Genomic DNA, 57,671 nt, shown 5'->3' with positions numbered 1-57,671 from the left:
CTGATTTGGTGTAAAAACAAAAAAAGCAGGCCAATTGACCTGCCTTAATGTATCCTCAATTGTTTTTTAATAACCAATTAAATATAATCAAGAATAACATGCTAATATATTGTAATTAAAGAAATTGTTATTTATCGGTAAATATAAAGTTTTTTAATAAACACACAAATATTTTGCCAAAGATTTGAATTTTATAAAATATCTAAACTTCCTTTACCTTCTCTTACTACAATTGGCTCATCACCTGATAAGTCGATAATGGTAGAACCTACATTATTACCGTAACCTCCATCAATAACCAAATCAACCAGATTTTGCCATTTCTCAAAAATAAGTTCCGGATCAGTAGTATATTCTATCACATCATCTTCGTCGTGAATTGAGGTAGAAACAATAGGATTTCCAAGCAACTTTACAATTTCTAAAGCAATCGCATTATCAGGAACTCTTATTCCAACAGTCGTTTTCTTCTTAAATTCTTTAGGTAAGTTATTATTTCCCGGCAAAATAAAGGTATAAGGTCCTGGTAAAGCTCTTTTTAAGATTTTAAAAGTAGCTGTGTCTATTTGTCTCACATAATCAGAGATATTACTTAAATCATGGCAAATGAAAGAAAAATTAGCTTTATCGAGCTTCACTCCTTTTATCTTCGCAATGCGTTCCAAAGCTTTCGTGTTTGTAATATCACAACCCAAACCGTAAACGGTATCCGTTGGATAAATCACCAAGCCACCTTCTTTTAAAACCTTAACCACTTTAGCGATTGCGGCTTCATTAGGTTTGTCTTCGTATATTTTTATAAACTGAGCCATTTTATTTTAGTTTAAAGTTTAAAATGTTTAAGATTTGAAGTTTTATTAACTGAAAACTTTAAAACTTAAACTTGAAACAAATTTTTACCCGATAATATCCAATTTTGCAAAACGCAACAGTAATTTTTTTATTCCGCCAACTTCAAATTTGATTTCGGCTTTTTTATCTGCTCCTACGCCATCAAGGTTTAAAACTTCCCCTTTTCCAAATCGTTCGTGCATAACTATATTTCCGGCAACCAGTTTATTATCAAATAAATTAGCATTTCCTGAAGCAGCATTGTTGCTGACAGGTTTTAATTTACGAATATTTATATCTGATTTGGGTTCGTTATCAGAAACATATTTGGGCGGTGTTCCGTTAGCTGGTTTTGCCAGACGCAATTTGGACTTATCCACATCTCCAAATATATCACTGTCAATCATAGGTTTGTACCTGTAATTATTTTCAGGAGGTGTCATGTATTCCAGATATTGACTGTCGATTTCCTCAATAAAACGCGAAGGTTCACTGTCTGTCAATTTTCCCCAACGGTATCGTGACTGAGCATAAGTAAGATACGCTTGATGCTCCGCACGGGTCAAAGCTACATAAAACAAACGACGTTCTTCTTCGAGTTCACTTCTCGTGCTCATACTCATGGCGCTCGGAAACAAATCTTCTTCCATTCCCACCACAAAAACATGAGGAAACTCTAATCCTTTTGCCAAGTGAATCGTCATCAGCGCAACACGATCTTCATCACTAGTATCTTTGTCTAAATCGGTCGCCAAAGCCACATCCTCCATAAATTCTGATAAGGCGCCACGGGCTCCATCCACTTCTTTTTGGCCATCCGTGAAATCTTTGATTCCGTTTAGTAATTCCTCAATATTTTGAATTTTCGCCATTCCCTCGGGAGTAGCATCTTTTTTTAATTCCTGAATCAATCCTGTTTTTTTGGCAACATGATCAGCCAGATAAAACGCATCCTGATTTTCATTTATAGCCTGAAAACTCTGAATCATTGTAACAAAATCGAGTAGTTTTTGCTTGGTTCCCGTATTCAGTTTTAAGTCAATTCGTTCTATGTTTTGCATGACTTCAAACATTGAACGCTTGTAATGGTTCGCTGCAATGGTCAGTTTTTCGATAGTTGTATTCCCAATTCCACGTGCCGGATAATTAATCACCCGAACTAAAGCTTCTTCATCTTTTGGATTGATAACCAATCGTAAATAGCACAAAACATCCTTTACTTCTTTCCTTTGGTAAAATGAAAGTCCTCCATAAATACGGTACGGAATGTCTCTTTTTCTCAGCGCATCTTCCATCGCACGGGATTGTGCATTGGTACGGTACAAAATAGCAAAAGCGCCGTTAGGTAACTGATTTTGCATTTTTTGTTCCCAAATGGTGCTCGCCACAAAGCGACCTTCTTCGTTGTCTGTTAAACTGCGGTGGACTTTTATTTTTGGACCAAAATCATTCGCGGTCCAAACGATTTTGTCCAGCTTAACTTTATTTTTATCAATAATTGTGTTTGCTGCTTCAACAATATTTTTTGTTGAACGGTAATTTTGTTCTAATCTGAACGTTTTTACACCTTCATAATCTTTCTGAAAATTCAGTATATTATTGATGTTTGCACCACGAAACGCATAGATACTTTGCGCATCATCCCCTACCACGCAGATATTCTGAAATTTATCAGATAAAGCTCTTACAATTAAATACTGCGAGTGATTGGTATCTTGGTACTCATCCACCAAAATATAACGAAAACGATTTTGATATTTGGCCAGAACCTCTGGAAAACGAGTCAGTAATTCGTTAGTTTTTAATAATAAATCATCAAAATCCATAGCGCCTGCTTTGAAACATCGGTCGACATAATTTTGATAAATTTCTCCCATACGAGGCTTTTTAGACATCGCATCCGCTTCTTGTAGATCCGGATTATTAAAATAGGCTTTTACGGTAATCAAACTGTTTTTAAAATTTGAAATTCGGCTTAAAACCTGTTTCGGTTTGTACACATCGCGGTCCAATTGCATTTCTTTGATAATCCCGGAAATAGCACGAAGCGAATCCTGAGAATCATATATGGTAAAGTTGGAAGGATATCCAAGATGTTCGGCTTCCGAGCGTAAAATTCGCGCAAAAACCGAGTGAAATGTTCCCATCCAAAGATTTTTTGCCTCACCGGCACCTACGATATCCGAGATACGTTTTTTCATTTCTCGGGCCGCTTTATTTGTAAAAGTAAGCGATAAGATACTGAACGCATCAATACCCTGACTCATCAAATAAGCAATTCTAATTGTCAACACCCGCGTTTTACCGGAACCAGCACCCGCAATAATTATCATGGGTCCGTCTTTTTGGAGAACGGGTTCGCGTTGGGCTTCATTAAGTTGATCGATATATTTGTGCATGGAAGTTTTTATAGTTTTATATGCAAAAATAAGCATTAAAGATGTAAAAGTGTAATTTTATATGAAGCTAAAAAACCATTCTTTGTTTGTTGAACCAGATAAGGAATATAAGTTCATGTAAGTGCTTTTTCGACTGAAGTGTCGTTAAATAATAGACACAATTTAACTTGTAACCTATTAAAAAATTATTTAAAAAATACATCGTACGCAAAGCGGATTAAGGTCCCTACAACCACGACCAGAAAGAAAATCCGAATAAAACTATTTCCTTTGTTAATGGCTAGTTTTGCACCTATCCAACCGCCAAGAGCATTGCTGGCAGCCATGGGTAATGCAATTGCCCAAATAATTTTTCCTTTTAAAATAAACAAACAAATAGAACCGAAATTTGTCGCCAGATTCACCATTTTGGCATTTGCGGAAGCGTGCAGAAAATCGAAACCCATGATGGCAATAAAAGCCACGACTAAAAAACTTCCGGTTCCCGGACCGATAAATCCATCGTACAAACCAACTACAAAGCTTATTCCGATAGCATTCCAAATTTGGGTTCTTGGTGAATGATTTTTTTCAATGTGTTGTCCAAAATTTTTCTTCGCATAGGTGTAAATCACTAAAAATGAAAGAACAACCAACAATAACGGTTTCATGAAATCATTGCGGACGTACGTCAACAAAGTAGATCCCAAAAATGCCGATGGAAATGCCAAAAGCATCATAATCGACAATAGTTTCCAGTTCATATCTACCTTTTTCAGATATTGATATGCCGCAAAAGAAGTACCACTAAAAGCAGGAATTTTCAAGGTTCCAATTACGGTCGAAACAGGAAGATTTGGTAATAAAATCAATCCCATGGGCGTTTGTATCAATCCGCCACCACCAACAATTGCGTCAATAAATCCTGCAGCAAAGGCCGCTAAACAAAGTAAAACCAGAACATAAGTCTCCATTATCATATTCAATTTTAAATAGTGTTGTTACGAATGGCAAAAATACTATTCGGTTTGATTTATTGCTATTAAATAGAAATTGTTTTGTACTCAAAAAAGTATATTTTTGTCCTTTTAATTTTAAATCAAAATGGATTCAACAAAAATCATAGAAATTCTGGCGTACACTATACCTTCACTAATTACTGGTGGAGTGGCTTATTATTTATTTAACTCTTATTTTAAAGATCAACAAAATACAAGACGCTGGTTGTTGCAGAAAGAGGCTCAAAAAGATGCTTTACCGTTGCGTTTACAAGCCTATGAACGCATGGTTTTATTTATGGAACGCATCAATCCTACTAAATTATTGATTCGGATTGCTCCTATTTCTAATGATAAAAACGATTACGAAAACCTGATAATAGCACAAATCGAACAGGAATTTGAACACAATTTAACGCAGCAAATATACATGTCTGATGAATGCTGGACGATTATTGTCACAGCAAAAAACAGTACCATTCAAATGATTCGCAAAGCCAATAGAAGTGAAAGTGTAAATAGTGCTGATAAATTACGTGAAGTACTTCTGAACGATTTGATGGAAAAACAATCTCCTAGCAATGCGGCTTTGGCGTACATCAAAAACGAAGTGAGTCAAATGTGGTAAACATACATCGATACAATAAACTAAAATTCACTAGTTTCTACAAGAATAATCTTTTGAAAATAGTGAATTAGCGGTTTTTAAATCTTTATTGATTTAAAACTTATTCCTTCAACAACCGATTCAACTGAAATTCCTCGGCTTCATTTAAATTTGGAACGATTCTTTCCAAAGAAACTCTCATTTCTGGATTTTTCAATAGTTTTCGAATGCTATCTCTACCAAATTTAGTGAATTGCCACATATGATGCGTAGTAGCATTTACCAGATTTTTCAAAACAACATCATTTGTTATTTTGAAAGAAAGCAATTTCTCCAACGCATTTTGTCTTGTATTCGCTTCATAATCAATTGATGAATACTGTATTAATTCGGTTTCGAAAACTTGTCTATCAAAAGCATAATTCGGCGTTGACAAAGCCAATGTCAGCCATAACGTCCTTAAATTATAATCATTAAAACCCATCCAGGTTTTTGATTTTTCCAAATAATGAATGGGTTGCTCTGGAAAATTATTCCATAAATTATACAGCGCAAGTTCTTGTGTCTGATAGGATTTGTCCTCTAATAAAGTTTCATATTGAGTTCTGAAACTTTCTGGAATTTCATTCATTGCTGCGGCGACTGCTTGGCGTAATTGTACATTTTTAGTTTCTAAAGCGAAAATAAAAAGACTCTTTTTATCTTCCCATTTTTCATTTTTCAATTGATTCAGAATCGCTTCTTTTACCGAAAAATAAACGTCAGATTGCATTGTTTGTTCAAGAAATTCCTTTTTCTCTGATAACGGTTTGTTTTTTAATTTATCGACTTCAAACAGCGTATGAATTGCTTTATTTTTAAGTAATAAACTATTAGCTTGTTGCGTATTAAAAATAGTTGATTCAAGCCATACTTTACTAAAATTATCTAAATCATAATCTGATACTTTTCTGATTTCAGCAAAGAAATCTTGTGTATTCACATTCTGAAACGCATGTTTTTTTAAATAGTTTTTTACCGCTTTTTTAAACTCCTTATCGCCTATTTCTTCGTGTAAAACAAAAAGTGCCCAAGCGCCTTTCTGATAGAAAGTCAATGAACTGGCTTTGGCATTCAAAACAGGAATGGTATCCGTTCGGGAAGCGTATTTTAATTGTGATGCCGACTCGTATAATTTAGAATAAAAATAATCTTCTCCATAAATTTCTTTTTCGGCCAGCAACGCATAATAGGTGGCAAAACCTTCCTGCAGCCAGTGATGCTTACTACTTTCGGCAGTGACTAAATTCCCAAACCACTGATGCGCTAATTCATGCGCATTGACATTTGTGTAACTTCTGTCCTCAAAACCGGTAGAATCGACCACATAACGCGTGTTGAAAAGCGTTGCTGATGTATTTTCCATTCCGGCGTACAAGAAATCCCGAACGGGCGCTTGTTTGTAAATTCCCCAAGGAAACTTTACTCCAATTTCCTTTTCTAAAAAATCAAATATCTTTTTAGAATCGCGATAGGTTGGTTCAAATTTGGCTACATCTTTTGGTTCCAAATACATTTCTAAAGGAATTCCCGACTTTGATTTCTGGCTATTTTTTTCAAATTTTCCGATGGCAAGCATCAATAAATAGGAACTCATTGGTTTTTGCATTTGGTATTGCCAAACCGAAATTCCATCAAGTCCGGATTTAAACTTCAACGTTCCATTTGAAATTACCTGATACTCATTTTTACATACAATATTCAAATTGAAAACCACTTTTTCATTAACATCATCAAAACTCGGAAACCAATGACTGGTATATTTTCCCTGTCCCTGCGTCCAGATTTGTAAATTATCATTGACTATCGAACCCACGAAATACATCGTTTGCTTTGGCTTAGCCGAATACTGAAAAGTCAGGTTGTTTTTCCCTTTTTTAAACGGAAAAATAATTTGTAATTCTTTCTGATTATTGATATAATTAATCAATTTGCCATTCAGTTTCAAATCAGAAAATTCCATATTTTGAGCGTCAATTTTAATCGTATCAATGGATTTCAAAACGTCAAAATCATAATCAACATCTCCAGAAACTGTTTTTTCAATTGGATTTATGACAATTTTTCCCAGAACCGATTTAAAATCAACAAATTGGGTTTGTTGGGCAAATGTGAACGTAGAAATAAAAAACAATAGGTATTTCATTATTAGGGTATTTAATCCTGCAATTTTCAAAGTTACAAAGGTTTCCTAAACTAATCCGACAAATTATGTAAGTTTACCTTCAAAAATTCAGAAGAACAGTACATTGAAAAAGAAAGCCTTATTTAACTGGAGCAGCGGCAAAGATTCTGCACTGGCTTTGTATAAAACACTTCAAAATCCCGAAATTGAAATTGAGTGTTTGTTAACCAGCGTAAACCAACAGTATCAACGTGTTTCCATGCATGGTGTCAGAGTTGAATTATTGCAACAACAAGCCGAAAATATCGGGTTACCACTTGAAATTATGCAAATTCCTGAAATGCCTACCATGGAAGTATATGAAAATGTGCTGCGCGAAACATTGGCTAAACTAAAAAATCAAGGCGTCACCCATTCTATTTTTGGCGATATCTTTCTAGAAGATTTACGTAAATACCGAGAGGATAATTTAGCCGAATTAGGTTTCGAAGGCGTTTTTCCGCTCTGGAAAATCCCAACTCACGAACTCATTCAGGAATTTATCAGTTTAGGTTTTAAAACAATTGTGGTTTGTGTAAATGAACGCTTTTTGGATAAAAGCTTCGTTGGTCGCGTTATCGACCAGGATTTCATAAACGATTTACCTGAAAATGTAGATGTTTGCGGTGAAAATGGTGAATTCCACACCTTCACATTTGACGGTCCCATTTTCTCAAAACCCATAAATTTTGAAATTGGAGAAATCGTATACCGAAAATATGAAAAACCAAAAAAAGAAGATTTATCAGGTAATGCATGCGATACGAATGCATCCGATGCCTTTGATTATGGATTTTGGTATTGTGATTTGGTTGGAAAATAATTTAAACAAAAAACTCCGAAGTCATAAGACAACGGAGTTTCATTTTTATAGAATCTGAAAGAAATTACTAATCTAAACTTGGTACAGAAAAAGAATCCAAAACGCTTTTTTCATTCATCAGGGCTTCAATTTCATTTGATTTCCTTGGTGCTTCCCCAGATAAATTTACGGGTCCATTTGTATTAATCAAAATATCATCTTCAATTCGCACCGCAATTCCCCACCATTTTTTATCACAATCACTACCATTTGGAATGTAAATTCCCGGTTCAACAGTAACAACCATATCAGCTTCAAAAGCTTTATATAAACCCGGATCGTGAACATCTAACCCAATGTGATGTGAAGTTCCGTGCGGAAAATATTTTCGAGATTCTTGTTCTGTTTTTACAATTCCTAATTTCACCAAACCAGCACTTATTATTTTACGTGCCGCAACATCCGGCGCATTGAAACTATTTCCAATTTTTGCAGCGGCAATTCCTGCTTCTTGAGCTTCATAAACTAAATCATAAATCAGTTTTTGCTCGCTAGAGAATTTTCCGTTAGCAGGAATCGTTCGGGTTACATCAGCAGTGTAGCCATGATATTCAGCACCTAAATCCATTAAAACCAAATTATTTTCGACTTTCATTTTGCTGTTTTCAATATAATGCAATACGCAACCGTTGTTTCCAGCGCCTACAATTGACGGATAACCCTCAAACTCGCTGCCATACTTTTTGTAAACAAATTCATGAATACCCTGAATTTCCGTTTCAGACATTCCAGGATGCATTGCTTTCATGATTTCACGTTGTCCCATTGCCGAAATCCGAACAGCTTTAGTCAACAAAACCAACTCTTCTTTGGATTTTTTCTCACGCAAACTCGCCATGTACGTCAAAATCGATTTGGTATTTATCACAGCTTTTTTTGAAGTGATGCTTTTTTTAGAATTAATTTCGTTTTGCACATTCGAATCCATTTGAGACTTCACTTTTTCGTTGTAGCCAATTTGGGATTTAAACGCTCCAATTAACTTGTATAAATCAGCTTTCTCATTTTTCGAATTTCTGATATCTTCTTCAAATTCCTTAAAGAAAACAGTGTCAAAACTGGCATAATCAATCCCAGAATTTAAAAACGCTGTTCCATTCAAAGCATTTTCAAAACCTAACTCTTTTTTGGCACCTTCCGTTCCTAAACGTACTCCTGTCCATTGCTCTGCTTTTGGATTTTTTTCCTGAACATAAAACAATTCATTGAATGATTTCCCAGCTTTATTGGTTTGATTGTTCGAGAAAATTACCAGAATTGAATTAGGTTCTTTGTATCCTGTTAAATAATAAAAATCTGGATCTTGATGGTAGATAAAATCCACATCATTGGCTCGGTTCCGAATGGGATTACTAAAAAACAACGTAACACTATTCTCAGGCATTTTCGCACGTAAAGCTTCTCTTTTTTCTTTATGAAATTGAGCAGATAAGTAATCGTTTGGATTTCCGTTTTGTGCTATGGAAACACAGACAAAAAAGGCAGTAAAAACAAAAGAAAGTTTTAAATTCATAGCGATATACTTTAGAGTTTTGCAAAATAAATACAAGATTTTGACGGCGTTAATTAATACGTAAATATAATTTTTTTGTACGAACCAACTACAATTTTTATCCAAAGACTGATTTAGTAATACGCTTAAAAATAGAAAAAGAGTATTAAAAGTTTTTCAACTTCTAAGTACTCTTTAGCAAAAGTGCATCATAATCCTAAAATTAACCAAAACTAAACCTTATGAAAATGTTGTAATAAGCACTTATACTTTACTTTTTATATGTTAATCCCGGACCATCACAAAGATTCCAAGTGCTCAACAAGGAATTATTGGAAGTTAAAAACAATACTTCTTTTTGATTTCCGAAACAGCTGCCTATAATTTCGTTGTCATTTGGATAAGTTAGTTCAAAAGATATTCCGTCCGATTGTTTTGTAGTTGCGTAAGTTCCTGAAAGTGTTGTTTTAACCGAATTTGCTTCTCTGGCTTTTGTAAATGTCCCATTGGTATTGAAAAAATAAAATTCTTGCCAAGCCATTGCTGCGCCTGTAACTTCAGAATTAGGTGTAGATCCTGACATTGCAACCAAATTCCATTTTCCGTGATAACCAGAATTATTTATTGTCACTGTTTGCTTTGAACAGGAATTAAAAACGGTGAGGAAAACAACGAGAATGATTTGGTTTTTCATACATCAGATTTTACAGATAATATATAGATGATTCTTTTTGCAAAAGGTTGCGTCAAATCATATATTTTTTTTTAAGATAAAAAATAGTCTGTAAATCATCTTTATTTTACAATTAAAAAAACGCTAATTTGCAAATTTAAGATGGACGATACCATTTATAATTAGCGAATTAGCGGTCGTAAGTAACTTAAGGTCTCTATTTTACTATCTTTCTTCGTACATTTTCAGCAATTGCGTCACTGTATTCCAATTGCGGATTGTTGCGGTAACATTTAGTTTCTTCTCGATGTATTTTTGGTCGAATCGCGTTTTTCCGGCGCCAACAGCATATTTTATAAAAATTCTACTGGCATCAATACTGGCTTCATCCGGTTTGAATTGGCTAATTTTCAAATCATTCATACTGGTGCTTTGCAACGTGGTTGAAATAAAAGCCACATACAACTTCTTGCTGTCAAAATCTTTTTCCTTCAAGAAAGGATTGTTCTTGAAACACGCTTCTAAATCTGCGGAACCAATCACCACAACCGGTACTTCATGACCAAAAGCCTTGAAAATTTCCTGCTTTATCTTGAAACCAACAGCCGCAGGATTTTCCTCCTCCGTATCCACAAAAACATTTCCGGATTGAATGTACGTTTGCACATTTTGAAAACCAATGGCTTCCAAAGTCGTTTTTAGCGCCTCCATTTTTATCATACTGTGACCGGAAACATTGATGCCACGGAGCAATGCGAGATGAGTTGTCATTTTTAGGGTGTTTTGTTTTTGCGAAGATATTGTGTTTGGAGGGAATTCTTATTGTTAAACATAACTTGAAGCAAGAAAAAATTATAACAATCAAGATTTAGTTATTTTCTTTAACCGCAATAATCATATTATGTACAAAATAATAAAGTGATATTGCTAAAATCCAAATGCTTAAAATAACAGATATTTTTTGTGTAAAATTTAATGTTGAAAAATCTATAATAAATTTCTTAATCCATATAAACTCTAGAATAAAAGGAACTAATGCAAGACCGCTTATTGGAATAATTAGAATAGCTCCAAAACATCCAAATTTTGATTTTCCTTTATAACTTAAATTTCCAAGTTCCACATAAATAGAAAAGGGAAGAATTGTTCTCGTAAAATCGTCCATATGTAAAGGATCATCTTGTCTTAAATCATTAAAGTTGAAAAAATCTTTAGTAAATACTTTAATTATTTTATGTAATTCTGCTTTATGAGCACTTATTAAAATATATCTAAATATCAAAAAAGCAAAGACTAAAGGAATAAAAACCTTTATGGAATTTATATCTTTAATGGACACAGGACCAATTTGTATACTTTCTGTCTGCGAAATGTCCGCCATATAAAAAAGTAGAATTAGAATTAGCATTATAAGAGCTGTTAGATTATTTTCTTTCTCAATGTCTTTGCATTTTGCCAACAAAGTTGATAAATAAATATTTAATTTATCATCAGTATTATTTCTGAACATTTCTGTTATTTCAAGGTTTTTCATAATTTTATTGTAGTGTAATAACCCAATGCAAATTTCAAATATACAAATTTTCCTACTCCATTTCCAAGCGTTCCCATTTCCAAATTTCCAAACAAAAAACTATCTTCGCTCCATCAAATTAAAAATCCGTTTCAATCAGCGTTTTTGCTTTTGCAAATCCGTTTTATCCGTGTCCAAAAAAATCTAAATGCAAAACCTCCTACTCACTCCTATCGAATATCTTAAAGGCGTTGGTCCCAATCGGGGCGAATTGCTGCGTAAGGAATTGGGAATTTATAAGTATGTGGATTTGGTTAATTTTTTTCCAAACAGATACATTGACAGAACACGGTATTATAAAATTAATGAACTGCAAAACAATAGTGCCGAAGTTCAGATTATTGGTAAAATCATCAATATCAAAACCGTTGAATTTGGCAAAAATCAAAAACGATTGGTAGCGACTTTTGTGGATGATACGGGACAAATGGAACTCGTTTGGTTTCAAGGTCACAAATGGATTCGGGAAAGTTTAAAGCTTAACGAAATCTGTGTCATTTTCGGGAAATGCACTTCTTTTGGCAGTACTTTCAATATGGCGCATCCGGAAATTGAATTGTTAAGCGAGCATGAAAAAAGTCTGCGTTCGGCTATGCAACCCGTTTATCCTTCGACAGAAACCTTGACGAATCGCGGGATTTCTAACAGGGTGATAAATAAACTGATGGAACAATTGTTTCTGGAAACACAAGCGCTGTTCACGGAAACTTTGCCGGATTATTTGATCAACGAACTAAAACTAATTCCTAAAAAAGCAGCTTTATTCAACATTCATTTTCCAAAAAGCGCTGACGTTCTGGCGAAAGCCAAATTCCGATTAATATTCGAAGAATTGTTCTTTATCCAGTTGCAATTGATCACGAAAAATCTCATTCGGAAACACAAAATAAAAGGACATCCATTTACCACAGTAGGCGAAAATTTCAATGATTTCTATCAGAATCATCTGCCTTTTCTATTGACCAATGCCCAAAAAAGAGTAATAAAGGAAATCCGAACCGACATGGGTAGCAACGCCCAAATGAACCGATTGTTGCAAGGCGATGTAGGTTCCGGGAAAACAATTGTCGCTTTTATGAGCATGCTTTTGGCGCTTGATAATGGATTCCAAGCCTGCTTGATGGCGCCCACGGAAATCTTGGCAAACCAGCATTTTGTTGGCTTATCTGAATTAGCCGAAACTTTAAATATAAATATTAGAATCCTAACGGGTTCCACCAAAGTAGCACAACGCAGAATTATCCATGAAGAACTGGAAAAAGGCACGTTAAACATCCTTATCGGAACCCATGCTTTACTGGAAGATAAAGTAAAATTTAAGAATTTAGGACTGGCCGTGATTGATGAACAACACCGTTTTGGAGTAGAGCAACGCTCTAAATTGTGGAAGAAAAATGTAATTCCGCCACACGTTTTGGTGATGACCGCCACGCCTATTCCCAGAACTTTGGCGATGAGTTTGTATGGTGATTTAGACATTTCAGTTATTGATGAACTGCCTCCCGGACGAAAGCCAATTCAGACGGTTCATCGTTTTGACAGCAACCGTTTGAAGGTTTGGAAATTCCTTCGCGACGAAATCGCTTTAGGAAGACAAATTTACATTGTGTATCCCTTGATTCAAGAATCGGAAAAAATGGATTTCAAGGATTTAATGGACGGTTACGAAAGTGTTTCCAGAGATTTTCCGTTACCTCAATATTCTATTTCCATTCTTCATGGAAAGATGAAACCAGCCGATAAAGATGCCGAAATGAAACGTTTTTCAGAGGGGAAAACCAATATTATGGTTGCCACAACCGTAATTGAAGTCGGCGTGAATGTTCCAAACGCCAGTGTAATGATTATTGAAAGTGCGGAACGTTTTGGATTATCGCAACTGCATCAGCTTCGCGGTCGTGTGGGTCGTGGTGCGGAACAAAGTTATTGCATCCTGATGACGAGCCAAAAATTGAGTTCCGATAGTAAAACCCGAATGGAAACGATGGTACAGACAAACGATGGTTTTGAAATTGCCGAAGTAGATTTGAAGCTTCGTGGTCCTGGAGATCTAATGGGAACCCAACAAAGTGGCGTTTTAAATCTTCAAATTGCCGACTTAGTTCGTGACAGAGATACTTTGGCTTTAGCCAGAAATTATGCTTTGAAATTATTAAAGGAAGATTCAGGGATGCAAAAACCCGAACATGCTGCTTTGAGAGCAGTTTTTATTGAAATGACCAAAAAGAAAAATATTTGGAATTATATTAGTTAGATTAGTTTGTGTTGCGCATTTTTTTAACATAATAAGAAATGTAAGTTTATTTTAAAAATTGATATACTGTAATTTACAATTCCTAATTCATCTTTCAAATTTTAATTAAAACGCTATCAATCGACCCTTTGTTTGTTGTATTTATTTTTGCAATTACTCATATGATAGTAGTAAAATTTATAAAAACTTACATTTTTAAAATATTTCAAAAAGCTATTTCTGAACTTTTTATCTCATAAAACATCTTTTTTTAGATTCTTAATTAAACCATTACTGTTTTTAGAAGTCTAAAAGTTCAAATTATAGTGGGTTTTGTGAATTTGTACGTGCAGCATTAATCAATTGTTAATATTTGTATGTACAAACGTTAAATAAAAATTAACAAGATCATAATTCCCGTTTCTAAAACCTAAATTTGTTTTTTAACTAAAATTACTGAAACCTAATCCTACTTTATACCGTACCTATGAAAATTAAATACGTAGTTTATGCCTTGCTAGCAATTGGAATCCTTGGATTTATTGGATACAGAATCACTGAAAATAAAAGCGAAAATGCAGATTCAAAAGATCCAAAAGCACAAAGCAAATCGATCAGCGTAAACGGAATTGTGGCAACACCACAAACTTTTGATAATAATTTATCTCTTTCCGGCTCTATTGAAGCCAATGAACAAGTCGAAATCCGAAGTGAAGTTTCGGGAATTGTGGAAGGAATTTATTTTCAGGAAGGAAGTAATGTGAGCAAAGGTCAAGTGCTTTTTAAAGTAAATGATTTAGAGTTAAGAGCCCAACTGAGACAAACGGCAACCAGAGAAGGACTGGCTTCGGAGAACGAAAGAAGAGCTAAATTATTACTGCAAAAAGAAGCCATCAGTCAAGAAGAATATGATTTGGCGCGCGCTGATTTAAAATCAGCACAAGCCCAAAGTCAATTGATTAAAGCGCAAATCGCCAAAACATCCGTTAGAGCGCCATTCTCGGGAAGAATAGGATTGCGTTCAATTTCACCGGGAACTTATATCACTCCAGCGATTTTGGTCGCAAAGTTAGTAAATACAGGGAAACTAAAAATTACCTTTTCGATTCCTGAAAAATACGCCAGCCAAGTGAAAACAAACACCTACATAACTTTCAAAGTTGCAGGTTCTGATGATAAATATACCGCAAAAGTTTACGCTATCGAGCCAGAAGTGGCAGTAGCAACCAGAACTTTACAGGTTCGTGCAATTGCTGAAAATAGCAGAGGCAAATTATTACCGGGAACATTTGCGGATGTCGAATTGCCTTTAGACATCATAAAAGACGCTATCGTGATCCCTACGGAAGCTGTAATTCCAGTTCAAAACGGTAAAAAAGTTTTCATCTCCAGCAATGGTCAAGCTAAAGAAGTGATGATAGAAACCGCAACACGAACAGACGCTTCTATTCTGGTACTTTCTGGTTTGAAATCCGGTGATACCGTAATTACGAGTGGTGTTATGTCCTTAAAAAATGAAACGCCTGTAAAAGTTCAAATTAAATAATTTTAAAAGTTATAGATTATAAATTATGGGTTGATACAATACTCATAATTCATAATTTATAACTCATAATTCAAAGAAAATGAGTTTATCCACAACAAGTATTAGAAGACCTGTATTCACCATAGTAATCAATTTAGCCATTGTTTTGTTTGGATTAATTGGTTACACCTTTCTGGGCGTTCGAGAATTTCCTTCGATTGATCCCGCACAAGTTTCGATTCGTACGAATTATGCAGGCGCTAATGCTGACATCATCGAATCTCAAATTACGGAACCGCTTGAAAAAGCAATCAATTCCATTGACGGGATTAGAAACGTAACTTCTTCGAGTGCGCAAGGGAGCAGTAACATTACCATTGAGTTTAATTTGGATAAAAACCTGGAAGATGCTGCTAATGATGTTCGTGATAAAGTATCGCAAGCTGTTAGAAATCTTCCTCAGGATATTGATTCTCCGCCGGTAGTGTCTAAAGCGGATGCAAATGGTGATGCCATCATTTCGATGACTGTTCAAAGTGATACACGTAATGCGTTAGAACTTAGTGATTACGCTGAAAATGTAATTTCACAACGTCTGGAGACTATTCCTGGAGTAAGTGGTGTTCAGATTTGGGGACAAAAAAGATATGCTATGCGTTTGTGGATTGATCCTGTAAAGCTGGCTTCTTACGGTTGTACGGTATCGGAAGTGAGAGATGCATTGAACAAACAAAACGTTGAATTACCTTCGGGGAAACTAACGGGAGACAATACCGAATTAACGGTAAAAACAGTGGGAAACCTTTCTACTGCTGAAGAATTCAATAATATCATCATCCGTACCGAAGGCGAAAAAGTAGTGCGTTTCAGCGATGTTGGAGTAGCAAGTCTTGGACCTGAAAACACAGAAACCAAAATGACACAATCCGGAACGCCACTAGTTGGTGTAGCTATTGTGCCACTTCCGGGAGCCAATTATTTAGATATTTCTACTGCTTTTTACAAGGAATTCGAAAAATTAAAAAAGGATTTACCAAAAGATATCAAACTAAATATCGCCATTGACAATACTATTTTTGTAAAAAAATCAGTAATTGAAGTAGCGGAAACATTAGGGATTTCTATTGTTTTGGTAATCCTAATTATCTATTTATTTTTTAGGGATTGGGCGATTGCTTTTAGACCATTAATCGATATTCCAGTTTCGTTGATTGCTACGTTCTTTATCATGTGGCTTTTTGGTTTCTCTATAAATGTATTGACTTTATTAGCTATCGTTTTGGCAACAGGACTTGTGGTTGATGATGGAATTGTAGTCACAGAGAATATTTTCAAAAAAGTAGAAGAAGGCATGACGCCTATCGAGGCAGCCATCAAAGGATCTAACGAAATATTCTTTGCGGTAATTTCGATATCGATCACTTTGGCAGCGGTTTTTCTTCCTGTAATTTTTCTCGAAGGATTTGTAGGACGCCTTTTTAGGGAATTTGGCGTCGTCATTGGCGCAGCGGTATTGATTTCAGCTTTTGTATCGTTGACATTAACCCCAATGTTAAACGCTTATTTGATGAAAGGCGGCGAACAAAAAAAATCAAAATTTTACATTCGCACTGAACCTTATTTTCAAAAACTAAACAGTGGTTATGCGAGTTCATTAAGCCGTTTCATGAAGAAAAAATGGTTAAGTTTCCCTATTTTGATTGCTTGTTTTGGATTAATTTATTTGTTTTTCAATCTTTTGCAAAAAGAAACAGCGCCATATGACGACCGCAGTGGTTTTGTGCTTCGTATGTCCACTCCCGAAGGTTCTTCTTATGAATACACGGATCGCTTCATGCAGGAAGTATCAAAATTGGTTGATGACTCGATTCCAGGCAAAAAGGTAGCCCTGGTAATTACGTCTCCAGGTTTTGGATCTTCATCGGTAAACAGCGGTTTTATTCGGGTATCATTGGTGCAACCAAATGAAAGAACCGATTCGCAAAAAGAAATTGCTGAGAAACTTACCAAATGGACGAAGAAATATCCCGACGCAAAAACATCCGTAATTGAGCAACCAACAATTGCCGTAAATCGAAGAGGTGGATTGCCAATTCAATACATTATTCAAGCACCAAACTTTAAAAAACTGGAAGAAAAAATTCCTGTTTTCATGGATGAAGTTGCTAAAAATCCGACTTTCGCCGTTAGTGATGTGAATTTAAAATTCAACAAGCCAGAAATTAATGTAACCATTGACAGAGAAAAAGCGGAAAGTTTAGGAATTTCAGTGATTGATATTGCACAAACGTTGCAGCTTTCATTGAGCGGACAGCGTTTTGGTTATTTCATGAGAAATGGAAAACAATATCAGGTTATTGGACAATTCGATCAAAAAGACCGTTCAAAACCACTGGATTTAACTTCTATGTTTGTTAAAAATAATATGGGACAATTAATCCAAATGGACAACGTGGTGACGATTGAAGAAAAAAGTAATCCGCCACAATTGTACCACAATAACCGTTATATGGCGGCAACCGTCTCTGCTGGTCTTGCACCGGGCAAAAGTATCAGCGATGGAATCGATGCCATGAATGAAATAAAAGCCAAAGTTCTTGACGATACGTTTACCACTGATTTAGGTGGAGAATCCAGAGATTTTGTCGAAAGTAGTTCGAATACTGCTTTTGCCTTTGGATTGGCTTTACTGTTGATATTTTTGATTTTGGCGGCACAATTTGAAAGTTTTATTGACCCTTTTATTATTATTTTGACCGTGCCAATGGCCGTTGCTGGAGCTTTATTCTCCTTGTGGTTGTTTGATCAGACTTGGAATATTTTCAGCCAAATTGGAACCGTTATGCTTATTGGTTTGGTAACCAAAAATGGAATCCTGATTGTCGAATTTGCAAATCAGCTTCGAGAACAAGGGAAACCAAAATTAGAAGCAATATTAGAAGCATCGGAAGCGAGATTACGACCAATTTTAATGACCAGTCTGGCTATTTCATTAGGCGCGTTACCAATTGCTATGTCTCTGGGTGCGGCTTCAACTAGTAGAATTGGAATGGGAGTTGTGATTGTTGGTGGTACTATTTTCTCTTTAGTTTTAACATTATTTGTTATTCCAGCGATGTATTTGATGTGGTCAAGAGCTAGAAAACATTATCCTGAATTTGATCATATTGAAGAATATGAAAAAGATTTCAATTAATTTTAATGTAACAGTGATGATTCGGATTTAGGAGATTTATAGAAAATCATTGATCCAAGTCAAAAAAATATAATTATGACACATACTAAAATACTTTTTCAAAGCTTTATATTAATCTTTTTCTGCGTAGCGACAGCTAATGCGCAGGAAGTGCTGACACTAGAGAGCGCTGTAAAAATTGCTTTGGAAAACAATTACGAAATAAAAATTGCAACCAATAATTTGACTATTCAAAAAACAAATGTAGCTATCGGTAATGCAGGAATGTTACCAACTGTTTCAGCTAATGTAGTTGATAATAACAGTATTCAGAACAGTTCACAAATACGTCAGGACGGAACAAAAACTGAATTAGACAATGCTAAAAATAATAGTTTAAACTATGGCGTTGGATTAAATTGGACCGTTTTTGATGGTTTGCGCATGTTTGCCAGAATGGATCAGTTGAAAGAATTGCAAAAACTGGGTGAAGCACAATTAAAATTAACCGTAATCACAAGAATCAGCGATGTGAATGCTGCGTATTACGATTTGGTACAACAGCAGCAACAATTAGCTGCTTTGGACACAACAATCGTTATTTCAAACCAGCGATTAACTTTGGCCCAAAACAGATTTACCATCGGAAAAGCTTCAAAGTTAGAAGTTTTGAATGCCCAAGTAGATTTGAATACAGATCAGGTAGCATTGTTAAGACAAAAAGAATTGTACGCGAACAGTAAGATTTTATTAAACCAACTGTTAGCCAGAGATGTTGCTACGGATTTTCAAGTAATTGATGTTTTGAAAGTAGATTCCTTATTATCACTACCAGAATTAAAAGCTTTAGCTGAAAAACAAAATCCACAATTAGAAGCGCAAATTATTAATAAGAGAGTCGCTGAATTGGAATTGAAGCAAATAAAAGCGGCACGTTATCCTAACGTTCGCGTAAATACTGCCTATAATTTTTCAGAAAGTCAATCCAGTCTTGGGTTTGTGGCTCAATCACAATCCAGAGGTTTGAATTATGGTTTCAGCGCTTCACTGAATTTATTTGATGGGTTTGCTCAAAATCGAAATGAAAAAATTGCCAAGATTCAAATTGAAAATTCCAAATTAAATATAGATCAGCAAAATTTAGCTATTAATTCACAGTTAGCGACCTCTTATCAAACCTATTTGACAAATTTAGAATTGATTGCATTGGAAGAAAAAAATGAACTAATCGCCAAACAAAATTTGAACATAACATTAGACAAATTCCGCATTGGAACTATAACTACTTTAGAATTCAGAACGGCACAGTTGAATTATGTGAACGCAAAAGTGCGGTACAGCAATGCGCAATTCCAAGGAAAATTATCTGAAATCGCTTTACGAGAATTGGCAGGAAATCTTATTTTTTAATTTACTTTTGTTAAAAATAGTATCTTAAATGATTTCGTACAATACAAAAGATTGGTTTACATTTATTTTCCGCTTTCACAAAGCAGACACTTTTAGAACATTAATGCCCATAATGTTCGCTATTGGACTTTATTCCGGAATTATAGGCTATTTAGAAGTTGAATACTTAAAATTAGCTGACAATAGTTATGTAAAGAACATTTCAATCATGCACGGAATGCTTGGTTTCGTAATTTCATTATTACTGGTTTTCAGAACCAATACTGCTTATGATCGTTGGTGGGAGGGTCGTAAAATGTGGGGTGCATTAGTCAACAATAGCCGTAATTTAGCCATTAAATTATCAATTATTTTGCATGATGAAAAAGATAGAAAATACTTTCGAAAAATGATTCCCGGTTATGCCTCCATTTTGCATAAACATTTGAACGATGAAGATACCAGTAAACAATTGTTTGAAAATGTTGATTTAGAAATTGATCATCATAAACACAAGCCCAATCAAGTAGCGAAGATGTTATTTCAGAAGATTAATGATTTATACGACTCCAAGAAAATAACTGGCGATCAACTGATAATATTAAACGAGGAAATAAAATCATTTACTGATATTTGTGGTGTTTGCGAACGAATTAAAAACACGCCTATTCCTTACTCATACAGTGCATTTCTTAAAAAATTTATCTTCTTTTATGTAATGACTTTGCCTTTTGGATATGCTTTTAGTCTGGGCTATTATGTAGTTCCTGTGGTCGTATTTATATTTTATGTTTTGGCGAGTTTAGAGTTGATTGCGGAGGAAATTGAAGATCCTTTTGGAAGCGATGCGAACGATTTACCAACGCATAAAATTGCGGAGAACATTAAAAAACATGTAGAAGAATTAATTTAAATTTTGTTAAACTTCACTTTGATTAAAATTATTTTCATTAATTTTAAATTTTACCTTTCTTTAAGTTTAAAACTATGAACAGTAATCGTGCTTTTATAAATCCTCCTCATTTATCTAACGAGAAATCGTTGAAAACATTAGTAGAAAACAGAACCGTTTATTCGTTGAACCATTGTGAATTGAATCTTTTTGAGACTTATGAATTTTCTGCTTTAGTTCCTTTAAAATTTAATGATTTTGTGGTGACCAGCATGTTACGTGGTAAAAAAGTAATGCACCTTTTTGATGATCCGGGATTTGTTTACTTACCTGGAGAAACCGTTGTGATTCCCTCGAATGTGGAAATGAAAATTGATTTTCCGGAAGCTTCAAAAAATAATCCTACGCAATGTTTGGCTTTGGCGATAGAACAAACTAAAATCACGGATACATTACAGTTTTTGAATGAGCGATATCCAAAAGAAGGAAACAATCAATTCTGGCAATTGAACTACCAAAATTACTTTTTTTATAACAATATCGAATTAGCAACAACAATTAATAAGTTAATCAAAGAATGCATGAGCACGTCAATTACAAAAGATGCGCTGGCAGACTTAACGTTACAGGAGCTATTAATTCGGATTATTCAAACACAAACTGCCAAAGCAATTGATGATGGATTATTTACAGATCCAAAAAATCCTATTACACACGTAGTCGAATTCATTCGGTCGAATTTAAAAGAAAATTTCAGCATGAAACATTTGAGCGAAAAAGCATGTATGAGCACTACTTCCTTCTATCGTTTTTTCAAAAAAGAATTAGGAATGAGTCCTATCGAATTTGTTATCGGCGAAAAAATAAGATGTGCCAAACTGTTGCTCAAAAATCCTTCGATACAAATCAATGAAGTTTGTTATTTATCCGGATTTGAAGATTGTAATTACTTTATTCGATTGTTTAAAAAACATGAAGGAATTACTCCTAAACAATATCAATTATTGTTTGTGAACTAGTTCTTATTCAATGTAGGTTAGAGGCTCCAGTGAAAGTTCTTCATCAGGTGTAAAAATGCGATATTCGATTCGGAATGTTTTCTTCAATGGTGTTTCCAAGGAAAATCCCCCAACGCCAAATGCATCAATTACATCCAAAGTAAAATGCGCGTGTTTCCAATATTCGAATAAATCCTTGTCTACCCAAAACTCCGTGTTTTCGATTGTACCAATGCAAACATCACCCAATCTTTGGTAAAAACCTCCTTTTTCAAAACATTGTGGCTGCGTTCCTTCGCAACAACCTCCCGCTTGATAAAACATCAAATCACCATGTTTTTCCTGCAATATTTTGATTAATTCTGTTGCTTTTTTTGTGGCATCAATTCTTTTTGTCATCTTTTTTTATTTAAAATAAAACCTGACAAATTTTAAAATCTGTCAGGTTAGTTATTAACGAAAATCTGTAACTACTAAAAGAAACCTAATTTCTTTTTATCGTAAGAAATCAACATATTTTTAGTTTGACGGTAGTGACCTAACATCATTTTGTGATTTTCACGACCAATTCCTGATTGTTTGTACCCTCCAAAAGGAGCTCCGGCAGGATAAGAATGGAATTGATTAATCCAAACACGACCTGCTTGAATTGCTCTTGGAACTTGATAAATTTCATGTGCATCACGTGTCCAAAGCCCGGCCCCCAGACCATACATCGTATCATTTGCTATAGCAATCGCTTCTTCAGTAGTCTTGAAAGTAGTTACCGCCAAAACTGGTCCAAAAATTTCTTCTTGGAAAATACGCATTTTGTTATGTCCCTTGAAAAGTGTTGGTTTGATGTAATATCCTTCCGATAAATTTCCTTCTAAATGATTTTCTTCACCACCAGTTAACAATTCGGCACCTTCTTCTTTTCCTAATTTAATGTAAGAAAGAATTTTTTCTTTTTGAACTAATGATGTCTGCGCTCCCATCATCGTTGTTTTGTCCAATGGATTTCCCATTTTAATTGCTTCTGTTCTTTCGATCACACGGGCGATAAATTTATCATAAATATCTTCGTGAACTAATAAACGAGAAGGACAGGTACAAATTTCACCTTGATTTAAAGCGAACATTACTGCTCCTTCAATGGCCTTATCAAAGAAATCATCGTCAGCATCACCAACTGATTTCATGAAAATATTTGGAGATTTTCCGCCTAATTCTAATGTTACCGGAATAATGTTTTCAGTTGCATATTGCATCACTAAACGACCAGTTGGCGTTGAACCTGTAAAAGCTGCTTTCGACACTTTTTTATTGGTTACCAAAGCTCTTCCAAGTTCAGAGCCAAAACCATTTACAATATTGATAACTCCAGGAGGAAGAAGATCTCCTATCAATTCCATTAATATCAAAATAGAAATTGGAGTGCTTTCTGCTGGCTTTAAAACTACAGTATTCCCTGCGGCTAATGCCGGAGCGAGTTTCCAAACGGCCATTAAGATTGGAAAATTCCAAGGAATTATTTGAGCAATAACTCCTAAAGGCTCACTTAATGCGATGGAAACCGTTTGTGAATCTAATTCGGCTATTGAACTTTCTTCTGCACGAATTACTCCCGCAAAATACCTGAAGTGATCAACCACTAATGGCATATCTGCCGCTAAAGTTTCTCTAATAGCTTTTCCGTTATCAATAGTCTCAACGGTTGCAAGATATTCTAAATTATCTTCAATAACCTGAGCAATTTTATTCAATAAATTACTTCGCTCCGTGACAGATGTTTTTCCCCAAGTTTGAAAAGCTTCATATGCTTTATCAACGGCAAAATCTAAATCTTCTTTGGTTGAATGTGCCGCTTGAGTAAATACTTTACCATCAATTGGAGAAAATACATCAAAGTATTCACCTTTGACTGGTGCGACGAATTTTCCTCCAATATAATTATCATATTTTGCCTTAAATTCAGGTCTTTGCACTACGTTATCCATATTATTGTTTTTTTATATTTTACCAAATTTAGTTTACTATTTTTCCTCAGAATAGCATAATTCATCCAACTAATAGCATTAAATTTTCATTTGTGTTTTTTTAACCTAATTTTATTATTTAATTCATATTTATTTATGTTTTACGTTGTTAATTTAATATTTCTCACAAGTACTTAATATCCCAAATCACATATAAAAAACAAAAAAAATTGTTTTTTACTCCAACCTGCAATCCTTATATTTGCACCTGAGACCGAAAGTCGAACTGACGAAGTAATCTAATTAAAATTTACAGATGAAAATATCTTACAACTGGTTAAAACAATTCATTAAAATAGACTGGAAATCCGAAGAAACAGCGGCATTGCTAACCGATTTAGGTCTGGAAGTCGAAATTGTTGAAAAATACCAATCGGTGAAAGGCGGATTAGAAGGCATCGTTGTAGGACATGTACTTACCTGTATTCAACATCCCGATGCCGACAGATTGAAAATAACTACAGTAGATTTAGGGAATGGCGTTCCTGTTCAGATTGTATGTGGTGCCAGCAATGTTGCCGCTGGGCAAAAAGTGCCGGTTGCTACTATTGGAACTACATTATATGACAAAGAAGGAGTTGCTTTTTCAATAAAAAAAGGAAAAATTCGTGGTCAGGAAAGTCACGGAATGATTTGCGCCGAAGATGAATTAGGTCTTGGAGAAAGCCATGACGGAATTATGATTTTAGATGATTCTTTAACACCGGGAACTCCTGCTGCAACAGTTTTCAAAATAGAGGATGATGAAGTGTTCGAAATTGGATTAACCCCTAATCGTGCAGATGCGATGAGTCATTTGGGAACTGCCCGTGATTTGAGAGCAGGAATGTTACAAAGCGGCGTTAGTGTGGAACTGATTACGCCATCAGTCAGTAATTTCAGAGTTGACAAAAGAACTTTGAAAATTGATATTGATTTAAGAGAGCCCAAACTTGCTCCCCGCTATTGTGGTGTAACTATTTCTGGAATAGAAGTAAAACCATCCCCGGCCTGGTTACAAAACAGATTGAAAGCCATTGGATTAAATCCAAAAAATAATATTGTAGATGTTACCAATTATGTTTTGCATGAATTGGGTCAGCCACTTCACGCATTTGATGCCGCAAAAATCAACGGAAAAATAGTAGTGCAAACTCTTCCTGCAGGAACTAAATTTGTTACTCTAGACGACGTTGAAAGAACCTTACATGAAGAAGATTTAATGATTTGTGATGAAAAAGGTCCTTTGTGCATTGCTGGTGTTTTTGGCGGAAAAAAATCAGGAGTTTCTGAAAATACTAATTCCATTTTCTTGGAAAGTGCCTATTTTAATCCCGTAAGCATCCGAAAAACGGCTAAAAGACATCAATTGAATACGGATGCCTCATTTCGTTTTGAAAGAGGAATTGATCCAACCATTACGGAGTATGCTTTAAAACGTGCTGCCTTATTGATTCAAGAAGTGGCAGGCGGAGAAATTACATCGGATTTAATTAATGTTTATCCAAAAAAATTAGAAAATGTTAATGTGTTTTTAAATTTCAGTAATGTTGATAAGATTATTGGTCAGCAATTACCAAAAGATATTATCAAGAAAATTTTAGTTTCATTAGACATTAAAGTTAATAGTGTTTCTGATGCAGGACTTGGATTGACAATTCCTAATTATCGTGTGGATGTAGAACGAGAAATTGATGTAATAGAGGAGATTTTGAGAGTGTATGGTTACAATAATATTAATTTTTCGAAAAAACTTAATGCTACAGTTTTTAATGCGCCAAGAAATGAAGATTATAAAATTCAAAACACAATTGCCTCACAATTAAACTCACAGGGATTCCATGAAATGATGGCAAATTCACTGACTACGGCTTCTTATGTTGCCCTTTCAGAGCAATTGAATCCATCTCACAACGTCACTATGCTTAATCCGTTAAGTGCAGATCTATCAACAATGCGTCAATCGTTATTGTTTTCAGGACTGGAAGCAGTTTCTTATAATATCAATCGCAAAAATGCTGATTTGAAATTATTTGAATTCGGAAAAACATACCATAACTATCTTGCCGGTTACGAGGAAAAAAAGCACTTGAGCTTATTTCTTTCTGGCAACAGAAATCAAGAAAACTGGAGTAGTGTACAAAAAACGTCCGATTTCTTTTTATTTAAAGGATATGTATCTGGAATACTTTCGAGATTAGGGATTGAAAAGACACAAAATTTACCGGTCACATCTGATGTATTTTCAGAGGGAATAGCTATTGAAATTGGTAATCAAAAGATTGTTGAATTAGGAGTAGTAAAAAAATCTATTTTAAAACATTTTGGAATTAAACAAGAAGTATTTTATGCTGATTTTGATTGGGATTTAATTTTAAAGAAAATTGCTACCAAAATTAAATATGCTGAGATTCCTAAATACCCTGAAGTTCGCAGAGATTTAGCCTTGCTGATAGATCAAAATGTTACTTATGAAAGCATTTATAAAATTGCCCGTCAAACCGAGAAATCATTACTAAAAGATATCGATTTATTTGATGTATACGAAGGACAGAATCTTCCCGAAGGTAAAAAATCTTACGCGTTAAGTTTCATTATACAAGACACCTCAAAAACTTTGACGGATGTTCAGATTGACAAAATTATGAGCAAACTGCAAAAGAATTTTGAAACAGAACTTGGAGCTAGTTTACGATAAGTTCAGTTTATATATTTGAGAAAATCCCGATTCTAAAATTAGAATCGGGATTTTTTTTAAAACAAAAGAGCCCTACAAATGCAGGGCTCTTAAGACTAACAAAATATCAACCTCTAAAATTATTTTTTTGGTAAAACTACTGCGTCAATGACATGAATCACTCCATTTGATTGGTTTACATCAGCAATCGTTACTTTAGCTTTGTTCATATTCTCATCGGAGATATATAAATCTTTCCCTTTCATCCAAGCTGTTAAAGTTCCACCGCTCACTGTTTTCAGTGTTGCTTTTCCTTTTCCTTTTTTAATAGCTTTCGCTATATCTGAAGCATTCATTTTTCCTGCAACAACATGATAGGCAAGAATTGTTTGCAACATTTTCATGTTCTCTGGCATCAATAATGTTTCCACTGTTCCTTTTGGTAATTTATTAAATGCTGCATTTGTAGGTGCAAAAACGGTGAATGGTCCTTTACTTTGTAATGTTTCTACTAATCCCGCTGCTTTTACTGCTGCAACTAATGTGGTATGGTCTTTCGAATTCATTGCATTTTCAACAATATTTTTAGTTGGATACATAGCCGCTCCACCAACCATAACTGTTTTTTGAGCGAATGAAGTTGCTCCAAATACTAATGCCATAAATGCAATTGATAAAAATTTTCTAGTTTTCATAAAATCTGTTTTTTTAAGTTATATAAAAGCATTTACGCACTATAATTACTTTTGGTTTTAAAAAAATGAAACTATTTTTTTAAAACCTGATATTCAATTATATAAATATTTTATTTCATATAAATTTATTACCTTAAAAATCGTGAATAGCCCCGATGGCAGAAAGTATCCTTTTTAGCGCGGGAAACAAATACGCATTATGATTCCAAAAGTAGTTCCGCACCAAAAAGATACTTCGGACAGCGGGAGCAACTGTTTTTGAAAGTCGGAAGTTCTGCTCCAATAAAAATTAAACGAAAAGAGATCGTTTGTTTTTAAACAAAAAAAGCTCCGCAAATTGCGGAGCTTTCTATATTCAAAAAATTTCAAGAAATTATTTTTTCTCTGATTTTTCCATTTTAGCTTTCAATGCAGCTAACATATCATTGTTGTCACCTAAAGTTGCAGCTGGTGCATTTGTAGATGAGTTAGATGAAGTATTTTCAGAAACTGATTTCACATTTTTATCTTCTTCTTCACGGAAGATAGCAGTGTGAGATGCAACTACTCTTTTGAATTCTTTATTGAATTCGATTACTTTGAAATCAGCTGATTCTCCTTTTTTCAATTTCTTTCCGTCTTCTTTTTCAAGGTGACGAGTAGGAATGAAAGCAACGATATCATCTCCGAATTCTACAGTAGCTCCTTTGTCAACAATTTCAGAAATTTCACCTGTGTGGATAGTTCCAACTGCAAAAGAATCTTCATACTGATCCCAAGGATTAGCGGTAGTTTGTTTGTGACCTAAAGATAATTTACGTCCTTCAACATCTAATTCTAATACTACTACGTCAAGTTTTTCACCAACGTTTACAAATTCAGATGGATGTTTGATTTTTTTAGTCCAAGACAAGTCAGAGATGTAAATTAATCCATCAATTCCTTCTTCTAATTCTACAAAAATTCCAAAGTTTGTAAAGTTTCTAACGATACCTGAGTGTTTAGACCCTATTGGGTATTTAGCAGTAATATCAGTCCAAGGATCTTGAGACAATTGTTTGATACCTAATGACATTTTACGGTCATCTCTATCTAAAGTTAAGATAACAGCTTCAACAATATCACCTACTTTTACGAAATCTTGTGCAGAACGTAAATGAGTAGACCAAGACATTTCAGAAACGTGGATTAAGCCTTCAACACCTTCAGCAACTTCTATGAAAGCACCGTAATCAGCGATTACAACTACTTTACCTTTTACTTTATCACCAATTTTTAAGTTAGCATCTAAAGCGTCCCATGGGTGAGCATTTAATTGTTTCAATCCTAATTGAATTCTTGTTTTCTCATCATCGAAATCAAGGATTACAACATTTAATTTTTGGTCTAATTCAAGAACTTCACTTGGGTGGTTAATACGACTCCAAGAAAGGTCAGTAATGTGAATTAATCCATCAACTCCACCTAAGTCAATAAAGACACCATAAGAAGTAATGTTTTTAACAACACCTTCTAATACTTGTCCTTTTTGTAATTGACCGATGATTTCTTTTTTCTGGATTTCGATATCCGCTTCAATAAGCGCTTTATGCGAAACAACAACATTTTTGAATTCGTGGTTGATTTTTACCACTTTGAATTCCATCATTTTGTTTACATATACATCGTAGTCTCTAATTGGCTTAACATCAATTTGAGATCCTGGTAAAAACGCTTCAATTCCGAAAACGTCAACGATCATACCACCTTTAGTTCTGCATTTTACAAAACCATTAACGATTTCTCCTGTTTCGTTAGCCGAAATAACTCTATCCCAAGATTTGATAGTACGTGCTTTTCTGTGAGATAATACTAATTGACCTGTTTTATCCTCACGGATGTCAATTAATACCTCAACAGTATCACCTACTTTTAATGCTGGGTTGTAACGGAATTCGTTCAATGAAATAACACCTTCCGATTTTGCGTTGATATCAACGATAACGTCTCTATCTGTAATTCTAACAACTGTACCATCAACCACTTCTTCTTGATCCGTAGCGATAAATGTTTTTGAAACTAGTTCTTCGAATTCTAATAAGTTTTTCTCATCAACAGCATCAATACCTTCTTCGAAATTGTGCCAGTTAAAATTTGCTAAAAACTCTTCTTGTGATTTTACTTGTTCAGACATGCTGATTAAAAATTTGTATTCTGCATTCTCTCGAGTTTCTTACTGTGCTAGAAAACAACAGAAGTTGTTTGTATAATTAGTTGAACCCTAAAGGAAACTCTTATTCACCAAAAGGACTGCAAAAGTAACACATTTATATTAATTAGCAAAATATTTATGTTGCGATAATCGATTGATTATTAGGAGCAGAACATTTTGTGGTTTTTAGGAACTCTGCTCCCGCTTTCCGCTATATCTTTTATAGAGCTTCAAGCCTTTTGAAGGCTGGAAGCTTTATAAAAGGATGCCGCTTCACTCGGGGCTAGTTAGCTTAAATCGGTATTTTTCAGCATAAAAAAAAACCGATAACTATCTTTCAGTTATCGGGTTCTATTTATTTTTCTATCGCTTTTTAATGACTTACATTTTGAACATCCAAAGGATTGTGTTTGTGCTTGAATAAAACAGCAAATGCAACTGCAATTATCAATGCGTAAATAGCAAAAGCCAGCCAAATCGTATGCCAGTCTTTCATAAAAATGGCTTTACTGAACAATCCATCGGCTGTAATTGTATTTCCTTGGCCAGTAACAAATTCCAACATTTTTGAATTTGTCGTTTCTGTTTCCAGAAAACCAGCCAAATCTGTAGTATTATTAAATGATTTTGTAAAGTATTTATCAATAGCCCATCCGGAGGTAAAACTTCCTAAAACCGCTCCAAAACCATTGGTCATCATCATAAACAATCCTTGTGCCGAAGAACGATTTTTTGGATCTGTATTGGTTTCAACAAATAATGATCCTGATATATTAAAGAAATCAAAGGCCATTCCGTAAACCACGCAAGACATGATAATCATCCATAATCCGCTTGTTGGATTTCCGTAAGCAAATAATCCAAAACGCAATACCCAAGCCAACATACTAATTAACATCACTTGTTTGATACCAAAACGTCTCAGAAAAAAAGGAATCGCGAGAATAAATAAAGTCTCCGAAATTTGAGAAATTGACATTATTATAGTTGAATACTCTACAACGAAAGAATCTGCATATTTTGGAAAATGTTTGAATTCATCCAAGAAAACATCTCCATACGCATTTGTTAATTGTAAAGCGCCTCCCAAAAACATGGAGAAAACAAAAAACAAAGCCATTTTATAATCTGCAAATAATTTAAACGATTCTAATCCTAATGTTTCCATCACAGAAGCATTCTCTTTAGACAAGCGTTGCGGTTTACATTTTGGTAACGTAAAAGAATAAATTCCCAAAAGTATCGCCGCTAAACCTGCGATGTAAAACTGATACTCTGTCGCTTTATTTCCCGTTAAATTGGTAATCCACATCGCAACAATAAAGCCAATTGTTCCCCAAACCCGGATGGGCGGAAAATCTTTAATAACATCTTTATTATTAAGTTTAAGTGCGGTGTAAGAAATAGAATTGCTTAAGGCAATTGTCGGCATGTAAAAACACATTGCCAAAAGCATAATGTAAATAAAAGTTTCCGGAGTGGAAACTTGTGGAATATAGAATAGAACTGCAGCATATAAAATATGAAGAATTCCGTATAATTTTTCAGCATTTACCCATCTGTCAGCGATAATTCCGGTCAGTGTTGGCATAAATAAAGAAGCAATTCCCATTGTTCCGAAAACCAGCCCAAACTGAGTTCCTTCCCAATTCTTGGTGCCAAACCAGTAATTCGCAATGGTAATTAACCAAGCTCCCCAAACAAAAAACTGAAGAAAACTCATTATTACCAATCTATTTTTAATTCCCATGAGACGAATTTTTTTTTATTTTAAAAAATTTACAAGGCGTAAATCTACTATTAAAAATGAGATCTGCAAATAATTATATCGTTTTAGTAATTTCATTAACCAATTCTAAAACAAGCTTAAATTGTTCCTCACGATTCAAATGTGAATTATCAATTTCTATTGCATCTTCAGCCATAACCAAAGGAGAATCTTCGCGATGCGTATCAATGTAATCACGCTCCTCTACATTTGCCAAAACTTCTTCAAATGTTACAGTGTCAACTTTTGCGACCAACTCATCATAACGTCTTTTTGCTCTTGTAGTTGCGCTAGCGGTCATGAAAATTTTAAGTTCGGCATCCGGAAAAACTACGGTACCAATATCTCTGCCATCCATTACAATTCCTTTATCTTTTCCCATTTCTTTTTGTTGTTCCACTAATTTGGTACGAACCTCAGAAACTTCGGCTACTTTACTCACAAAGCTTGACACTTCAATCGTTCTGATTTCGGTTTCGACATTGACATCATTCAAATACATTTCAGCGAAACCCAAATCAACATTGAATTTGAATTGCAATTTTATATTTGGCAGACTATTAATTAAAGTTTGTTTATCAAAAGAATCCGCATTTATGTAACCGTTTTGCATCGCAAAATAAGTCACTGCACGATACATCGCGCCCGTATCAACATAAATAAATCCTAAATGATTCGCTAGTTGTTTTGCCAACGTGCTTTTCCCTGTTGAGGAGAAACCGTCAATGGCTATAGTAATTATTTTATCCAAAATTTTTAATTTTATGTTTTATGTTACACCAAAATCCTTATTGAAAATTAATTGTTAATCCAAAAAGGCTTGTATTTCCGGCCAATGTATATCTGGAATACGAATAATTGAACTTTAGTTTATTTAATTTGAGTCCAAACCCCAATGAAACTCCTGAGAAATTCCGTTGTTCTAAAAGCCGTAATTCCTCCGCTCTTCTAAAATTATACCCTACTCGAAGGTTAAATGCTTTTTTAGGGAAGAGTTCAACACCTACAATTAGGTGTCGTAAAGTATTATTCACAAAAGATACTTTTTCTTCGGTGGATTCTGCATTAAATGAAGATTCCGATCGTGCAGGATTTGAAAAAGCAATATTCCACTGCTGTAAATTCTCCAATGTAAGATGCCAGCGAACAGGCACATTTTCTAATTCCTGTGAAACTCCAGCTATTATTTCGAGTGGCAACTTTTCGTTAATACCATTATAAGTAGAAAATTGAGTTCCAATGTTTCTGATGGCTAAACCCCAGTTTACATCGTTTCTTTCATCAATATACAAAGCACCAATATCAAGAGCTCCTCCAAAAGAATGATAGGTTTCTAAACTGGAAGAAATCAGTTTTGCACTGGCTCCAATGTGAATATCGGTATAAGGAATGTTGTAAGCATACCCAAAAGAAAGGGCTATTTCACTTCCTGTAAATTCTGCTGTTGGCTGACCATTTTCGTCATATCCTTCAAAATTGCCATAGTTGACATAATTTACTCCAGCCTGAAAAGTTTGCAAATGTCGGTCGTATGTATACGCGTAAGAAGCTGTTCCGTAAGTCACTTCTTTGAAATAACTTCCATAATTCAAAGCTAGATGGTTATCCATTTCTGCATTTATAGTTGCCGGATTAAAATGAACCTGATTAACGTCATCATCATAAATCGTAATTACTTTTCCTCCCAACGCTGCCTGTCTTGGCGACGTGACCAAGTTTAAAAACTGATAAGTATACTTCCCTCCTATCTGACTGTAAGAAACAGCGCAAATGATGAGGAAACAGTATTGAAGAAGTTTTTTTAACATGCTCTAAATTGCAGTTGGTGTAAAATAAAAACGCAACTGCGAAGATAAAATTATAAATACAATAAATGGCAACTTTGAAACTCGTAATCGCAAATAAAAAATCCAAATTCCATCTCTTGAAAATCAAGTTTTGGAAGTTGGATTTTTAACATTTAGAAGTTGTATTGATTACAAATCCTTTGCATTTTTAACTTTCTGATCAGTTAAAGCAAATTTTAATACTTCGCTCATTTCTTTCACATAATGAAAAGAAAGTCCTTCCAGATATTCTGGTTTTATTTCGTCAATATCACTTTTGTTTTCGTGACACAAAATGATTTCTTTAATGTTGGCTCTTTTGGCTGCCAGAATTTTTTCTTTAATTCCGCCTACTGGCAACACTTTTCCACGTAACGTGATTTCTCCTGTCATCGCCAGGTTTTTCTTCACTCGTTTTTGTGTAAACAACGAAACTAATGAAGTTAACATTGCAATTCCGGCACTTGGACCGTCTTTTGGAGTGGCTCCTTCCGGAACGTGTAAGTGAATATTATATTTCAATAGTATCTCTGAATCCAACCCCAAAAGTTTCGCATTTGCCTTAATATATTCTAAAGCAATGGTTGCAGATTCTTTCATGACCGTTCCTAAATTTCCAGTTATGGTCATGTTGCCTTTTCCCGGAGAAAGCAACGATTCTATAAACAGAATGTCACCACCAACAGAAGTCCAAGCCAAACCAGTTACCACACCGGCAACATCGTTGTTCTCGTATTTATCTCTTTCTAATCTTGGTACACCAAGCGTTTTTATGATATCTTCGTCGGTCACTTTTTTGTTATACTCTTCTTCCATTGCAACAGATTTTGCTGCGTTACGGATTACTTGAGCAATTTTGGCTTCTAAACCACGAACACCCGATTCACGAGTGTATCCTTCGACAATTTTCTCTAATTGTTTTTTACCAATGCTTAAATCCTTTGTCGTTAAACCGTGTTCTTTCAATTGTCTTGGAAACAAATGCTGGCGTGCAATTTCTACTTTTTCTTCAATCGTATAACCTGACATTTTGATAATTTCCATTCTGTCTTTCAACGCTGGTTGAATTGCTGCCATGTTATTTGACGTCGCAATAAACATCACTTTAGATAAATCATATCCCATTTCAAGGAAGTTGTCATAAAACGAATTGTTTTGCTCTGGATCTAAAACCTCCAGTAATGCTGACGATGGATCTCCTTGATTACTATTTGATAACTTATCAATTTCATCCAAAACAAAGACTGGATTTGATGTTCCTGCTTTTTTCAAACTTTGAATAATTCGCCCTGGCATGGCACCAATGTACGTTTTTCTGTGTCCTCGAATTTCCGCCTCATCACGTAAACCACCAAGAGAAATTCGAACATATTTCCGACCCAAAGCTTCTGCAATAGAACGTCCGATAGATGTTTTTCCTACTCCCGGAGGTCCTGTCAAACAAATAATTGGAGACTTCATATCATTTCGCAATTTTAAAACTGCTAAATGTTCTATCATTCTTTTCTTAACATCTTCAAGACCAAAATGATCTCTATCCAATATTTTCTGTGCTCTTTTTAAATCGAATTTATCTTTAGAATATTCATTCCAAGGCAATTCTAAGAATAACTCTAAATAGTTTCTTTGAATTCCAAAATCTGGCGCTTGCGGATTCATGCGGCGCATTTTAGACATTTCTTTTTCGAAATGTTTTTTGGTTTTCTCATCCCATTTTTTGGTCAAAGACTTCTGCAACATTTCGTCCATTTCCTCTTCCTGAGAAACGCCACCCAATTCTTCCTGAATGGTTTTCATTTGTTGATGGAGGAAATATTCACGTTGTTGTTGATCCAAATCAAAACGGACTTTAGACTGAATATCATTTTTTAACTCGAGTTTTTGCAACTCAACATTCATGTAACGAAGCGTCTCTAAAGCTCTTTCTTTCAATTCATTTATAGCTAATAAATCTTGCTTCTCTTTCACAGAAAGATTCATATTAGACGTCACAAAATTGACTAAAAACGATTGGCTTTCAATATTCTTAATAGCAAAAGTAGCTTCACTGGGAATGTTAGGATTTTCTTTGATAATCTGAATGGCTAGTTCTTTAATTGAATCCAGAATCGCTACAAATTCAGTATCATTTTTCTTAGGTCTTTTTTCAGGAACTTCCTTAATTTTCGCGGTAATATATGGTGTTTCATCAATAACAGAGTCAATTTCGAAACGTTTTTTACCTTGAAGAATTACGGTAACATTACCATCAGGCATTTTGAGCACACGCAAAATACGGGCTACAGTACCTATTTTATGAATATCATCTTTGGTTGGATCTTCATCTTCCTCATTGATTTGAGCAACAACTCCAATAGTTTTTCCAGCGGCATTAGCATCATTAATCAGTTTTATTGATTTATCACGTCCCGCAGTAATAGGTATCACAACTCCGGGAAATAAAACCATATTTCGCAAAGGTAGTATGGTTAATAATTCCGGTAATGCCTCATTATTCATTTCCTCCTCATCCTCGGGAGTCAAAAGTGGAATTAAATCTGCTTCCGAATCAAATTCTTGAAGTGACAGATTGTCAATAGTTAGTATTTTATGATTTGACATATATTATTTAAGTCTTTTTGTCATTAAAAAATTTATTCTTTAAGCAAATATAAGGTTTCAAAATATTCTTTTTAGATAAAAGCAATGTTTAATCTTCATAATCTGCATAACGCTGAATGAGTCAATCTTTGTGCCAAAAGAAACTATCTTTATCCTATTTTTCATCAGAAAGTGATATTTTAGACTTCACAAATCAATGCAAATAAAACGGTGAAAGAAGAATCACAAGAAAAATTAAGTTTTATTTTTATAAAAGTGTAACAAACAAATTAATTACAAGTCCTTGTTTTAAACCACTGTCAGCTGTTTGAATGTAAATCAAAATAATATCGAAGAATTGATTTTGCTATGTAAGCAAAAAAATCAAAAAGCACAATGCGAAATCTACAATCGCTATGCGAAAGCCATGTATAATGTCTCGCATCGCATCGTAAAAGACAGCCATTTTGCCGAGGATGTGATGCAGGAAAGCTTCTTGAAAGCTTTTACCCGAATACATGACTACAAACAAAAAGTTGCTTTTGGCGTTTGGCTTAAAAGAATTGTTGTGAACTGCAGTATTGATTTTTACAAAAAGAATAACCATTTCAAACCGGAGGATTTTGATGCAACACTTTATAAATTGGAAGAAACTGATATTGGCATTACAGAAAATACCGATTTTAAGGATTTAAAAGTGAAACAAATTCTAGATACAATTGCTTTATTAAAATACAATTACAGAATGGTTTTAACGCTCTTTTTTATTGAAGGATATGACCATGAAGAAATTAGCGAAATTCTGAATATCAGTTATGCCAATTGCAGAACTGCGTTGAGCAGAGCCAAAGATTGCCTGCGAAAAAAATTAGAAGAAATATGAAAAAAGAAAATAAAAAATTAGACCACTTATTCGAAAAATTTGAAAATCAATGGGATATCGAAATTATTAAAAATAATCATGAGGAACGATTTGTAAAAAAATTAAAATCAAAAAAATCAAATTGGAAACGTTTTGTGGCGATTGGGATCGCTGCTTCTATAATTGTTTTATTAAGCCTTTCTATCTTCAATCATACTCCTAAGAAAACGGAGGAGTTGCAATTTGCATCAAAAGAAACAAAACAGACCGATTCCATTTTTACTGTTTTAATCGAAAGAGAATTAGACAAAATAAACGAAAAAAAGTCTCCTGAGAATAAAAAAATTATTGCCGATGCACTCAAGCAAATGAAAGTTTTGGATGCGGATTATGAAAAAATCATGCAAGAATTAAAAACCAATGGGGAAAGCAAACAGATTATTTACGCGATGATTAGCAATCTCCAAACTCGAATTTCTTTTTTGCAAAGTGTACTGCAACATATTGAAAACAAGGAACAAAAAATAAACATAGCAGATGAAAAAACAATGTAAAATACTGATTTTTTTACTTTTAATTCCATTTTTGGGACATGCGGTTGATACTAATTTTCTTCATTCAAAAGAAAAAAATATCAAAAAAGCCTATCATGTAAATCCAGATGCTACGCTCTCAATTGAGAATTCGTACGGAAATATTTCAGTAACCACTTGGAATGAAGATAAAATTGAACTTGATATTAGTATAAAAGTGAGTGGTGATAATGAGAATTGGCTTAACCAGCGCATTGAAACGATTGCTGTTGAAATAGTCGCTTTGAAAGGAATGATTTCTGCCAAAACGATTTTGGGAAATTTAAGTTATAATAGTCCGGGAAAAAACAATAGTTTTGAAATAAATTACACGCTTAAAATTCCCAAAAACGGAAGTGTAAAACTGAATAACAAATACGGTAATATCAGTACTACCGATCTTTTGGCTGATGCCGATATCAAATGCAAGTATGGGAAAATAACATTAGGGAGATTGTCCGGAAATAGCACAATTCAAATGGAATACTGTTCCAACTCGAGTATTGTATTTCTAAAAAACGGAATAATTACTGCTAAATATTCTAATTTAAAAATTGGAGAAGTTACTAAATTGAATTTAATCTCTGATTACACAGATATTGAAATTGAAGAAAGTGACGCCATTAAATACAACAGTACATACGGGAAAATCAGAATTCAACATGTAAAAACATTAGATGCAATGGGCAACTATTTGACCATACAAATCGGAGAAGTTTTTGATTATTTAAAACTTAACACAAAGTACAGTTCTTTTGCCCTTCAAACCATAAACACAAAGGCAAATTCAGTTGATATAGTCGCGCGATACACGGGAATAAACATCGGATACAATCCTAATTTTGCGTTTGATTTTAATATTGCACTAAAATATTGTAACTTTAAATATGACAACAAATTAGAAATTGACTCAAAGGAAGAAGCTTCAAACTCAAAAAAATACAGTGGCTATCACAAGAAAAAAGGGCTTAACAATTTGAACATAATTTCAGATTACGGAAATGTAACACTTACCAGAAACCAATAACCTAAAACAAAATATATGAAAAATTCAATCCAATTATTTATCAGTTGTGCTTTATTAACAACCTCGATGACACATGCACAATGGTCATCCAATGCAAAAATAAAAGGTAACGGAACTGTAGCTTCTGAAAAAAGAACGACCGCTTTGTATGACGCGATTGCTGTTACAGGATTTTTTGATGTCGAATTAATATCAGGAAAAGAAGGCAAAATTACTATAAAAGGGGAAGAAAATTTATTGCCTTATATTAAAGTTGAAGTCGTGGATCAAGAATTGAAAATTTTTGTTGAAAAGAACAAATACATCATCCCCAACAAAGGAAAGCAAATTATTATCACAGTCCCTTTCGAAAGTATAAATCAGGTTTCTTTAACTGGTTCTGGCGATGTACTAAGCAAAAATCGAATCGAATCAAAATCATTTTCAGTCAAATTAGTTGGTTCAGGTGATATCAATTTAGATGTAGAAACAACTGATCTTGAAATCAATTTAACCGGTTCCGGCGACTTGCAGCTAACTGGCTCATCAGAGAATTTGAACAGTAGTTTAGACGGATCGGGTAATATAGATGCATCAAATTTAAAGGCCAAAAATGTTAAGGTCACCGTTTCTGGTTCAGGTGATAATACAGTTTTCTGCAGCGAAAGCCTATATGCAAGGGTTTCGGGCTCGGGAGATGTTGAATACAAAGGTGATCCTAAGAAAAAAGATATAAAAGTGAATGGTTCCGGTACCATCTCTAAGTCCTAACTCGACCTTTTTCGCACACAGTAAAGGTATTCTATTAATTTAGGATACCTTTTTTTGGAACTCTTCTCAACAAAACAACAGCCACAACAAAAAATACTCCTAAAAACACAATGGCAAGTCTTGGGCTGCCGGTAATTTGGTCAATAATTCCATATACTAACATGCCTATTACGATGCCAATTTTTTCAGCAACATCATAAAAACTAAAAAAAGAAGCGGTATCCTGCGTTTCTGGTAATAATTTTGAATAAGTGGAGCGCGATAACGCCTGAATCCCTCCCATCACAAGGCCTGCAATAGATGCCATCACATAAAAATGTATGGGCAAAGTAATAAAAAATGCAAGTGCACAAAATACTGCCCAAATACAATTGATCCCAATTAAAGTCGGAATATTTCCGAATTTGCCTGAAGCTCTTGAAGTTATTATGGCTCCAAGAACAGCCACTAATTGAATAATTAAAATACAAATAATTAAACCTGTTGTACTTTCGGCTTTAGAAGACCAAGCAATTTCCTGTGCGCCAAAGTAAGTGGCAACAAGCATTACTGTTTGTACGGCCATACTTGAAACAAAGAAACTGCCTAAATACCGTTTTAATGCAATGTTTCCGTTCAATAAAAACCAAACTATTTTTAACTCTTTCAAACCATTAAAAATAACATGGTGCGTTACTTTACGATTGGTGTCTTTATTGCCTTTTGGCAAAAAATAATACGTGTACTGACTGAATAAAATCCACCACACTCCTACCATAACAAAGGAATATCGCATTGCTTTCATCGCCGCTTCTCCATCAGTTCCTGTGATTCCAAAAAGTTTTGGTTTCATAATCATCGCTAAATTGATGATCAATAAAATCACACTTCCAATGTAGCCTAAGGAATATCCTTTGGCACTGATTTTATCCTGTTGCTCCACATAAGCTATATCAGGCAAATAAGAATTATAAAAAACCAAACTTCCCCAATATCCAATCAATCCAAAAAAGTAAAATGCCAATCCAATGTATATATTTTCAAGATTGAACCAATATAATCCCATACAAGATAATGCTCCCAAATAACAAAAGAATTTCATAAATGATTTTTTATCCCCCACATAATCAGCAATACCTGATAATAAAGGTGAAATAAAAGCGACCAACAGAAATGCAAAAGCGGTAACAAAACTAATTAAAGCTGAATTTTTCAGATGTAAACCAAAAACATCAATATAATGATCTCGTTCCGAAAATAAAGCTTCGTAAAAAATTGGAAACACGGCAGATGCGATGGTAAGCGTATAAACTGAATTTGCCCAGTCATAAAAAGCCCAAGCGTTTAATAATTTAGTACTTCCTTTTTGTAAATCTGCCATGATTAATTTTTTTATGATGCGAATTTATTTATTTTTCGTTAAGAATTGTAAAAAAAATGAATAAATCATGAGTTAACAAATCATTAATAAACACGAACAGTTATAAATATCTAAAAGGCAGAATACAAAAAAAGCTATCCCTTTTGAGGATAGCTTAAACTATTTTTTAGATAAAAATTACTTGTAAATGACTCCAACTTTAGCCGCTAAAGCTTTTGCTTCAGGAATTAATGCTTTTAAGTTTGCGATTCTTGTAGCGTCAGAAGGGTGTGTACTCATAAATTCTGGTGGTGCTTGTCCGACTGATTGTGCAGACATTCTTTGCCAGAAGGTAATAGATTGTTCTGGATTATATCCGGCAATTGCCATTAGAGTAAGACCTATTTTATCCGCTTCCGTTTCGTGATTTCTGCTAAAAGGAAGCATTGCTCCATATTGCGTAGTTACACCATAAGCTTGTTGCCAGATTTGTTGATTTTCCGCGCTTTTTCCACCTGTTGCAACAGCAACACCTACAGCTCCTAATTGTTGTAATTGCGCAGCGGTCATACGTTGCGCCCCATGATTTACCAATGCATGAGAAACTTCATGCCCAATTACCGTAGCCAAACCTGAATCGTCTTTTGTGATTGGCAAAATTCCTGAATAAACAACAATTTTCCCTCCTGGCATACACCATGCATTCACTTCCTTATTGTCAATTAATTTATATTCCCAACGGTAGTCCTGTAAATATTGCGCTTGTCCTAAATAGGTTAAATATTTTTCAGCAGCAGCTTTAATTCTCAATCCAACTGTTTCCACTTTTCTGGCATCAGCAGTTCCGGTAATTACTTTATTTTCCTTTAAAAAAGTACCATATTGTTGAAAAGAGGTTGGAAACAACGTACTGTTAGAAACCAAATTTAAAGTTTTCTTGCCTGTTATGGGATTCGTTGCGCAAGAATAAATTAATCCTACTGCAAAAATTCCTACTATTAAATGCTTTTTCATAATTTTATCTTTTAAATATTCATCAAAAATACAACTGTTTTTAACAATAAAATTTATATAATTAAATGTAAAAGTATCATCTTTTTTGTTATTCACCAGTAATATGAAATGCCGTAAATTCTTTATCAACAATTATGTAGCTTTCATTTTCTAAAGTATTTCTATCAAACGACACTTCCACATTATCAATCTCGATCATTTTAACTTTAAAGGGTAATCCGATAAGATTTATTTTATATTTCGAATAATTCGTATCGTATTTTCCTTCTTTATGCAACTGAACAATCAGTTCATTCTCTTTACCAGTTATTTGAAACGATAAAAAACTGTATCGCCCTTTTTTGTAATCATAACCATCTTGCGCATCTTCATAAACTACCGACTTTTCTTTTCCCTCTTTATAATAAATATCGAGTGTTAATTCATCAAATTCTAATTCTCCGACATACTGTTGAACAGGATATTTAGGGATAATAGCTCCCGCTTTTACAAAAATTGGAATTTGATCAAATTTAGTGTCTACCCAAATTTCTTTTCCTCCTTTTACCTTTTCGTTGGTCCAATAATTATACCAGTGTCCACGAGGAATATACATTCTTCTGCCCAAAGCATTTGGTTCTAAAATTGGACAAACTAATATTTGATTTCCAAAAACAAATTCATCATTTCTGTAGTGCGTCTGAATATCTTCTTGATCGTAATACACTAACGGTTTCAACATGGGGATTCCCTCCTCAATGTATTGCCAAAACATAGTATATAAATAAGGTAATAATTGATACCTCAAATTGACAAATTTTCTGGTAATATCAATCACTTCTTCATCAAAAGCCCATGGTTCCTGATCTCCGTGATCTCCGGAGGAATGCGTTCTGCAAAACGGATGGAAAACACCCAATTGAATCCATCGAGCGTATAATTCTCCGGAAGGTTGTTCCGCAAATCCACCAATATCTGAGCCTGTAAAACCCATCCCGGAAATTGACATTCTTTGCACCTGAATATTGGCAATCCATAAATGCTCCCAAGTGGCCACATTATCTCCAGTCCAAGAAGACGTGTAGCGTTGCGCCCCGGCGTACGCTGATCTTGTGATTACAAATGGTCGTTTTGGATAAGCAAATCGTTTTACACCGTGATAGGTTGCTCTGGCCATTTGTGTACCGTAAATGTTGTGTGCTTTTCTATGGCTGCAAGGGTTTCCGTCGTAATCATGACGCACGTCCATTGGAAATGTTTTATTAGGAACCTCCATTACTGCGGGTTCATTCATGTCATTCCACACTCCTTTTACTCCAATCTCCGAAATTAATTCTTTAAATAGTCCAGCCCACCATTCTCGTACTGCAGGGTTTGTATAATCCGGAAAATTACATTCTCCTGGCCAAACTTTACCTTTCATGTATGGACCGTCAGCTCTTTTACAGAAATAATCTTTTTCTAAAGCTTCTTTGTAGACGGCATATTCTTTGTCTATTTTTATCCCTGGATCAATAATTACAACCGTTTTGAAACCATCTTCTGCTAATTCAGCGACCATTCTTTTTGGATCTGGAAAATATTCTTTATTCCAAGTAAAACATCGAAAACCTTCCATATAATCAATATCCAAATACAACGCATCGCAAGGAATTTTCAACTCTCTAAATTTGGCAGCAACTTCTTTTAAATTACTTTCTGGATAATAACTCCATTTACATTGGTGGTATCCCAGTGCCCAAAGTGGCGGTAATTCGGGTTTTCCAGTCAAATCAGTATAAGTGGTAACTACATCTTGCATTTGTGGTCCAAAAATGAAATAGTAATTCATTTCTCCGCCTTCTGCCCAATAACTGGTTACGTTTCTTCTTTCGTGACAAAAATCAAAATAAGTTCTGAACGTATTATCAAAGAATATACCGTACGACTGCTTGTTTTGTAGTCCAATGTAAAATGGAACTACTTTATATAATGGTTCCTGATCTTTTTGAAAAGCATATTGATCTGTCGCAAAATTCTCCAGTCTTTTTCCTTTCAAATTCAATTGGGTTGCTTTATCACCAAGTCCGTAAAAACATTCCCCATCTTTTGAAGCCTTACTCATTTTTACGATATTCCCACCGTATTCATAGCTTTCTTCCCAATGGAACCCCAATTCATCCTCTAAAATAACATTATCCTCCAAATCATAAATAGACAATCTCATGTCTATTTTTTGAATTCTGCATTTTACTTTACTTGTTTTTATCTGATAATACTCTTCCATTTCAGAAACCTCAAGAAAATTATATCCATGAGAATGACTTTTGTCAATTGCATAAGAAAAATCATTACTGAAGTATCCTTTTGTGGTAAATCTAAATCGGATTAAACTGTCTCTTAATACCGTTACTTTTAATATGACACTATTTTCAGTGTGAAAACTTATGGAATCTACCTCATGTTCAAAAGAAACTATTTTTGTGGGATATAAATCTCCTTTGTATTCTAATTCTGTATTTGTAATCATGTTTTATGGTATTAATTCTAATCAATTTTTGGTTTCCAAAAATACAAAAATACTTTTAAGCTTATGTAAATCTGATGTTTATTAACGAAAACGTTGTAGTTTTTTTCAATGGAACAATCAGCAATATATACTGATGGTTTCCATAATAAATGAAAACCATTAATACTATTTATTTAAAAAAAAGTGAGTTTTTAACTTATGAAATCTTAAATACAATTACACTCAAAGGAGGTAAAAGCAACTCAGTAGAATAATCTCTTCCATCATAAGGCATGGCCTCGACTGCTATTTTTTTAGCGTTAGAAACTCCGCTTCCTCCATATTCTAAAGCATCACTATTAAAAATTTCGGTTAATTTACCTTTTTTAGGTAAACCAATTCGATAATCAGGGCGTATAACCTGAGTAAAATTGCAAATTACAATTACATCGTCTTTTGGATCATTTCCTTTTCGAATGAAAGACATCACAGCATTTTGATGATCGGAGTAATTAATCCATTCAAAACCTTCTGAACTGAATTGTTTTTCGTGTAATGCAGGTTGTGTTTTGTAGAGTTTATTCAAGTCCGTAATCAATTTTTTGACGCCGGCATGAAACGGATATTGTAATAAATGCCAGTCTAAACTTTCTGAAAAATTCCATTCGCTGCTTTGTCCAAATTCACTTCCCATAAACAATAATTTTGTTCCGGGATGCATAAACATATAACCATACAGTAATCTTAAATTCGCGAATTTCTGCCATTCATCTCCTGGCATTCTTCCTGCTATAGATTTTTTTCCGTACACCACTTCGTCATGCGAAAGCGGTAACATAAAATTCTCCGAAAAAGTATAGGTCATCGAAAAAGTCAAATCATTTTGATGGTACTTTCTGTACACGGTGTCTTTTTGAAAATATTCCAAAGTATCGTGCATCCAACCCATCATCCATTTCATTCCAAAACCCAAACCACCTGTAGATGTTGGTCTGGAAACCATTGGGAACGAAGTGCTTTCTTCGGCAATAGTTTGTACGCCTGTAAAATTAGAATAAACGGCTTCGTTAAATTCTTTCAGGAAACTGATAGTATCTAGATTTTCTCTTCCACCGTACAAATTTGGTTCCCATTCGCCTTCGTTCCTGGAATAATCCAAATACAACATCGAGGCGACAGCATCAACGCGAAGCGCATCAGCATGATAATGTTGCAACCAAAATAACGCATTACTGATTAAGAACGAACGAACTTCGTTTCGTCCATAATTAAACACTAAACTTTTCCAATCAGGATGAAATCCTTTTTTACGATCTGGATGTTCAAAAAGATTCGATCCGTCAAAAAATCCTAAACCATGGGCATCGTCAGGAAAATGAGAAGGAACCCAATCCAGAATTACTCCAATTCCGGCTTCATGCAATTTATCTACTAAATGCATGAATTCCTGCGGATTCCCAAAACGGGAAGTTGGTGCAAAATATCCCACTAATTGGTATCCCCACGACGGATCGTAAGGATACTCCATTATTGGCATGAACTCTACATGAGTAAAGCCAGTTTCTTTCACATAGTTTACTAAATCTTCGGCAAATTCGAGATAAGTTAAAAACCGATTTTCATCTCTGTGACGTTTCCACGAACCTAAATGTACTTCATACACTGAATAAGGTTTGTCTAAACCATTGTGATTTTGACGGGTTTCCATCCAGCTAGCATCTTTCCATTTATACTCTAAATCCCAAACTACTGATGCTGTATGCGGTGGTTTCTCACAATAAAAAGCAAACGGGTCGGCTTTCTCAGTAATAATTCCACCATTATTGGATTGTATTTTATATTTATAGGTGGTTCCTTTTTCTACATTTGGAATAAATCCTTCCCAAATACCGGAGGAATCCCAACGAACTTCTAAAAGATGCTCGCCTTGTGTCCAAAAATTAAATTCCCCAACAACAGAAACGGAATGCGCTGTTGGTGCCCAAACGGCAAAATAAACACCAGCCACTCCGTCAATCGTGGTAAGATGTGCGCCTAATTTTTCGTAAAGGCGGAAATGTTTTCCAGCTTTAAATAAATCAATATCAAAATCGGTAAAAAGGGAATGCGAGATAACTTTACTCATATAACAATTGTATGCTTCTGCTTTATGTAAAAATCAGAATATTAGTGTAAAAAAACAGTTTTAAGATTTACTTAATAATGTAATTATCCGGTATAACTGCTCCTTTTTTGATAACAACAATTCCGTCTTTTATGGCGTACAACTCATTAGAAAAGTCTTGTAAATGGTTTCCACCATTGATGTAAACGTCATCACCAATTCTGCAGTTTTTATCCACGATCGCATTGCTAATAAAACATCTTTCCCCAATTCCCACCAATTGTCTGTCGCTTTTAAGATCTTCATTCATATCATCAATATTCTGATAGAAATCATTTCCCATTACGTAACTGTTTTGAATTATGGTTCCTTCCCCTATTCTGGATCGAATACCAATTACAGAACGATTAATTTCTTTGGCATTCAAAATACAACCTTCCGAAATCAATGATTTATCAACCATTGTTTTTTGGAATTTTGATGGTGGCAACAATCTTGGTCTGGTAAATATTTTATTTTCGTTATCAAATAAATTGAATTTTGGCAAGTCATCTGTTAATCCTATATTCGCTTCAAAAAAGGAATCAATATTACCAATATCCGTCCAATATCCTTCATATTGATAACTTAAAATCTTTTTGTGCCCTACTGCTTGAGGAATAATTTCTTTACCAAAATCTTTGGTTTCTTTATTAGACATAATCTCTACCAACAGTTTTTTGTTGAAGATATAGATTCCCATCGAAGCCAAGTAATTTTTTCCTTCACTTTTCATTTGTTCACTCACATCCGATTCCCAGTCTGGCAACAATTCTTTAGCCGGTTTTTCAATAAAAGATTCAATACAGCTTTCTGAGTTTGTTTTTAATATCCCAAATTCAGGCGCGTCTTTAGCATTTACTGGCAAAGTAGCGATAGAGATATCAGCTTCGTTCTTAATGTGTTCTTCTAACATATCGTTGAAATCCATTTGGTACAACTGATCACCGGAAAGTATCAACGCATAATCAAAATCATGATTCAAGAAATGAGGCATACATTGTCTCACAGCATCCGCGGTACCTTGAAACCAAGTTGGATTGTCAGGAGTTTGTTCTGCTGCAAGAATATCAACAAAAGCATGGCTAAAAATACTAAAGTTATAGGTGTTTTTGATGTGTGCATTTAAGGAAGCGGAGTTAAACTGCGTCAATACAAACATCCTGTAAATATCTGAATTCATACAATTTGAAATTGGAATGTCAACCAATCTATATTTGCCTCCAATTGGCACAGCTGGTTTTGATCTTGATTCTGTCAACGGATATAATCGAGATCCTTGTCCTCCACCTAAAATTATTGCAATTACATTTTTCTTTTTGGCTTTCATTTCTTGTTAATTATTAGTTTGTACATTTCTATATATTCCTGACAAACACGCTCCCAAGAATGGTCCGTGTTCATTCCTATTTTTCTAATTTTATTAAAATGTTTTTTGTCGTCGTATAAATCAATTGCTCTCTGAATCGAATAACATATATCGCCAACTGTGGCCTGATCATGACAAATCCCGTTTCCGTCATCACCAAAGTCAATTACCGTATCTCTTAGTCCACCTGTTCGTCTCACAATAGGAATTGTTCCGTAGCGTAACGAATACATTTGGTTCAAACCACAAGGTTCTACTCTGGAAGGCATTAATAAATAATCAGAACCGGCGTAAATCAAGTGTGCTAGTTCTTCATTGTATCCAATGAACGTATTGTAATTTCCCTTGTAATCTTGTAGCAAACTATTTAATTGATTTTCAATAACTTTATTTCCAGAACCTAAAATCAAAATATTAATTTGTTGATAATTTTCTGATAACGCAAGCGCTGCGGCATGTGGTAATAAATCACCTCCTTTTTCTTCTAATAATCTTCCTATAAAACTAAAAAGTGGTTTTGTTGGATCCAGATTGAAGAGGTTACATAACTTTTCTTTATTTTCCTGTTTTCCTTTTTCAAAATTTTTAATTGAATAGTTTTTTTCCAGCATGGCATCTTTTGCCGGATCCCAGACTTCGATATCAATTCCGTTTAAAATTCCTTTAGATTTATAACGCACCAGATTAAATAAGGATTCTAGTCCGTTTGCTGAATAATTGATTTCATTCAGATAATTAGGCGAAACTGTCGTTACAGCCCAAGCACATTTAATGGCTACTGCCAATGAATTGATGCAATTATCCCATTCTAAAACGTTGACATGAGCCAAATCAAATTCTGGTAAATAATACAATTTATCAAATCCAAACTGACCTTGATACAAACCATTATGAATGGTAATCATGGAAGGAATACTCCGTAATTTTTCGTATTTATGGCAATACAACATCATAAATGGAATCAAACCCGTATGATGATCGTGACAATTAATGACATCCGCCACTTCACTTCTGCTTGTAATCCAATCCAAAGTTGCAATTTGGAAAGCTAAAAAACGCTCGATATCGTCTTGATATCCATAAACATCTTTTCTATCAAATAATTCCTGGATTTCAACTAAATACAATTCAAATCCTAACTTATCTGTTTTTTCTTTAAGAATATTAAAAGGAAAATTGAAATCCCCCAACTTTACATGCCCCCAATAGACACATTCAAAATCATTTTCTTTTTTAAATTTTGTGTCGTAGCACGGCATTACCACACGTACTTTATGTCCTGCATTATTTTGATATTTTGGCAATGCGCCAACAACATCCGCTAAACCTCCTACTTTCGCAACGGGATAACATTCTGCGCTGATATGAAATATTTCCATTTAAGAAATTTTAATGTTTTCAGTGAATTCTACTATGATTGGAATATTTAATATTTGAGTCTTTTATGTTAATACCAATAAAAGACTTTATAAAAAATACTACTTTTATGTTTTTCTAAATTTACTAAAAAATTTACAGAATAATAACTCGGTTAAAAATTTATTGAAATGACAAAGAAAACTTCTAATCATACCCAATCATTGAAAATTCCTAAGATAATTTTATTAACCAGTAAATTAATCTCTTTTATTTCTCCAAAACTAATTACAGTATTTGCTGCTAAACTCTTTACGACACCGATAAAACATAAAATTCCAAAAAGAGAATTAGAAATGGATTACAAAAGCATTCAAAAATTAATCCAAGTGCCCGCAATCGGTAAGGAGGTAGTTTTGTATCAATATGGAAAAAGCGAGAAGCAAATTTTATTAGTACACGGTTGGTCAGGACGCGGAACTCAGTTATTCAAAATAGCCGACGAATTATTAAAAGCCGGATATTCTACTATTAGTTTTGATGCTCCAGCGCATGGAAAATCACCCGGTAAAACTACTATTATGGTCGATTTCATCGCTACAATTTTAGAAATAGACAAGCAATTTGGACCGTTCGAAGCAGCCATTGGTCATTCATTAGGAGGAATGTCCGTTTTAAATGCGATAAAAAAAGGTTTAAAAGTAAATCATGCCGTAGTAATTGGCAGTGGAGACATTGTGGAAGATATTATGGATGATTTTGTAGCAAAATTAGAATTGAAACCAGCTGTAAGCATTCTTTTGCGCCTTTATTTCGAAAAAAAATACGGAGAAAAAATGAGTAATTATTCTGCTTTCCTAGCCGCCAAGGAAACTGCTATTCCAGTTTTAGTGATACATGACAATCAGGACCCTGAAGTTCCCGTAAAGGCTGGAATTCACATTCATAAATATTTAAAAAATGGAGAGTTACTACTAACAGACGGATTAGGACATAGAAAGATTCTAGGCAACCCTAAAGTAATTGAAAAAACAGTTCAATTCATCCAAAATAAATAATTGAAATACAACATTATACAATTAATAAAAAAAATAATCATGAAATATCCTGTAGAAAAAACCGAACAAGAATGGAAAGAACAATTAGGCGAGGAACGCTATAGAATTCTTCGACAAAAAGGGACTGAATATCCACACACGGGAACTTATAACTTGCTTTATGAAAAAGGAACGTATTGCTGCGGCGCCTGCGGAGAACCTTTGTTCGAAAGCAATTCTAAGTTTGATGCGCATTGCGGTTGGCCGTCATTTGATGAATCCATTCCTGGAAAAGTTGAATATATTTCAGATGTTACCCATGGCATGAAACGTACCGAAATCCTTTGTGCAAATTGCGGCAGCCATTTAGGGCATGTGTTTGATGACGGACCTACAAAAACCGGACAACGCTATTGTGTGAACTCTTTGTCAGTGGACTTTAAAGAATAGTGATACGGATTTATTTGAAAACTTAACGCAAAGGGCAAAAAATTTAGAATTAATTCTAACAAATAGGTAGGAAAAAAACATTCGTTGGAGTGTCATAATTTAAACGAATTTATGGTGACGGTAATTTAATAAGCGCAGAATTCCGATGCCAATATTAAAAAAATTGCCACAATAATATTTAAAGCATACCCAAATATGGAAAACTCAACGATTTCTAATAAGGAATCATTATTCCTGTGTATCTCTGAAGTCGGAAATTTTGGAACCAAAGCAAAATGGCTTTTAAAATAGCGCTAACCACCCAAAAAGACGAAAACAGTCGACTAACCATGGAGGGTTTAGTTGCATTGAAGAGAAGCTGAAGATGATTCGCTAATCTAATTCTTCGAGAAGCAAAAGTTCTTGTATTAAGTATGATCGCCGATTTACATGTTATTAGAGTAGTTCCGAGAATTGGAATTATAAAAGAAACCTAAGATGGAATTAAATCCAAAAAAATAGTTGATGTGAGTATCGCTAAAAAAAATTTTGGGAGAAATTGGGATGGCTATTTCATTTTTAGGATGAGACATTTGCCGCCCACAATTCAAATATCCAGAATATTTAATTAACTGCATTTGTGAATATTAAGTAAAAATAAAAGGGTAAAAAGTGATTCACTCTTTACCCTTTTTCATATTCTTTAATCGCGTGAATAATTATATAAAAGAAGGCTTAAATGCTGGTTTTAGTCGCTTTTTAGATGCTTGTTCATACGCATAACCTAATCCGATTAATTCTCCTTCAGTGTACGGCGTTCCAAAAAAAGATAATCCAACGGGTAAATCATACACTATCCCATTTGGAACAGTAATGTGTGGATATCCACTTGCCGCTGCTGGCGATGTTAAAGAATATCCTCCCCAGCGATCCCCGTAAATCATATCAATACTGCAAGCAGGGCCCATCGTTATTCCACAAATGGCATCCAACTTATTTTCTTCAAAAACAGCTTTTAAAACACTTTTACTTCCTTCGAAACTTGCAGCTAATGCTTCCAAGTATTTTTTATCATCCAAACCTTTTTTTGCGTTAGAACTCTCTAATGTTTCTTGTTTAAAATAAGGCATTGCTTTATCTTCATTACTGCTATTAAAATCTATTACATCTTTTAAAGTTTTTACTTTTGCATTAGCCGTAGCCAAGTAGCTGTTCAATCCGTCTTTAAATTCATATTGTAAAACTTCAAATTCGGCTTGACCAAAAGCATTAATTTTATCGAAATAGTCAATTTCGACAATGACAGCACCTTGCTTTTTTAGTATGTTAATGGCATCGTTTAAAAGTGCATTGATGTATTTATTATCTCCTTGCGGTTTTTTCTCAATACCAATCCTTTTTCCTTTCAAAGCGTTTGCATCTAAAAATGTCGTGTAATCTTTATGAGCTTTCCCTTTGCTTTCAAGCGTTACGGCATCATCTTGGTCATCAGCAGCAATTGCACCTAATAGTATTGCCGCATCGGTTACGTTTCTTGCCATTGGACCAGCTGTATCTTGTGTTTTTGAAATCGGAATAATTCCTGAACGGCTAACCAAACCTACTGTTGGTTTGATCCCCACAATTCCATTTACTGAAGCTGGGCAAACAATAGAACCATCCGTTTCGGTTCCAATAGCAACTACGCAAAGATTGGCTGACACAGCGGTACCTGATCCCGCACTGGAACCACATGGATTGTGATCTAAAATGTAAGGATTTTTAGTCTGCCCCCCCCTGCTGCTCCATCCGGAACACGATTGCGTGGAACGAAAATTTGCCCATTCACTCAAATTGGTTTTGCCAATGATTACTGCTCCAGCCTCTCTCAGTTTTTTAACAACAAAAGCATCTTTTAAAGCAATATTCCCTGCCATAGCCAAAGATCCTGCGGTTGTTTGCATTTTATCGGCAGTGTCTATATTATCTTTTATCAAAACAGGAATTCCGTGTAAAGGCCCTCTGATTTTGCCTGCCATCATTTCTTTATCCATTGCAACAGCAATAGTTACTGCATCCGGATTGATTTCAATAACCGAATTTAATTGAGGTCCATTCTTATCTACCGCTTCAATTCGTTTTAAGTACAGTTGCACTAATTGTTCCGAAGTATATTTTCCGGAAGTTAATTTCTCTCTTAAACTGCCAATGGTTTCTTCATCCAGTTCAAAGGCTTGATTAGAATCTCCTAATGGTACTGAATCTTCATTCTTTTTGGTACTGGAGGTGCAACCGGTAACCAAAAGTGTGGTAAGACCTGCAGAAGCAAGAGTTGCAGTGGTTAAAAAAGATCGTCTTTTCATAGGTTAAGTTATTTATGTGGTTATCGATTTATTAAACAAAAAACTAAAGTAGTTTTTTTTCACAAGATACAATAACCTATTAATTGGAACAAATGTTAAAGTTTAAATTCTCTTAATATGGAAATAAACGATAATAAACTCCTAAACAAAAAAAAACGAAAATAAAATGGAAATTAAAATTAGATACGTAAAAACACGGACTAGCTTTCGTTGAGGATGTTTGTAATGAACGGCATCATTTTTTAAAAAATTACTGAAAAACAACATCAATTTGCTTTCAAATAGTTTTGATAATTGCTTGCTTAAAACATGTGTAAAAGTGAATAAAGTGCTTTTTTCTAATGAGGAATTCCCCTTATTATTTCCATCTTTAGTATCACTAAACCCAACAATACTATTACAGTGATAATTTCTTAAAAATCCTCTATTCTCGTCTTCTTCCTCTTCAATATTCCTTAAAACGAAAAACCAAGAACAGATCAAAAAACTGAGCAGCATAAAATATATTGAAAAATCAATTTCTGAACCTTTCACAAGGGTAAAATAGTATATTCCGAAGCCAATATTAGAAAATAAAAGCGATTTGTAAGGCGAATTTGACTTCGCTTCTACAAGGAAACTCAGTAGAACAATACCAAAAGCGATATAAGAAATAAAGGTAAAATTTTGCAAAGGAAAAAAAATAGAATCCATAATTAAAATTGTTTTATTTACTTTACGATAATGTGATTTTTTGAAAGAAAAGTAAATGACTGCCTTGACAATTCCCTTTCGAATGTTGCAAACATAAAAAACTTTTTAAATTTAAAATCGAAGAACATATAGATCCACAATGTTTACAAAATTATTGCGCTTTTTCCAGACCTTAAAACACAATTGCTTTTGAAAACACAATTTTCACAGTAATACGTTTGCATATGATTTGATCTTCGATTTACCTCCTTTTAAACAAAAATATAGGTTTACCGTAAGCCCAATTAAATAGTCTTATAAAAGGTACTTATTAAGCTATGAAAGAGCCCAATTGGTTTATAAACGTAAAAGGCTCCGATCCAAAATTGGATTAGAGCCTTTATAATTAATCATTTCAATTATTATACCGTCAATCTTATCGTAACTGTCGTTCCGTTATTTTCTGTAAACTGAATGTTAATCGGATTGACATTTGAAATTTGCAAAAGGGAAAGTCTTTCTTTAGTCAGTTGAATGCCTTTTGAATTATGAATTTTTGTTTTTTTAGCAGCATTTAAGCTCATTCCGTTATCAACAATTTTGCATTCTAAAATATTCTTAGTCAACATTTCAAAAGAGATTGTCAATTTTGGCGCAGGATGCGAAGCGTAAAAGGCATGAACAAAAACATTTTCAACAAAAGGCTGCAACAACATGGTAGGAATTTTGGAATGGTAGACATCTACGTCAGAACCAATATGGAATTCCGTTTCAATTCGGTTATCAAAACGCATATTTTCAATCATAATATAGGATTTCAAATACTCAATTTCTTCTTCAATCGCAATCGTTTGTTTAGATGAATTTTCTAATGTTTGACGAATTAATTTAGCAAACTCTCCTATATATTTTAATGAATTACCAATATCATTACTAATAATATAATCCTGTATGGCATTCATAGCATTAAATGTAAAATGAGGATTCATCTGGCTTAATAAAGCTTCCAGCTTGGTTTCTGCGATACGTTTATGTATTACTGCCTGCTCTCTGGATTTCTTTTTAGATTTAAAAATCAAATACACTAAAACATTAAAAATAGACAAAATTGCTAAAGCAATAAACCACCAGGTCATCCAAAAAGGAGCTCGAATATGAATTTCCAATAATTTAAAAATGGTTGCTTTCCCTGCATTCGAATCAAAAACTTCAACTTCTAAATTATAGTTACCGTACGGTAAATAAGGTAAAAACAGGTTTGTTTTTTCACTGTACGGACTCCATCGGTTGGTACTTTTTAGACGATATCGAAATTTTAATTTATTAGGAAAATCATGCCCTTTTGGTATAAAATCAATGGAAAACGAATTGTCTTTGTAATCACAAATTAATTCTTTTGAATTATAACGAAACCATGTATAATTAGAGGAACTAATTGGAACATTATTAATTTCGATTGTTGAAATTGTCATCTCTGACACGGTCATTTGTGGCGCTATTAATCGCTCTAAATTAATTGTGTAATATCCTTTTTTAGTTCCCAACCACAATTGATTTTCGAATATTTGTGAAGTGGTAACCGCGCAATCTTTCAATCCTTGCTCTTTATCAATCAATCGAATAACACCATCCTTATACAAGTTGATTCCTTTTTCGGTTCCGATGAGAATAAAATCTTTAAACGATTCTAAAAACAGAATAGTATTACCTTCAATCTCTTTTTTAGAAATAGTTTTTAAAATTTTAAAAGCTTTAGAGTCATCTACAATAAAAACATTTCCAAATTCGGCAGCCAAAATAAGTTGTCCCTTGCTATTAACTGTAATATGTTTAAGCTTTTTCTCCTTCCAAATTCCTTCAGCTAAATAAGAATAAAACTGATTATTTTTATAGACATACAATCCATTAAAAACAGATAGAAGATAAGTTTTGTCATTATAATTGAGCGTTTTTACGATGGCCGTGACCTTTTCATCTAAAGATTTTACTTTCAAATTATAAACATCATCATATACATGAACTCCGCCATAAGGATTGGTCTCAAAAAACTTATTATTTGGAGTAAAACCAAATTCATAAGTATGAATGGGAACATAGTTTATTATCTTTCCATTTAAATCAATTTCAAAAAGTCCAATATTACTGCTAACCCAAAGAACTTTATCATAATTTACGAGCCTGTAAAGTTCAATACCGCTTGCAGGTAACTTATAATTCAATTCAAAAAAATCATCAGCGTGCGTGGGCAACGGTTTTTTGGTTTTTTTTATAAAATCAATTTCTGCCTTTTTAAAATCGGACAAAGAAATACTACTGAAAAGAGTATTAGAAGCATTGAAAATAGAGATCCCTTTATGGTGCAAAATGACTTTTTGATTATTAAAAACTTCAAAATCAATAATCGATTTCTCCTTAAACAAGTTATAATCAATCATTTTATTCAACCGGACTTCATAAATTCCTTTGTCTTTCGAACCTACATATAGAATATCTTTTGATTTATCATAAACAACATTGAGTAAATTTCGGGAATCAATACCATAGTGATCTGAAACATTAACCATCTTATTATTAGAAATCTGATACAATCCACCATCACTGTCGAAAAGGCCCCAAGAAGCAGCAAAAATGTCATCTCTGTTGTCTTTTACATATTCCCAAATAATAGATTGACCAAAGGTACTTGTAGATAAAAGACCCTTTTTTAGATTTTCTAATTCAATAATATTAATAAATCCCTTGTTGCTTAAAAAGAGTTTAGAGTCAAAATTTCCTAAACTATAAGCGTGCGAATCCTTATCATTGCCAGTAATATTAAATTCTACAATAGGTACAATTTTCGGAATGGATCTAGAAAAATCAACTTTAAACAGACCTTCATTAATAGTCGAAAAATAAACGTCCTTTTTATAAGTAAAAAAATCACTTACCATAAACACTCCAAAATGAGGACGAATTCCTTTTATTGTAACAACTTCATTGGTCTTAATGTCGATAATAGAAATACCTAATTCAGTTCCAATAAACATTTTATTTTTATACGAAAATAATTTTCTAACCCGATCTAAGGGCAATCCATTTTTAACATTAAAAAAAGTAAACTTTTTACCATCATATTTGCTAACCCCACCTCCATAACTGGCAAACCACATGTTTCCATTGCTATCTTGATTAATATCCCAACAGCTGTTATGACCCAAACCATCAATTTCATTAAGAGTAGAAAATGAACCATTCTCCATTCTGGAAACACCATTTTCAGTTCCAATCCATAAAATATTTTTTGAATCTAAAAACAATGAGCGAACTGCATTATTAGGTAAGCCATCTGTGGTAGAATAATTCTTGGAGGGATAATACTGCCCTAAAAGTAAATATGGGAAAAAAATAGACCGAAAAAAAGGATCAACTTATTTAGAAATCGCATCAATTAATTCTTTTTTGGTAAATGATTTATCTGAAACAGGAATTTTATCACCAGTAATCATTTCTAAGATAAATTCATCAGATCTGAAGCTAATTACAAATTTGACATTAATTAGAAAGCTTCTATGAACTCTCAAAAAATTGCACGAATGAAGCAATTCACAAGTCTCCTTAAATGATTTAGAAGTAAAGTAATTTTTGTCCAAAGTATGAACTGTAGTATAAGCTCCATCCGATTTACAAAAGATAATTGTATTGGCTTGCACAACTTCAAAACCAGTTTTTGAGGGGAAAACAATTCTTTCTTTCCCCGTATTCTGATTGGCAATGTTCTCCGCTAATAACTTATAACGATCAAGATTAATTTTAACCAATTTGGCTTGCTCAACTCGAGCAATTGCTAATTTAAAATCGGCAATGTTAATGGGTTTAAGAAGATAATCTAAAGCACTATTTTTAATAGCATCTATGGCATATTCTTTATAAGCTGTTGTAAAAATAGTTTCAAATGTTATCGTTTCAAAATATTTAAAAAGTTCAAAACCATTTTCATCTTGCATTTGAATATCTAAAAAAACAATATCGGGATTGTATTTTTTTATCGAAACAACTGCTTGCTGAACGGAGTTACATTCGTCAATAATTTCTATTTTTTCGCTAAAATAAAGATTACATAATTTTCTTAGAAAACTACGTCCATGGGCTTCATCGTCAACTATAATTACTTTTAATTTCATTTAATTATAAATATTTTAGCTAAAAATACTACATTTAAAAGTTGAAACCTACCAACAGTAAATCTTAAATGGCCTTTACAAACAAAAAAAATTTAATCAACCAAAGAAATAGGATATAATAGACTCAGAAATAAGTTTAAATTATAAAAAAGCGAAGTCAAAATCGGAAATTTGAAATTAATTTTAATTTTCTTACAGGAAATAGCTAATATATCATGCTATTTATAAATAAAAAAACTTCATCAGTTTTAAACTAATGAAGCCTTTTGTACTCAGAGCGGGACTTGAACCCGCACGAACATTACTGTTCACTGGATTTTAAGTCCAGCATGTCTACCAATTTCACCATCCGAGCATTTTGTGGTACCTCCAGGGATCGAACCAGGGACACATGGATTTTCAGTCCATTGCTCTACCATCTGAGCTAAGGTACCGATAAACATCTTCTTATATTAAAAAAGAATGAATAAAAAACCCCGTTCATCAGAACGGGGTTTTCAAAGAAAGGCGACGACATACTCTCCCACATAACTGCAGTACCATCTGCGCAGGCGGGCTTAACTACTCTGTTCGGGAAGGGAAGAGGT

The 57,671-nt window shown here is 34.1% G+C and carries 41 protein-coding genes, 2 tRNA genes and 1 rRNA gene; 15 read left to right on the top strand and 29 right to left on the bottom strand.

Annotation, left to right across the window (positions count from 1 at the left end):
• Positions 1–191: 191 nt before the first annotated feature.
• From ACP7AQ_RS15150 to ACP7AQ_RS15140, 3 genes are all read right to left on the bottom strand, one after another.
• Positions 192–812, bottom strand: coding sequence for an L-threonylcarbamoyladenylate synthase (locus tag ACP7AQ_RS15150; RefSeq protein WP_426063669.1), 621 nt, complete (start codon positions 810–812; stop codon positions 192–194).
• Positions 813–896: 84 nt separating this feature from the next.
• Positions 897–3,230: an ATP-dependent helicase gene (locus ACP7AQ_RS15145; protein WP_426096054.1), complete on the bottom strand. Its 2,334-nt coding sequence runs from the start codon at positions 3,228–3,230 to the stop codon at positions 897–899.
• Between the two features lie 185 nt (positions 3,231–3,415).
• Complete coding sequence (locus ACP7AQ_RS15140; protein WP_426096066.1) at positions 3,416–4,183, bottom strand: sulfite exporter TauE/SafE family protein; 768 nt, start codon at positions 4,181–4,183, stop codon at positions 3,416–3,418.
• 130 nt (positions 4,184–4,313) lie between these two features.
• Between ACP7AQ_RS15140 and ACP7AQ_RS15135 the strand changes: the two genes are divergently transcribed.
• Positions 4,314–4,835, top strand: coding sequence for a hypothetical protein (locus ACP7AQ_RS15135; RefSeq protein ID WP_426063667.1), 522 nt, complete (start codon positions 4,314–4,316; stop codon positions 4,833–4,835).
• Positions 4,836–4,935: 100 nt separating this feature from the next.
• Here the strand turns inward: ACP7AQ_RS15135 and ACP7AQ_RS15130 are convergent, their stop codons facing one another.
• Positions 4,936–6,999: a M1 family metallopeptidase gene (locus ACP7AQ_RS15130; protein WP_426096053.1), complete on the bottom strand. Its 2,064-nt coding sequence runs from the start codon at positions 6,997–6,999 to the stop codon at positions 4,936–4,938.
• Positions 7,000–7,102: 103 nt separating this feature from the next.
• On the opposite strand from ACP7AQ_RS15130, the gene ACP7AQ_RS15125 reads away from it, so the two are divergent.
• A complete protein-coding gene (locus ACP7AQ_RS15125) occupies positions 7,103–7,840 on the top strand; it encodes a diphthine--ammonia ligase (RefSeq protein ID WP_426096052.1) in 738 nt (245 codons plus the stop codon).
• A 67-nt stretch (positions 7,841–7,907) separates the two neighbouring features.
• Here ACP7AQ_RS15125 and ACP7AQ_RS15120 read toward each other — a convergent pair whose 3' ends face one another.
• The 4 genes from ACP7AQ_RS15120 to ACP7AQ_RS15105 form a co-directional block, all read right to left on the bottom strand.
• Positions 7,908–9,392: an aminopeptidase P N-terminal domain-containing protein gene (locus tag ACP7AQ_RS15120; RefSeq protein ID WP_426096051.1), complete on the bottom strand. Its 1,485-nt coding sequence runs from the start codon at positions 9,390–9,392 to the stop codon at positions 7,908–7,910.
• Between the two features lie 250 nt (positions 9,393–9,642).
• Entirely contained in the window at positions 9,643–10,065 is a 423-nt protein-coding gene (locus tag ACP7AQ_RS15115; RefSeq protein WP_426096050.1) for a hypothetical protein, read from the bottom strand.
• A gap of 204 nt (positions 10,066–10,269) precedes the next feature.
• Positions 10,270–10,815 carry a DUF1697 domain-containing protein gene (locus ACP7AQ_RS15110; RefSeq protein ID WP_426096049.1) on the bottom strand — a complete coding sequence of 182 codons (546 nt, stop codon included), beginning with the start codon at positions 10,813–10,815 and terminating at the stop codon, positions 10,270–10,272.
• Between the two features lie 97 nt (positions 10,816–10,912).
• The gene (locus ACP7AQ_RS15105; RefSeq protein WP_426096048.1) at positions 10,913–11,578 is read right to left on the bottom strand and encodes a hypothetical protein; all 666 of its coding nucleotides are present in this window, start codon (positions 11,576–11,578) and stop codon (positions 10,913–10,915) included.
• A gap of 187 nt (positions 11,579–11,765) precedes the next feature.
• Between ACP7AQ_RS15105 and recG the strand changes: the two genes are divergently transcribed.
• The 6 genes from recG to ACP7AQ_RS15075 all read left to right on the top strand — a co-directional run bounded on the left by recG (position 11,766) and on the right by ACP7AQ_RS15075 (position 21,850).
• Complete coding sequence (recG, locus tag ACP7AQ_RS15100; protein ID WP_426096047.1) at positions 11,766–13,871, top strand: ATP-dependent DNA helicase RecG; 2,106 nt, start codon at positions 11,766–11,768, stop codon at positions 13,869–13,871.
• Between the two features lie 466 nt (positions 13,872–14,337).
• Positions 14,338–15,396, top strand: coding sequence for an efflux RND transporter periplasmic adaptor subunit (locus ACP7AQ_RS15095; protein ID WP_426096046.1), 1,059 nt, complete (start codon positions 14,338–14,340; stop codon positions 15,394–15,396).
• A 79-nt stretch (positions 15,397–15,475) separates the two neighbouring features.
• Positions 15,476–18,571 (top strand): efflux RND transporter permease subunit, encoded by a 3,096-nt coding sequence (locus ACP7AQ_RS15090; protein WP_426091132.1) that lies wholly within the window; start codon positions 15,476–15,478, stop codon positions 18,569–18,571.
• A gap of 75 nt (positions 18,572–18,646) precedes the next feature.
• The gene (locus ACP7AQ_RS15085; RefSeq protein WP_426096045.1) at positions 18,647–19,960 is read left to right on the top strand and encodes a TolC family protein; all 1,314 of its coding nucleotides are present in this window, start codon (positions 18,647–18,649) and stop codon (positions 19,958–19,960) included.
• Between the two features lie 28 nt (positions 19,961–19,988).
• Positions 19,989–20,852 (top strand): bestrophin family protein, encoded by an 864-nt coding sequence (locus ACP7AQ_RS15080; protein WP_426096044.1) that lies wholly within the window; start codon positions 19,989–19,991, stop codon positions 20,850–20,852.
• Between the two features lie 74 nt (positions 20,853–20,926).
• Entirely contained in the window at positions 20,927–21,850 is a 924-nt protein-coding gene (locus tag ACP7AQ_RS15075; protein WP_426096043.1) for an AraC family transcriptional regulator, read from the top strand.
• Positions 21,851–21,853: 3 nt separating this feature from the next.
• On the opposite strand, the gene ACP7AQ_RS15070 is transcribed toward ACP7AQ_RS15075, so the two are convergent.
• A complete protein-coding gene (locus ACP7AQ_RS15070; RefSeq protein WP_426096042.1) occupies positions 21,854–22,228 on the bottom strand; it encodes a DUF779 domain-containing protein in 375 nt (124 codons plus the stop codon).
• 74 nt (positions 22,229–22,302) lie between these two features.
• Positions 22,303–23,808, bottom strand: a complete 1,506-nt coding sequence (locus ACP7AQ_RS15065; RefSeq protein ID WP_426096041.1) for an aldehyde dehydrogenase family protein — start codon at positions 23,806–23,808, stop codon at positions 22,303–22,305.
• Positions 23,809–24,103: 295 nt separating this feature from the next.
• Between ACP7AQ_RS15065 and pheT the strand changes: the two genes are divergently transcribed.
• Entirely contained in the window at positions 24,104–26,524 is a 2,421-nt protein-coding gene (pheT, locus tag ACP7AQ_RS15060) for a phenylalanine--tRNA ligase subunit beta (protein WP_426096040.1), read from the top strand.
• A 119-nt stretch (positions 26,525–26,643) separates the two neighbouring features.
• Here the strand turns inward: pheT and ACP7AQ_RS15055 are convergent, their stop codons facing one another.
• The 6 genes from ACP7AQ_RS15055 to lon all read right to left on the bottom strand — a co-directional run bounded on the left by ACP7AQ_RS15055 (position 26,644) and on the right by lon (position 35,563).
• Positions 26,644–27,198, bottom strand: a complete 555-nt coding sequence (locus tag ACP7AQ_RS15055; protein ID WP_426096039.1) for a fasciclin domain-containing protein — start codon at positions 27,196–27,198, stop codon at positions 26,644–26,646.
• Positions 27,199–27,571: 373 nt separating this feature from the next.
• On the bottom strand, positions 27,572–29,350 hold the full coding sequence (rpsA, locus tag ACP7AQ_RS15050; RefSeq protein ID WP_426096038.1) for a 30S ribosomal protein S1: 1,779 nt from the start codon (positions 29,348–29,350) through the stop codon (positions 27,572–27,574).
• 391 nt (positions 29,351–29,741) lie between these two features.
• Entirely contained in the window at positions 29,742–31,118 is a 1,377-nt protein-coding gene (locus ACP7AQ_RS15045; RefSeq protein WP_426091124.1) for a nucleoside permease, read from the bottom strand.
• A 73-nt stretch (positions 31,119–31,191) separates the two neighbouring features.
• Entirely contained in the window at positions 31,192–31,887 is a 696-nt protein-coding gene (gene cmk / locus ACP7AQ_RS15040) for a (d)CMP kinase (protein ID WP_426096037.1), read from the bottom strand.
• Between the two features lie 37 nt (positions 31,888–31,924).
• Positions 31,925–32,944, bottom strand: coding sequence for a type IX secretion system protein PorQ (porQ, locus tag ACP7AQ_RS15035; RefSeq protein WP_426096036.1), 1,020 nt, complete (start codon positions 32,942–32,944; stop codon positions 31,925–31,927).
• Positions 32,945–33,112: 168 nt separating this feature from the next.
• Positions 33,113–35,563, bottom strand: coding sequence for an endopeptidase La (gene lon / locus ACP7AQ_RS15030; RefSeq protein ID WP_426096035.1), 2,451 nt, complete (start codon positions 35,561–35,563; stop codon positions 33,113–33,115).
• A 307-nt stretch (positions 35,564–35,870) separates the two neighbouring features.
• Here lon and ACP7AQ_RS15025 point away from each other — a divergent pair, with 307 nt between their 5' ends.
• The 4 genes from ACP7AQ_RS15025 to ACP7AQ_RS15010 are packed head-to-tail and all read left to right on the top strand — an operon-like array spanning position 35,871 to position 38,753.
• Entirely contained in the window at positions 35,871–36,425 is a 555-nt protein-coding gene (locus ACP7AQ_RS15025) for an RNA polymerase sigma factor (RefSeq protein WP_426096034.1), read from the top strand.
• Positions 36,422–36,958 (top strand): anti-sigma factor, encoded by a 537-nt coding sequence (locus ACP7AQ_RS15020; RefSeq protein ID WP_426096033.1) that lies wholly within the window; start codon positions 36,422–36,424, stop codon positions 36,956–36,958. The genes ACP7AQ_RS15025 and ACP7AQ_RS15020 overlap by 4 nt, the downstream gene beginning before the upstream one ends.
• Positions 36,942–38,003 (top strand): hypothetical protein, encoded by a 1,062-nt coding sequence (locus ACP7AQ_RS15015; protein ID WP_426096032.1) that lies wholly within the window; start codon positions 36,942–36,944, stop codon positions 38,001–38,003. The genes ACP7AQ_RS15020 and ACP7AQ_RS15015 overlap by 17 nt, the downstream gene beginning before the upstream one ends.
• A 15-nt stretch (positions 38,004–38,018) precedes the next feature.
• Complete coding sequence (locus ACP7AQ_RS15010; protein WP_426096031.1) at positions 38,019–38,753, top strand: head GIN domain-containing protein; 735 nt, start codon at positions 38,019–38,021, stop codon at positions 38,751–38,753.
• Between the two features lie 34 nt (positions 38,754–38,787).
• On the opposite strand, the gene ACP7AQ_RS15005 is transcribed toward ACP7AQ_RS15010, so the two are convergent.
• The 6 genes from ACP7AQ_RS15005 to ACP7AQ_RS14980 all read right to left on the bottom strand — a co-directional run bounded on the left by ACP7AQ_RS15005 (position 38,788) and on the right by ACP7AQ_RS14980 (position 48,464).
• Entirely contained in the window at positions 38,788–40,113 is a 1,326-nt protein-coding gene (locus ACP7AQ_RS15005) for an MFS transporter (protein ID WP_426096030.1), read from the bottom strand.
• 177 nt (positions 40,114–40,290) lie between these two features.
• Positions 40,291–41,106: a M48 family metallopeptidase gene (locus ACP7AQ_RS15000; RefSeq protein ID WP_426096029.1), complete on the bottom strand. Its 816-nt coding sequence runs from the start codon at positions 41,104–41,106 to the stop codon at positions 40,291–40,293.
• A gap of 88 nt (positions 41,107–41,194) precedes the next feature.
• Complete coding sequence (locus tag ACP7AQ_RS14995; protein WP_426096028.1) at positions 41,195–43,594, bottom strand: glycoside hydrolase family 31 protein; 2,400 nt, start codon at positions 43,592–43,594, stop codon at positions 41,195–41,197.
• Positions 43,595–43,790: 196 nt separating this feature from the next.
• Positions 43,791–45,698, bottom strand: a complete 1,908-nt coding sequence (gene glgB / locus ACP7AQ_RS14990) for a 1,4-alpha-glucan branching protein GlgB (protein WP_426096027.1) — start codon at positions 45,696–45,698, stop codon at positions 43,791–43,793.
• A gap of 67 nt (positions 45,699–45,765) precedes the next feature.
• The gene (locus ACP7AQ_RS14985) at positions 45,766–47,046 is read right to left on the bottom strand and encodes a glucose-1-phosphate adenylyltransferase (RefSeq protein WP_426063637.1); all 1,281 of its coding nucleotides are present in this window, start codon (positions 47,044–47,046) and stop codon (positions 45,766–45,768) included.
• Entirely contained in the window at positions 47,043–48,464 is a 1,422-nt protein-coding gene (locus ACP7AQ_RS14980) for a glycogen synthase (RefSeq protein WP_426096026.1), read from the bottom strand. Before ACP7AQ_RS14980 ends, ACP7AQ_RS14985 begins: the two co-directional genes overlap by 4 nt.
• A gap of 168 nt (positions 48,465–48,632) precedes the next feature.
• Here ACP7AQ_RS14980 and ACP7AQ_RS14975 point away from each other — a divergent pair, with 168 nt between their 5' ends.
• Positions 48,633–49,499: an alpha/beta hydrolase gene (locus ACP7AQ_RS14975; protein ID WP_426096025.1), complete on the top strand. Its 867-nt coding sequence runs from the start codon at positions 48,633–48,635 to the stop codon at positions 49,497–49,499.
• Positions 49,500–49,538: 39 nt separating this feature from the next.
• Positions 49,539–49,928, top strand: coding sequence for a peptide-methionine (R)-S-oxide reductase MsrB (gene msrB / locus ACP7AQ_RS14970; RefSeq protein WP_426063633.1), 390 nt, complete (start codon positions 49,539–49,541; stop codon positions 49,926–49,928).
• A gap of 698 nt (positions 49,929–50,626) precedes the next feature.
• On the opposite strand, the gene ACP7AQ_RS14965 is transcribed toward msrB, so the two are convergent.
• The 7 genes from ACP7AQ_RS14965 to rrf all read right to left on the bottom strand — a co-directional run.
• Positions 50,627–52,249 carry an amidase gene (locus tag ACP7AQ_RS14965; protein ID WP_426096024.1) on the bottom strand — a complete coding sequence of 541 codons (1,623 nt, stop codon included), beginning with the start codon at positions 52,247–52,249 and terminating at the stop codon, positions 50,627–50,629.
• Between the two features lie 141 nt (positions 52,250–52,390).
• On the bottom strand, positions 52,391–52,942 hold the full coding sequence (locus ACP7AQ_RS14960) for a hypothetical protein (protein WP_426096023.1): 552 nt from the start codon (positions 52,940–52,942) through the stop codon (positions 52,391–52,393).
• Positions 52,943–53,343: 401 nt separating this feature from the next.
• Positions 53,344–56,310 carry a histidine kinase gene (locus tag ACP7AQ_RS14955; protein ID WP_426096065.1) on the bottom strand — a complete coding sequence of 989 codons (2,967 nt, stop codon included), beginning with the start codon at positions 56,308–56,310 and terminating at the stop codon, positions 53,344–53,346.
• Positions 56,311–56,331: 21 nt separating this feature from the next.
• Positions 56,332–57,084, bottom strand: coding sequence for a LytR/AlgR family response regulator transcription factor (locus tag ACP7AQ_RS14950; protein ID WP_426096022.1), 753 nt, complete (start codon positions 57,082–57,084; stop codon positions 56,332–56,334).
• A gap of 269 nt (positions 57,085–57,353) precedes the next feature.
• Positions 57,354–57,439, bottom strand: a tRNA-Leu gene (locus tag ACP7AQ_RS14945).
• Between the two features lie 6 nt (positions 57,440–57,445).
• Positions 57,446–57,518: transfer RNA gene (locus tag ACP7AQ_RS14940), tRNA-Phe, on the bottom strand.
• Positions 57,519–57,586: 68 nt separating this feature from the next.
• Positions 57,587–57,671 (bottom strand): 5S ribosomal RNA (gene rrf / locus ACP7AQ_RS14935); the annotation flags it as partial.

The organism is Flavobacterium sp. DSR2-3-3 (genome assembly GCF_049896585.1).
GTDB lineage: Bacteria > Bacteroidota > Bacteroidia > Flavobacteriales > Flavobacteriaceae > Flavobacterium.
The sequence above is the reverse complement of the archived record's forward strand: the minus strand, read 5'-3'. Positions and strand labels throughout refer to the sequence as shown.

Coding starts and splice junctions, on each gene's coding strand:
- ACP7AQ_RS14985 (WP_426063637.1), bottom strand. CDS start 47,046: ATGAAAGCCAAAAAGAAAAATGTAATTGCAATAATTTTAGGTGGAGGA.
- msrB (WP_426063633.1), top strand. CDS start 49,539: ATGAAATATCCTGTAGAAAAAACCGAACAAGAATGGAAAGAACAATTA.
- ACP7AQ_RS15105 (WP_426096048.1), bottom strand. CDS start 11,578: ATGAAAAACCTTGAAATAACAGAAATGTTCAGAAATAATACTGATGAT.
- ACP7AQ_RS15120 (WP_426096051.1), bottom strand. CDS start 9,392: ATGAATTTAAAACTTTCTTTTGTTTTTACTGCCTTTTTTGTCTGTGTT.
- ACP7AQ_RS15110 (WP_426096049.1), bottom strand. CDS start 10,815: ATGACAACTCATCTCGCATTGCTCCGTGGCATCAATGTTTCCGGTCAC.
- ACP7AQ_RS14950 (WP_426096022.1), bottom strand. CDS start 57,084: ATGAAATTAAAAGTAATTATAGTTGACGATGAAGCCCATGGACGTAGT.
- ACP7AQ_RS15010 (WP_426096031.1), top strand. CDS start 38,019: ATGAAAAATTCAATCCAATTATTTATCAGTTGTGCTTTATTAACAACC.
- glgB (WP_426096027.1), bottom strand. CDS start 45,698: ATGAGTAAAGTTATCTCGCATTCCCTTTTTACCGATTTTGATATTGAT.
- ACP7AQ_RS14975 (WP_426096025.1), top strand. CDS start 48,633: ATGACAAAGAAAACTTCTAATCATACCCAATCATTGAAAATTCCTAAG.
- ACP7AQ_RS15115 (WP_426096050.1), bottom strand. CDS start 10,065: ATGAAAAACCAAATCATTCTCGTTGTTTTCCTCACCGTTTTTAATTCC.
- ACP7AQ_RS15000 (WP_426096029.1), bottom strand. CDS start 41,106: ATGAAAAAGCATTTAATAGTAGGAATTTTTGCAGTAGGATTAATTTAT.
- recG (WP_426096047.1), top strand. CDS start 11,766: ATGCAAAACCTCCTACTCACTCCTATCGAATATCTTAAAGGCGTTGGT.
- ACP7AQ_RS15070 (WP_426096042.1), bottom strand. CDS start 22,228: ATGACAAAAAGAATTGATGCCACAAAAAAAGCAACAGAATTAATCAAA.
- ACP7AQ_RS15130 (WP_426096053.1), bottom strand. CDS start 6,999: ATGAAATACCTATTGTTTTTTATTTCTACGTTCACATTTGCCCAACAA.
- ACP7AQ_RS15065 (WP_426096041.1), bottom strand. CDS start 23,808: ATGGATAACGTAGTGCAAAGACCTGAATTTAAGGCAAAATATGATAAT.
- ACP7AQ_RS15005 (WP_426096030.1), bottom strand. CDS start 40,113: ATGGCAGATTTACAAAAAGGAAGTACTAAATTATTAAACGCTTGGGCT.
- ACP7AQ_RS15015 (WP_426096032.1), top strand. CDS start 36,942: ATGAAAAAACAATGTAAAATACTGATTTTTTTACTTTTAATTCCATTT.
- ACP7AQ_RS14960 (WP_426096023.1), bottom strand. CDS start 52,942: ATGGATTCTATTTTTTTTCCTTTGCAAAATTTTACCTTTATTTCTTAT.
- ACP7AQ_RS15095 (WP_426096046.1), top strand. CDS start 14,338: ATGAAAATTAAATACGTAGTTTATGCCTTGCTAGCAATTGGAATCCTT.
- ACP7AQ_RS15145 (WP_426096054.1), bottom strand. CDS start 3,230: ATGCACAAATATATCGATCAACTTAATGAAGCCCAACGCGAACCCGTT.
- ACP7AQ_RS15055 (WP_426096039.1), bottom strand. CDS start 27,198: ATGAAAACTAGAAAATTTTTATCAATTGCATTTATGGCATTAGTATTT.
- ACP7AQ_RS15085 (WP_426096045.1), top strand. CDS start 18,647: ATGACACATACTAAAATACTTTTTCAAAGCTTTATATTAATCTTTTTC.
- ACP7AQ_RS15080 (WP_426096044.1), top strand. CDS start 19,989: ATGATTTCGTACAATACAAAAGATTGGTTTACATTTATTTTCCGCTTT.
- rpsA (WP_426096038.1), bottom strand. CDS start 29,350: ATGTCTGAACAAGTAAAATCACAAGAAGAGTTTTTAGCAAATTTTAAC.
- ACP7AQ_RS15020 (WP_426096033.1), top strand. CDS start 36,422: ATGAAAAAAGAAAATAAAAAATTAGACCACTTATTCGAAAAATTTGAA.
- ACP7AQ_RS14965 (WP_426096024.1), bottom strand. CDS start 52,249: ATGAAAAGACGATCTTTTTTAACCACTGCAACTCTTGCTTCTGCAGGT.
- ACP7AQ_RS14995 (WP_426096028.1), bottom strand. CDS start 43,594: ATGATTACAAATACAGAATTAGAATACAAAGGAGATTTATATCCCACA.
- ACP7AQ_RS14980 (WP_426096026.1), bottom strand. CDS start 48,464: ATGGAAATATTTCATATCAGCGCAGAATGTTATCCCGTTGCGAAAGTA.
- ACP7AQ_RS15090 (WP_426091132.1), top strand. CDS start 15,476: ATGAGTTTATCCACAACAAGTATTAGAAGACCTGTATTCACCATAGTA.
- pheT (WP_426096040.1), top strand. CDS start 24,104: ATGAAAATATCTTACAACTGGTTAAAACAATTCATTAAAATAGACTGG.
- ACP7AQ_RS15045 (WP_426091124.1), bottom strand. CDS start 31,118: ATGGGAATTAAAAATAGATTGGTAATAATGAGTTTTCTTCAGTTTTTT.
- ACP7AQ_RS15150 (WP_426063669.1), bottom strand. CDS start 812: ATGGCTCAGTTTATAAAAATATACGAAGACAAACCTAATGAAGCCGCA.
- lon (WP_426096035.1), bottom strand. CDS start 35,563: ATGTCAAATCATAAAATACTAACTATTGACAATCTGTCACTTCAAGAA.
- ACP7AQ_RS15140 (WP_426096066.1), bottom strand. CDS start 4,183: ATGGAGACTTATGTTCTGGTTTTACTTTGTTTAGCGGCCTTTGCTGCA.
- porQ (WP_426096036.1), bottom strand. CDS start 32,944: ATGTTAAAAAAACTTCTTCAATACTGTTTCCTCATCATTTGCGCTGTT.
- ACP7AQ_RS15135 (WP_426063667.1), top strand. CDS start 4,314: ATGGATTCAACAAAAATCATAGAAATTCTGGCGTACACTATACCTTCA.
- ACP7AQ_RS15075 (WP_426096043.1), top strand. CDS start 20,927: ATGAACAGTAATCGTGCTTTTATAAATCCTCCTCATTTATCTAACGAG.